The 55,135-nt window shown below is 61.9% G+C and carries 54 protein-coding genes (2 of these 54 cut by a window edge); 21 read left to right on the top strand and 33 right to left on the bottom strand.

Annotated elements, in window-relative coordinates:
- From NTD84_RS23390 to NTD84_RS23375, 4 genes are all read left to right on the top strand, one after another.
- On the top strand, positions 1–349 hold the 3' portion of the coding sequence (locus tag NTD84_RS23390; RefSeq protein ID WP_262170504.1) for a twin-arginine translocation pathway signal protein. It extends 197 nt beyond the left edge of the window; only the last 349 of its 546 coding nucleotides appear in the window; its start codon lies off the left edge, out of view; it ends in the stop codon at positions 347–349.
- Between the two features lie 129 nt (positions 350–478).
- On the top strand, positions 479–2,074 hold the full coding sequence (locus NTD84_RS23385) for a GMC family oxidoreductase (protein WP_262170502.1): 1,596 nt from the start codon (positions 479–481) through the stop codon (positions 2,072–2,074).
- A 115-nt stretch (positions 2,075–2,189) separates the two neighbouring features.
- On the top strand, positions 2,190–2,669 hold the full coding sequence (gene coaD, locus NTD84_RS23380; RefSeq protein ID WP_045059801.1) for a pantetheine-phosphate adenylyltransferase: 480 nt from the start codon (positions 2,190–2,192) through the stop codon (positions 2,667–2,669).
- A gap of 208 nt (positions 2,670–2,877) precedes the next feature.
- Positions 2,878–3,129: a YfhL family 4Fe-4S dicluster ferredoxin gene (locus NTD84_RS23375; protein ID WP_010466792.1), complete on the top strand. Its 252-nt coding sequence runs from the start codon at positions 2,878–2,880 to the stop codon at positions 3,127–3,129.
- 149 nt (positions 3,130–3,278) lie between these two features.
- On the opposite strand, the gene NTD84_RS23370 is transcribed toward NTD84_RS23375, so the two are convergent.
- Genes NTD84_RS23370 through NTD84_RS23360 form a run of 3 tightly spaced genes read right to left on the bottom strand, consistent with a single transcriptional unit; the run spans position 3,279 to position 5,305 of the window.
- Entirely contained in the window at positions 3,279–3,602 is a 324-nt protein-coding gene (locus NTD84_RS23370) for a multidrug transporter (protein WP_262170497.1), read from the bottom strand.
- Between the two features lie 54 nt (positions 3,603–3,656).
- Positions 3,657–4,469 carry a bifunctional DNA-formamidopyrimidine glycosylase/DNA-(apurinic or apyrimidinic site) lyase gene (gene mutM, locus NTD84_RS23365; protein WP_262170495.1) on the bottom strand — a complete coding sequence of 271 codons (813 nt, stop codon included), beginning with the start codon at positions 4,467–4,469 and terminating at the stop codon, positions 3,657–3,659.
- 20 nt (positions 4,470–4,489) lie between these two features.
- On the bottom strand, positions 4,490–5,305 hold the full coding sequence (locus NTD84_RS23360; protein ID WP_262170771.1) for an HDOD domain-containing protein: 816 nt from the start codon (positions 5,303–5,305) through the stop codon (positions 4,490–4,492).
- 208 nt (positions 5,306–5,513) lie between these two features.
- On the opposite strand from NTD84_RS23360, the gene NTD84_RS23355 reads away from it, so the two are divergent.
- The 4 genes from NTD84_RS23355 (at position 5,514) to ilvD (ending at position 10,327) form a co-directional block, all read left to right on the top strand.
- Positions 5,514–6,053 (top strand): type 1 glutamine amidotransferase domain-containing protein, encoded by a 540-nt coding sequence (locus NTD84_RS23355; protein ID WP_262170494.1) that lies wholly within the window; start codon positions 5,514–5,516, stop codon positions 6,051–6,053.
- 190 nt (positions 6,054–6,243) lie between these two features.
- On the top strand, positions 6,244–7,440 hold the full coding sequence (locus NTD84_RS23350) for a class I SAM-dependent rRNA methyltransferase (RefSeq protein ID WP_262170492.1): 1,197 nt from the start codon (positions 6,244–6,246) through the stop codon (positions 7,438–7,440).
- 206 nt (positions 7,441–7,646) lie between these two features.
- Positions 7,647–8,105, top strand: coding sequence for an REP-associated tyrosine transposase (locus NTD84_RS23345; protein WP_262170490.1), 459 nt, complete (start codon positions 7,647–7,649; stop codon positions 8,103–8,105).
- Between the two features lie 380 nt (positions 8,106–8,485).
- Positions 8,486–10,327, top strand: coding sequence for a dihydroxy-acid dehydratase (ilvD, locus tag NTD84_RS23335; protein ID WP_262170488.1), 1,842 nt, complete (start codon positions 8,486–8,488; stop codon positions 10,325–10,327).
- Between the two features lie 229 nt (positions 10,328–10,556).
- Here the strand turns inward: ilvD and NTD84_RS23330 are convergent, their stop codons facing one another.
- The gene (locus NTD84_RS23330; protein ID WP_262170486.1) at positions 10,557–11,612 is read right to left on the bottom strand and encodes a haloacid dehalogenase-like hydrolase; all 1,056 of its coding nucleotides are present in this window, start codon (positions 11,610–11,612) and stop codon (positions 10,557–10,559) included.
- Positions 11,613–11,854: 242 nt separating this feature from the next.
- Here NTD84_RS23330 and NTD84_RS23325 point away from each other — a divergent pair, with 242 nt between their 5' ends.
- On the top strand, positions 11,855–13,246 hold the full coding sequence (locus tag NTD84_RS23325; protein ID WP_262170484.1) for an L-cystine transporter: 1,392 nt from the start codon (positions 11,855–11,857) through the stop codon (positions 13,244–13,246).
- Between the two features lie 110 nt (positions 13,247–13,356).
- On the opposite strand, the gene NTD84_RS23320 is transcribed toward NTD84_RS23325, so the two are convergent.
- Positions 13,357–13,869, bottom strand: coding sequence for a dihydrofolate reductase (locus NTD84_RS23320; protein WP_262170482.1), 513 nt, complete (start codon positions 13,867–13,869; stop codon positions 13,357–13,359).
- Between the two features lie 85 nt (positions 13,870–13,954).
- On the opposite strand from NTD84_RS23320, the gene NTD84_RS23315 reads away from it, so the two are divergent.
- Positions 13,955–15,325, top strand: a complete 1,371-nt coding sequence (locus NTD84_RS23315) for a DUF2868 domain-containing protein (protein WP_262170480.1) — start codon at positions 13,955–13,957, stop codon at positions 15,323–15,325.
- On the top strand, positions 15,318–16,694 hold the full coding sequence (locus NTD84_RS23310; RefSeq protein ID WP_262170478.1) for a GTPase/DUF3482 domain-containing protein: 1,377 nt from the start codon (positions 15,318–15,320) through the stop codon (positions 16,692–16,694). The genes NTD84_RS23315 and NTD84_RS23310 overlap by 8 nt, the downstream gene beginning before the upstream one ends.
- Positions 16,695–16,812: 118 nt before the next feature.
- Here NTD84_RS23310 and NTD84_RS23305 read toward each other — a convergent pair whose 3' ends face one another.
- The 8 genes from NTD84_RS23305 to NTD84_RS23270 form a co-directional block, all read right to left on the bottom strand.
- Positions 16,813–17,235: a hypothetical protein gene (locus NTD84_RS23305; protein ID WP_262170476.1), complete on the bottom strand. Its 423-nt coding sequence runs from the start codon at positions 17,233–17,235 to the stop codon at positions 16,813–16,815.
- Between the two features lie 85 nt (positions 17,236–17,320).
- Complete coding sequence (locus tag NTD84_RS23300; protein ID WP_262170474.1) at positions 17,321–17,887, bottom strand: phosphonate degradation HD-domain oxygenase; 567 nt, start codon at positions 17,885–17,887, stop codon at positions 17,321–17,323.
- Positions 17,887–19,020, bottom strand: a complete 1,134-nt coding sequence (locus tag NTD84_RS23295; RefSeq protein ID WP_262170472.1) for a TIGR03364 family FAD-dependent oxidoreductase — start codon at positions 19,018–19,020, stop codon at positions 17,887–17,889. Before NTD84_RS23295 ends, NTD84_RS23300 begins: the two co-directional genes overlap by 1 nt.
- A 115-nt stretch (positions 19,021–19,135) precedes the next feature.
- Positions 19,136–20,161 carry a putative 2-aminoethylphosphonate ABC transporter substrate-binding protein gene (locus NTD84_RS23290; RefSeq protein WP_262170470.1) on the bottom strand — a complete coding sequence of 342 codons (1,026 nt, stop codon included), beginning with the start codon at positions 20,159–20,161 and terminating at the stop codon, positions 19,136–19,138.
- A 33-nt stretch (positions 20,162–20,194) separates the two neighbouring features.
- On the bottom strand, positions 20,195–21,919 hold the full coding sequence (locus tag NTD84_RS23285) for a putative 2-aminoethylphosphonate ABC transporter permease subunit (protein WP_262170468.1): 1,725 nt from the start codon (positions 21,917–21,919) through the stop codon (positions 20,195–20,197).
- Positions 21,919–22,986: a putative 2-aminoethylphosphonate ABC transporter ATP-binding protein gene (locus NTD84_RS23280; RefSeq protein WP_262170466.1), complete on the bottom strand. Its 1,068-nt coding sequence runs from the start codon at positions 22,984–22,986 to the stop codon at positions 21,919–21,921. Before NTD84_RS23280 ends, NTD84_RS23285 begins: the two co-directional genes overlap by 1 nt.
- Positions 22,987–23,205: 219 nt before the next feature.
- Complete coding sequence (locus NTD84_RS23275) at positions 23,206–24,069, bottom strand: LysR family transcriptional regulator (RefSeq protein ID WP_262170464.1); 864 nt, start codon at positions 24,067–24,069, stop codon at positions 23,206–23,208.
- 16 nt (positions 24,070–24,085) lie between these two features.
- On the bottom strand, positions 24,086–26,389 hold the full coding sequence (locus NTD84_RS23270) for a heavy metal translocating P-type ATPase (RefSeq protein ID WP_262170462.1): 2,304 nt from the start codon (positions 26,387–26,389) through the stop codon (positions 24,086–24,088).
- Between the two features lie 84 nt (positions 26,390–26,473).
- On the opposite strand from NTD84_RS23270, the gene cadR reads away from it, so the two are divergent.
- On the top strand, positions 26,474–26,923 hold the full coding sequence (gene cadR / locus NTD84_RS23265) for a Cd(II)/Pb(II)-responsive transcriptional regulator (protein ID WP_262170460.1): 450 nt from the start codon (positions 26,474–26,476) through the stop codon (positions 26,921–26,923).
- A 126-nt stretch (positions 26,924–27,049) separates the two neighbouring features.
- Here the strand turns inward: cadR and NTD84_RS23260 are convergent, their stop codons facing one another.
- The 3 genes from NTD84_RS23260 to NTD84_RS23250 form a co-directional block, all read right to left on the bottom strand.
- Complete coding sequence (locus NTD84_RS23260) at positions 27,050–28,021, bottom strand: thymidylate synthase (protein ID WP_262170458.1); 972 nt, start codon at positions 28,019–28,021, stop codon at positions 27,050–27,052.
- Between the two features lie 48 nt (positions 28,022–28,069).
- Complete coding sequence (lgt, locus tag NTD84_RS23255) at positions 28,070–28,882, bottom strand: prolipoprotein diacylglyceryl transferase (protein WP_262170456.1); 813 nt, start codon at positions 28,880–28,882, stop codon at positions 28,070–28,072.
- Positions 28,883–28,965: 83 nt separating this feature from the next.
- The gene (locus tag NTD84_RS23250) at positions 28,966–29,748 is read right to left on the bottom strand and encodes a sulfite exporter TauE/SafE family protein (protein WP_262170454.1); all 783 of its coding nucleotides are present in this window, start codon (positions 29,746–29,748) and stop codon (positions 28,966–28,968) included.
- Positions 29,749–29,882: 134 nt separating this feature from the next.
- Between NTD84_RS23250 and NTD84_RS23245 the strand changes: the two genes are divergently transcribed.
- The gene (locus tag NTD84_RS23245; RefSeq protein WP_262170452.1) at positions 29,883–30,629 is read left to right on the top strand and encodes an NRDE family protein; all 747 of its coding nucleotides are present in this window, start codon (positions 29,883–29,885) and stop codon (positions 30,627–30,629) included.
- A gap of 110 nt (positions 30,630–30,739) precedes the next feature.
- Here NTD84_RS23245 and ptsP read toward each other — a convergent pair whose 3' ends face one another.
- A complete protein-coding gene (gene ptsP / locus NTD84_RS23240; protein ID WP_262170450.1) occupies positions 30,740–33,019 on the bottom strand; it encodes a phosphoenolpyruvate--protein phosphotransferase in 2,280 nt (759 codons plus the stop codon).
- A gap of 22 nt (positions 33,020–33,041) precedes the next feature.
- On the bottom strand, positions 33,042–33,521 hold the full coding sequence (locus NTD84_RS23235) for an RNA pyrophosphohydrolase (protein WP_007897732.1): 480 nt from the start codon (positions 33,519–33,521) through the stop codon (positions 33,042–33,044).
- 143 nt (positions 33,522–33,664) lie between these two features.
- Here NTD84_RS23235 and NTD84_RS23230 point away from each other — a divergent pair, with 143 nt between their 5' ends.
- On the top strand, positions 33,665–34,321 hold the full coding sequence (locus NTD84_RS23230) for an HAD family hydrolase (RefSeq protein ID WP_262170448.1): 657 nt from the start codon (positions 33,665–33,667) through the stop codon (positions 34,319–34,321).
- 103 nt (positions 34,322–34,424) lie between these two features.
- On the opposite strand, the gene NTD84_RS23225 is transcribed toward NTD84_RS23230, so the two are convergent.
- Together NTD84_RS23225 and ilvA are read right to left on the bottom strand one after the other, a co-directional pair.
- Positions 34,425–34,850, bottom strand: a complete 426-nt coding sequence (locus NTD84_RS23225; RefSeq protein WP_262170446.1) for a DUF2269 domain-containing protein — start codon at positions 34,848–34,850, stop codon at positions 34,425–34,427.
- Positions 34,851–34,889: 39 nt separating this feature from the next.
- Positions 34,890–36,404, bottom strand: coding sequence for a threonine ammonia-lyase, biosynthetic (gene ilvA, locus NTD84_RS23220; RefSeq protein ID WP_262170444.1), 1,515 nt, complete (start codon positions 36,402–36,404; stop codon positions 34,890–34,892).
- Positions 36,405–36,643: 239 nt separating this feature from the next.
- Here ilvA and rpiA point away from each other — a divergent pair, with 239 nt between their 5' ends.
- Complete coding sequence (gene rpiA, locus NTD84_RS23215) at positions 36,644–37,318, top strand: ribose-5-phosphate isomerase RpiA (RefSeq protein ID WP_262170442.1); 675 nt, start codon at positions 36,644–36,646, stop codon at positions 37,316–37,318.
- Positions 37,319–37,459: 141 nt separating this feature from the next.
- Here rpiA and NTD84_RS23210 read toward each other — a convergent pair whose 3' ends face one another.
- From NTD84_RS23210 to NTD84_RS23190, 4 genes are all read right to left on the bottom strand, one after another.
- Positions 37,460–38,377, bottom strand: coding sequence for an SdiA-regulated domain-containing protein (locus NTD84_RS23210; RefSeq protein WP_262170440.1), 918 nt, complete (start codon positions 38,375–38,377; stop codon positions 37,460–37,462).
- Between the two features lie 118 nt (positions 38,378–38,495).
- A complete protein-coding gene (locus tag NTD84_RS23205) occupies positions 38,496–39,425 on the bottom strand; it encodes an SdiA-regulated domain-containing protein (protein ID WP_262170438.1) in 930 nt (309 codons plus the stop codon).
- A gap of 244 nt (positions 39,426–39,669) precedes the next feature.
- Positions 39,670–40,335 carry a fumarylacetoacetate hydrolase family protein gene (locus NTD84_RS23195; protein WP_262170435.1) on the bottom strand — a complete coding sequence of 222 codons (666 nt, stop codon included), beginning with the start codon at positions 40,333–40,335 and terminating at the stop codon, positions 39,670–39,672.
- A gap of 34 nt (positions 40,336–40,369) precedes the next feature.
- Entirely contained in the window at positions 40,370–41,764 is a 1,395-nt protein-coding gene (locus NTD84_RS23190) for an FAD-binding oxidoreductase (RefSeq protein ID WP_262170432.1), read from the bottom strand.
- 204 nt (positions 41,765–41,968) lie between these two features.
- On the opposite strand from NTD84_RS23190, the gene serA reads away from it, so the two are divergent.
- A complete protein-coding gene (serA, locus tag NTD84_RS23185) occupies positions 41,969–43,198 on the top strand; it encodes a phosphoglycerate dehydrogenase (protein ID WP_262170429.1) in 1,230 nt (409 codons plus the stop codon).
- A gap of 62 nt (positions 43,199–43,260) precedes the next feature.
- Here serA and NTD84_RS23180 read toward each other — a convergent pair whose 3' ends face one another.
- Complete coding sequence (locus tag NTD84_RS23180) at positions 43,261–43,686, bottom strand: DUF4399 domain-containing protein (RefSeq protein WP_262170426.1); 426 nt, start codon at positions 43,684–43,686, stop codon at positions 43,261–43,263.
- Positions 43,687–43,822: 136 nt separating this feature from the next.
- Here NTD84_RS23180 and NTD84_RS23175 point away from each other — a divergent pair, with 136 nt between their 5' ends.
- On the top strand, positions 43,823–44,419 hold the full coding sequence (locus tag NTD84_RS23175; protein ID WP_262170423.1) for a transporter substrate-binding domain-containing protein: 597 nt from the start codon (positions 43,823–43,825) through the stop codon (positions 44,417–44,419).
- Between the two features lie 114 nt (positions 44,420–44,533).
- Here NTD84_RS23175 and NTD84_RS23170 read toward each other — a convergent pair whose 3' ends face one another.
- Both NTD84_RS23170 and NTD84_RS23165 read right to left on the bottom strand, forming a co-directional pair.
- Entirely contained in the window at positions 44,534–45,019 is a 486-nt protein-coding gene (locus tag NTD84_RS23170; RefSeq protein ID WP_262170420.1) for a DUF523 domain-containing protein, read from the bottom strand.
- Positions 45,020–45,021: 2 nt separating this feature from the next.
- Positions 45,022–45,654, bottom strand: coding sequence for a 2OG-Fe(II) oxygenase (locus tag NTD84_RS23165; protein WP_262170418.1), 633 nt, complete (start codon positions 45,652–45,654; stop codon positions 45,022–45,024).
- A gap of 108 nt (positions 45,655–45,762) precedes the next feature.
- Between NTD84_RS23165 and NTD84_RS23160 the strand changes: the two genes are divergently transcribed.
- The gene (locus tag NTD84_RS23160) at positions 45,763–46,515 is read left to right on the top strand and encodes a DUF2059 domain-containing protein (RefSeq protein ID WP_262170415.1); all 753 of its coding nucleotides are present in this window, start codon (positions 45,763–45,765) and stop codon (positions 46,513–46,515) included.
- Positions 46,516–46,617: 102 nt separating this feature from the next.
- Here the strand turns inward: NTD84_RS23160 and NTD84_RS23155 are convergent, their stop codons facing one another.
- Positions 46,618–47,565 (bottom strand): alpha/beta hydrolase, encoded by a 948-nt coding sequence (locus NTD84_RS23155; protein WP_262170412.1) that lies wholly within the window; start codon positions 47,563–47,565, stop codon positions 46,618–46,620.
- A gap of 97 nt (positions 47,566–47,662) precedes the next feature.
- On the opposite strand from NTD84_RS23155, the gene NTD84_RS23150 reads away from it, so the two are divergent.
- Positions 47,663–48,244 (top strand): DUF6436 domain-containing protein, encoded by a 582-nt coding sequence (locus NTD84_RS23150; RefSeq protein WP_262170410.1) that lies wholly within the window; start codon positions 47,663–47,665, stop codon positions 48,242–48,244.
- 114 nt (positions 48,245–48,358) lie between these two features.
- Positions 48,359–50,770 carry a penicillin acylase family protein gene (locus tag NTD84_RS23145; protein WP_262170408.1) on the top strand — a complete coding sequence of 804 codons (2,412 nt, stop codon included), beginning with the start codon at positions 48,359–48,361 and terminating at the stop codon, positions 50,768–50,770.
- A 118-nt stretch (positions 50,771–50,888) separates the two neighbouring features.
- Here the strand turns inward: NTD84_RS23145 and NTD84_RS23140 are convergent, their stop codons facing one another.
- Both NTD84_RS23140 and NTD84_RS23135 read right to left on the bottom strand, forming a co-directional pair.
- Positions 50,889–51,854, bottom strand: a complete 966-nt coding sequence (locus NTD84_RS23140; RefSeq protein ID WP_262170406.1) for a GlxA family transcriptional regulator — start codon at positions 51,852–51,854, stop codon at positions 50,889–50,891.
- A complete protein-coding gene (locus NTD84_RS23135) occupies positions 51,847–52,080 on the bottom strand; it encodes a hypothetical protein (RefSeq protein WP_262170404.1) in 234 nt (77 codons plus the stop codon). Before NTD84_RS23135 ends, NTD84_RS23140 begins: the two co-directional genes overlap by 8 nt.
- An 80-nt stretch (positions 52,081–52,160) precedes the next feature.
- Here NTD84_RS23135 and NTD84_RS23130 point away from each other — a divergent pair, with 80 nt between their 5' ends.
- A complete protein-coding gene (locus tag NTD84_RS23130) occupies positions 52,161–52,802 on the top strand; it encodes an HD domain-containing protein (RefSeq protein ID WP_262170402.1) in 642 nt (213 codons plus the stop codon).
- A gap of 140 nt (positions 52,803–52,942) precedes the next feature.
- Here NTD84_RS23130 and NTD84_RS23125 read toward each other — a convergent pair whose 3' ends face one another.
- The 3 genes in view from NTD84_RS23125 to NTD84_RS23115 are tightly spaced (at most 35 nt apart) and all read right to left on the bottom strand, a layout consistent with a single transcriptional unit that may run on beyond the window.
- Positions 52,943–53,833 (bottom strand): ABC transporter permease subunit, encoded by an 891-nt coding sequence (locus NTD84_RS23125; RefSeq protein ID WP_131061052.1) that lies wholly within the window; start codon positions 53,831–53,833, stop codon positions 52,943–52,945.
- Positions 53,830–54,711, bottom strand: a complete 882-nt coding sequence (locus NTD84_RS23120) for an ABC transporter permease subunit (RefSeq protein ID WP_262170769.1) — start codon at positions 54,709–54,711, stop codon at positions 53,830–53,832. The genes NTD84_RS23125 and NTD84_RS23120 overlap by 4 nt, the downstream gene beginning before the upstream one ends.
- 35 nt (positions 54,712–54,746) lie before the next feature.
- Positions 54,747–55,135: the end of an ABC transporter ATP-binding protein gene (locus tag NTD84_RS23115; RefSeq protein WP_157714327.1), read on the bottom strand. 754 nt of this gene lie beyond the right edge of the window; 389 of the gene's 1,143 nt are visible here — the last part of the coding sequence; its start codon lies off the right edge, out of view; its stop codon occupies positions 54,747–54,749.

Raw genomic sequence — 55,135 nt, 5'->3', positions numbered from 1 at the left:
GCTCAAAGGCGCGGTGGCCGCCGAGAACATGCCGGAAGCGACCGAGGCCACCCTGAAAAACCTGGATAACGGGCTTGATCACCTGTCGCCGGAAATGCTCAAGCTGACTCGCCAATTGTTTGATGTGCTGGGAATGGCCGTGACTCGCGGCCCCCTGACCGGAGTCTGGGGCAGCTGGGAAAACGCCAGTGCCGAGCAGATGCGGCACTTTCTTCATCGCTGGGAAAACAGCTCGTTAAGCCTGTTGCGCATGGGGCACAGCTCGTTGCAGCAAATGGTGATGATGGCGTGGTATAGCCGGCGGGAGTCGTGGGCGCATTGCGGGTATCCCGGGCCGCCTGCGGTCTGAGACCGGGTCGGCCCTATTCGCGAGCAGGCTCGCTCCCACAGGGCGTGCGCAATCCATGTGGGAGCGGGCTTGCCCGCGAAGACGCCAGCCGCCTCACCACCACATCCAGAACAATAAGAGAACCCAAAGATGCCCGTACCCGACCCGTTCCGCGAAGGCATGGCCCGAGGCTGGAAAACCCGCAACGGCGCGCAACTGACCGACGACCTGACCCTCGAAACCGACGTGGCAATCATCGGCAGCGGTGCGGGCGGCGGCACCACCGCCGAAATCCTCAGCGCCGCCGGCTACAAAGTGCTGCTGATCGAAGAAGGCCCACTCAAGACCAGCAGCGACTTCAAGCTGCTCGAAGACCAGGCCTACACCAGCCTCTATCAGGAAGGCATTGGCCGCATGAGCAAAGACGGCGCGATCACCATTCTTCAAGGTCGGGCGGTGGGCGGCACCACGCTGATCAACTGGACCTCGAGCTTTCGCACCCCGGAGCCGACGCTCGAACACTGGGCCCGCGAGCACGATGTCAAAGGCCACAGTCCGGCGGAGATGGCCCCCTGGTTCGAGAAAATGGAACAGCGCCTCGGTGTCGCACCGTGGAGGGTGCCGCCCAATGCCAACAACGACGTGATCCGCAAAGGCTGCGAGAAGCTCGGCTACAGCTGGCACGTGATTCCGCGCAACGTCCGTGGGTGCTGGAACCTCGGCTACTGTGGCATGGGCTGTCCGACCAACGCCAAGCAATCGATGATGGTGACGACGATCCCGGCGACCCTGGAAAACGGCGGCGAACTGCTTTACCTCGCCCGCGCCGAAAAATTGCTGATCAAGGATGGCAAGGTCACGGGCCTGCAGTGCGTGGCGATGGACGAGCGCTGCGTCGCCCCCACGGGCAGGACAATCACGGTCAAGGCACGGCATTACGTGCTGGCGGGCGGCGGGATCAACAGCCCGGCGCTGCTGTTGCGCTCGGACGCGCCCGACCCGCATCAGCGCCTGGGCAAACGGACCTTCCTGCACCTGGTGAACATGTCCGCCGGGTTGTTCGACGAGGTGATCAACCCGTTCTATGGCGCGCCGCAGTCGATCTACTCCGACCATTTTCAATGGCAGTACGGCACGACGGGCAGGATGGCTTACAAACTCGAAGTGCCACCGTTGCATCCGGCGCTGGCAGCCACCCTGCTCGGCGGCTTTGGCCAGGAAAACGCGCAGCACATGGAAAAACTGCCCCACACCCACGCCATGCTGGCGTTGCTGCGGGACGGTTTTCACCCGGACAGCCCCGGCGGCAGCGTCGAATTGCGCGGCGACAACACGCCGGTGCTCGACTATCAGGTTTCACCCTACGCCTGGGACGGGTTACGCCGCGCGTTCCACAGCATGGCGGAGATCCAGTTCGCCGGCGGCGCCAATGCGGTCATGCCGATGCACGCCGACGCGCGCTACGTGAAAACCCTCGGCGAAGCGCGCACGCTGATCGACGGATTGAGTCTTGAGTTGTACCGCACACGCTTGGGCAGTGCCCATGTGATGGGCGGTTGCGCAATGGGCGAAGACCCGAAAAACGCGGTGACCGACAGCCTTGGCCGGCATCATCAACTGAGCAATCTGTCGATCCATGATGGCTCCCTGTTCCCCACCAGCATTGGCGCCAACCCGCAATTATCGGTCTACGGGCTGACGGCGCAACTGGCGACTTCGCTCGCCGAACGTTTGAAAAACCCGTGAAAAAAGCGAATATTCCCATCGTCTATAGTGCTTTCTTACCCAACAGGCGACTTGGCCGACCGGGAAGGCTGCGATACCATCCGACTCCCCAACGGACTCCCGCCAGGACGACGCGATGAACCGAGTGTTGTACCCAGGTACCTTCGACCCTATTACCAAGGGCCATGGCGATCTGGTCGAACGCGCCTCGCGCCTGTTCGATCACGTGATCATCGCCGTCGCCGCCAGCCCGAAGAAAAACCCGTTGTTTCCCCTGGAACAGCGTGTGGAGCTGGCCCGCGAGGTCACTAAACATCTGCCGAACGTCGAAGTCGTCGGCTTCTCGACGCTGCTCGCGCATTTCGCCAAAGAGAAGAACGCCAATGTGTTCCTGCGTGGTTTGCGCGCGGTGTCGGACTTCGAATACGAATTTCAGTTGGCCAACATGAACCGCCAGCTGGCGCCGGATGTGGAAAGCCTGTTTCTCACACCGTCCGAGCGTTATTCGTTCATTTCCTCGACGCTGGTCCGTGAAATCGCAGCGCTTGGCGGCGATATCACCAAGTTTGTCCACCCAGCGGTGGCGGATGCCTTGACCGAACGCTTCAAGAAATAATCTACGCAAACACTGTAGGCGCGAGCACGCTCGCGATGGACGTCAACGATAACGTGGGGAACCTGACACCCCGCGGCGTCCTCGGATTTATCGCCAGCAAGCTGGCTCCTGCAGTACGTCGCACCTGCGTGCATCGCAGGCGCCAATGCGGCACAATTGCGCGCATTGGTTTATTGCGCCAGGGCTGTCCGCCCTGGCTGGAGTTAGCATGTCCCTGATCATCACCGACGATTGCATCAACTGCGACGTCTGCGAACCCGAGTGCCCGAACGCCGCCATTTCCCAAGGCGAAGAGATCTACGTGATCGACCCGAACCTGTGCACCCAGTGTGTCGGCCACTACGACGAACCTCAGTGCCAGCAGGTCTGCCCGGTGGATTGCATTCCGCTGGACGAGGCGCATCCGGAGACTGAAGAACAGTTGATGGCGAAGTATCGGATCATTACCGGCAAGGCTTGAGCCATTCGGTGCCTTTACAGGCGCCATCGCTGGCAAGCCAGCTCCCACAGTGTTCGAGGTGTGGCACAGACCGTGCGAACACCCGAGATCCCTGTGGGAGCTGGCTTGCCAGCGAAGAGGCCATCCGCTTCACCGAAGATCCACCTGATTCATTCCCGCTGCTCGAACCCCTCGCCGATACACCCCAGGCACCGCACGAACGCTGCTCTGCCCGGATCGACCACCAGCGCCTGCCCCGCATCGCCGACATTGCCACCCAGCGCGGTAAACGGCAGCGACACCACAAACGCCCCCGCACCAATGACCGTGGCCACGATCAGCAAGGGTCGGGCAATCAGCAAGTCGCCAAGCATGGCGTACGCCGGGGGATTCTGGATGGTGTAACGCGGGTCGCCGCTGCCGGTGTTGTCGGCCAGCGCTGGCGCACCCACGCTCAGCAGCACGACGACGGCAAGGGTTCGAAACAGGGTCATGGCACGGTCCTTCGACTGGGAATCAACAATACTGACTATAGACCTTAAGCCCTGTCAGCTCTGGCAGCGCGGGCAAAACACGCTGGCGCGCTGCCCGAGCTTCACTTCCCGCAACTCCGTTGCGCAGACCTTGCACGGCTGGCCGCCACGACCATACGCGAACAGTTCCTGCTGGAAATAGCCCGGCTGGCCGTCACCGCCAATGAAATCGCGCAACGTGGTGCCGCCGCGCTCGATGGCGGCCGTGAGGATGCGTTTGATCTCGATCGCCAGCTTCAGGTAGCGCGCCCGGGAAATGCTCTTGGCCTCGCGGCGCGGGTCGATACCGGCCGCAAACAACGCTTCGGTCGCGTAGATGTTGCCGACCCCGACCACCACGGCGTTGTCCATGATGAACGGCTTGACCGCCATCGAACGCCCGCGGGACTGCTGGAACAGCCGCTCGCCATCGAACAGCTCGGTCAACGGCTCCGGCCCCAGACGGATCAGCAATTCGTGGTTGAGCGGGTCGACACTCCACAGCATCGCGCCGAACCGCCGCGGGTCGGTGTAACGCAGGGCCAGGCCCGATTCCAGTTCGATATCGACATGCTCGTGCTTGGCCGCCGGCATGCCGACTTCCACCAGACGCAAATTGCCCGACATGCCCAAATGACTGATCAGCGTGCCGACTTCGGCGTTGATCAACAGGTACTTGGCGCGCCGCTCCACCAGCACGATGCGCTGGCCAGAGAGCCGCACATCCAGATCCTCGGGGATCGGCCAACGCAGGCGCCGGTCACGCACGACCACCCGACTGACCCGCTGGCCTTCCAGGTGCGGGGCGATCCCGCGGCGGGTGGTTTCGACTTCCGGCAGTTCAGGCATGGGATTCTCGGATCAGGCGCTCAGCGGTGAGTGCCGAGGTCGCGAATCGTTTGTTTAAGGGTTTCGAAGTCGTAGTCCGAGAGCCCGACGTAATCGAGCACCAACGGCGCGATGCTGTTCCATTCATGGTCCTCGTTCTGGTTGCCCAGCACCCGGTAGGACGCACAGATGTGTTCGGCCATCTTCAGGATCGCCAGCAGGTTTTTCAGCTGGCTGTTACGCGAAGACTCGTCGCTGAATATCGCCAGCGCATTGTGGTGATTGGCGATCGCGTTGCTGACGTGTTCCGGCAGGCGCCAGGATTTCGCCGTGTAATAACCGACCACCGCATGGTTGGTATTGAACACCCGATTCTCGGTGTCCACCACCCGGCATTCCGCGCTCGCACTGGCGTAGGCCTCTTCCAGCACCGTCATGTAGTTGGGGAAACGCTGCAGCATCAGCGGCACGCCGCAGTCGTGGAACAGGCCAAGGGCATACGCTTCATCGCCCGGCTGGATACCAATGCGCTTGGCCAGCGTCAGGCAAGTCATCGCCACGTCCTGGGCGGTGTCCCAGAACCGGTTCAGGGTGACGATGGTGTCATCGTTCATCTCGCCCTTGATCGACTGCGCGTTGATCAGGTTGATGATCGAACGGCTGCCCAGCAGATTCACCGCACGCTGGATCGAGGTGATTTTGTTGGCCAGGCCGTAATACGGCGAGTTGACGATTTTCAGCAGCGAACCGGAAAGGCCCGGGTCCTGGGAGATCAGCTTGGCGATCACCTCCAGGTCCGGATCAGGCATGTACTGCTCCATCTGCAGATCCACCATGATCTGCGGCTGGGCTGGCACGCTGATGCCTTGCAGGGACTGTTGAATCTGTTCGGAAGTCAGCTCTGGGGACATAGGTACGCACTCTGGGACAGGCGCCGATTCTAACCTTTATAAAGTTGGATCCGACATACCGGCGGGCAAATCGCCGGAACTTTCATTCAGGCCCCGGCTTCGGATTTTGTAATGCCCACGGGCAAAACTCTCATTCAAGTCAGGAGCTGCAGTCATGTCCAATTCCCTGAACGGCAAGCGCGTTGCGATTCTGGTCACCGATGGTTTCGAACAGGTCGAACTGACCGGCCCCAAGCAGGCACTGGAGCAGGCCGGCGCCCAGGTCGACATCCTTTCGGCGAAGGAAGGCCAGGTCAAAGGCTGGAATCACGACAAACCGGCGGACGACTTCAAGGTTGACCACACCTTCAAAGGTGCCAGCATCGAGCAATACGACGCGGTCGTCCTGCCGGGCGGCGTGCAAAATTCAGACACCATTCGCATCGATCAGGATGCCCAGCACCTGGTCAAGACCGGCACCTCGGCCGGCAAGCCGATCGCAGTGATCTGCCATGGCGGCTGGCTGCTGGTGTCGGCCGGCCTGGTCAGGGGCAAGACCATGACCAGCTATAAAACCCTCAAGGATGACCTGGTGAACGCCGGGGCTAATTGGGTGGACAAGGAAGTGGTCACGGACGGCAAGCTGATCAGCAGCCGTCAGCCGGATGATATTCCGGCGTTCAATCGTGAGTTGATCAGCGCGCTGTCTGCGTAACGTCTGGAATCGCCTTCGCGGGCAAGCCTCGCTCCCACAGTGGATTTTCGGCAAACACGTCATCTGTGCCCGTCGCAAACCCTGTGGGAGCGTGGCTTGCCCGCGAAGGCGTCTTCGGCGTTTCATCGCCCCTCCAGCCCGTCACCACTTCAACACGCTATACTCCCGCTCTTTTTTCCGGAGCGACGTCATGTCCCTGCCTAGCCTGCGCCTCAAAGCCAACGCCGACCGTCGCCTGCGAAACGGCCACTTGTGGGTCTACAGTAACGAAATCGATGTCGCGGCGACCCCTTTGCACGGTTTCAAGGCCGGTGACCAGGCGATCCTCGAAGCCGCCAGCGGCAAGCCGCTGGGCATCGTCGCGATGAGCCCGAACAACCTGATCTGCGCCCGCCTGCTGTCGCGCGACGTCAAGTTGCCGCTGGACAAATCGCTGTTGGTGCATCGCCTGAACGTCGCCCTGTCCCTGCGCGAGCGCCTGTTCGACAAGCCGTTCTATCGCCTGGTCTACGGCGACTCCGACCTGCTGCCCGGCCTGGTGGTCGACCGCTTCGGCGACATCCTCGTCGTGCAGATCGCGTCGGCGACCATGGAAGCCCATAAAGAAGACGTGATCGCAGCACTGACCCAAGTGCTCAAGCCAAGCGGCATTCTGTTCAAGAACGATTCCGCGGCCCGTGACGCCGAAGGCCTCAACCGTTACGTCGAAACCGTGTTCGGCCTGGTGCCGGAATGGGTGGCACTGGAAGAGAACGGCGTGAAGTTCGAAGCCCCGGTGATTCAGGGTCAGAAAACCGGCTGGTTCTACGATCACCGCATGAACCGCGCACGCCTGGCCCCGTACGCCAAAGGCAAACGCGTCCTCGACCTGTACAGCTACATCGGCGGTTGGGGCGTGCAAGCCGCGGCGTTCGGCGCCAGTGAAGTATTCTGCGTCGACGCCTCGGCCTTCGCCCTCGACGGCGTCGAGCGCAACGCCGCGCTGAACGGTTTCGCCGAAAAAATGACCTGCATCGAAGGCGACGTCTTCGAAGCGCTGAAGGAATTGAAAGCCAGCGAAGAACGTTTCGACGTGATCGTGGCCGACCCGCCAGCGTTCATCAAACGCAAGAAAGACATGAAGAACGGCGAAGGCGCCTACCGTCGCCTGAACGAGCAAGCCATGCGCCTGCTCAGCAAGGACGGCATCCTGATCAGCGCTTCGTGCTCGATGCACCTGCCGGAGGACGACCTGCAAAACATCCTGCTGACCAGCGCCCGCCACCTGGACCGCAACATCCAGATGCTGGAACGCGGCGGCCAGGGCCCGGATCATCCGGTACACCCGGCGATTGCCGAAACGCGCTACATCAAGAGCATCACCTGCCGGTTGCTGCCAAACAGCTAACCCGCAACCCATTGTAGGAGCGAGCTTGCTCGCGAAGAACCAATAGACACCGCGGACAACCAGCATCACCGCGTTTTCGTTAACGTCCTTCGCGAGCAAGCTCGCTCCTACAGGTAAGGCACGACATATCCTGACCCACTGTGGGCGCGACAACCTGTCGACAACCGCCTACCGTTTCCCTTCCACTTGAGGAGGAGGACAACGGAATGTCCAGCACGCCACATGGCCATCGTTTACGTACCGGTCGGCACTCTGAGCCTGGCCGCATTTATATGCTGACCGCTGTCACCCAGCAGCGGCAGCCTATCTTCCAGGACTGGCGGATTGGCCGCCTGGTGGTCAACGAGTTCAAAAGGGCTCAGGAACACGGCAGCGCCAGTTCGATCGCTTGGGTCGTTATGCCCGATCATTTTCACTGGCTGGTCGAGTTGCATAACGGGGATATGCCTAATCTGATGCGATCCACCAAATCTCGCTGTGCACGCTTGATCAATCAGGCTCGGGGGATTTCAGCGCCGGTTTGGCAAAAGGGTTATTTCGACCGGGCGCTGCGCCGCGACGAAGATCTGAAAGCAGCGGCCCGATATCTGATTGCCAATCCACTGCGAGCAAGATTGGTCGACCGTATCGGCGACTATCCATTATGGGACGCCATCTGGATCTGACCTGCACTCTGTAGGAGCAAGCTTGCTCGCGAGGATCGCCAACGATAACGCTCGAAGCCTGAGACCACGCGCCGCTCTCTGGTTTTTCGCGAGCAAGCTCGCTCCTACAAAGGTCCGTTGATGGGTTCGGGCGTGATGGCCACACGTCTCGTGAATGCCGTAGCCACGCCTGAACCCATTCCCTCCAGCCACCAGCCGTGTAGAATCGCGAACATTCATCGCCAGTCATCCCCCGGCGGGTTTATGAGCTCAAGCTGAAGCGCGCGGCGATCCCGCAAAGTTATCGGCAACTTCCGGACACACGGCCATTTCTGAGTGTTCCCGACGTCAATAGAAGCTCACTTCCCTTTTGATACCTGATTAGCCGCCCGGAGTGCTTCATGCCTGATTACCGCTCGAAAACATCCACCCACGGCCGCAACATGGCCGGCGCCCGTGCACTGTGGCGCGCCACGGGGATGAAAGATGACGACTTCAAAAAGCCGATCATCGCTATTGCCAACTCCTTCACCCAGTTCGTACCGGGCCACGTCCACCTCAAGGACCTCGGCCAGCTGGTCGCCCGTGAAATCGAACGTGCTGGCGGCGTGGCCAAGGAATTCAACACCATCGCCGTGGACGACGGCATCGCCATGGGCCACGACGGCATGCTCTATTCGCTGCCGAGCCGCGAGATCATCGCCGACTCGGTCGAGTACATGGTCAACGCCCACTGCGCCGACGCCATCGTCTGCATCTCCAACTGCGACAAGATCACCCCCGGCATGCTGATGGCGTCCCTGCGCCTGAACATCCCGGTGATCTTCGTTTCCGGCGGCCCGATGGAAGCCGGCAAGACCAAACTGGCCAGCCACGGTCTCGACCTCGTCGACGCCATGGTGATCGCTGCCGACTCCAGCGCTTCTGACGAGAAAGTCGCCGAGTACGAGCGTAGCGCCTGCCCGACCTGCGGTTCGTGCTCCGGCATGTTCACCGCCAACTCGATGAACTGCCTGGTGGAAGCCCTGGGCCTGGCGTTGCCGGGCAACGGTTCGACCCTCGCCACCCACAGCGACCGCGAGCAGCTGTTCCTGCAGGCCGGCCGCACCATCGTCGAGCTGTGCAAGCGTTACTACCACGACAACGACGAGTCGGTCCTGCCGCGCAACATCGCCAACTTCAAGGCGTTCGAAAACGCCATGACCCTGGACATCGCCATGGGCGGTTCCACCAACACCATCCTGCACCTGCTGGCTGCTGCCCAGGAAGCCGAGATCGATTTCGACCTGCGCGACATCGACCGTCTCTCCCGCCACGTGCCGCAATTGTGCAAGGTCGCGCCGAACATCCAGAAGTACCACATGGAAGACGTGCACCGCGCCGGCGGGATCTTCAGCATCCTCGGTTCGCTGGCCCGTGGCGGCCTGCTGCACACCGACCTGCCGACCGTGCACAGCAAAACCCTGGCCGAAGGCATCGCCAAGTGGGACATCACCCAGACCGACGACGAAGCCGTGCATCACTTCTTCAAGGCCGGTCCGGCGGGCATCCCGACGCAAACCGCGTTCAGCCAGTCGACCCGCTGGGAAACCCTGGACGACGACCGTGAAAACGGCTGTATCCGCAGCGTCGAACACGCCTACTCGAAAGAAGGCGGCCTGGCCGTCCTCTACGGCAACATCGCACTGGACGGCTGCGTGGTGAAAACCGCCGGCGTCGACGAATCGATCCACGTCTTCGAAGGCAGCGCGAAGATCTTCGAAAGCCAGGACAGCGCCGTACGCGGCATCCTCGCCGACGAAGTGAAGGCCGGCGACATCGTGATCATCCGTTACGAAGGCCCGAAAGGCGGTCCGGGCATGCAGGAAATGCTATACCCGACGTCGTACCTGAAATCCAAAGGCCTGGGCAAAGCCTGCGCGTTGCTCACCGACGGTCGTTTCTCCGGCGGCACCTCGGGCCTGTCCATCGGCCACGCCTCGCCGGAAGCAGCGGCCGGCGGCGCGATTGGTCTGGTGCAGGACGGCGACAAAGTGCTGATCGACATTCCGAACCGTTCGATCAACCTGTTGATCAGCGACGAGGAACTGGCCGGACGCCGTGCCGAGCAGGATCAGAAAGGCTGGAAGCCAGTGGAAAAACGCCCACGCAAGGTGACCACCGCACTGAAGGCCTACGCCCTGCTGGCGACCAGCGCCGACAAGGGTGCCGTGCGCAACAAGGCGATGCTTGACGGGCTGTAAGCGTCAGTCGTCGACATGAAAATGCCCCGCCAAGTGCGGGGCATTTTTATTCTTCGCAGGCAACACCAATTACCTGCGCTATGTAGTGAAGCGCCTACAAGGCCGGACCCAAGCCACCTCTACAAGGTGGGGCGTCCTAATCGCGAGCAGGCTCGCTCCCACAAGAGACCGGCCAACAACACAAGTCCTCTGTGGGAGCGAGCCTGCTCGCGATTGGAGCAACCCGGTTTTACTGGATTTCTTCCGGCTTCACGATCACCCAGTTCTTGTCCGCCGTGACCGGCAACCCTTCCTTGGCCTGGGCGGCGGCGTGCTTGGCCATCATGCCGTTCAGCTGGGTCATGTATTTGTCTTTGCGGTTGACCCACAGATGAATGCCGCCCTTGGCCACGTCCACATCGTGGAACAGCATGTAGCCGTCGCTGGTGGGGGTGTCGCCACCCACGAGGACCGGTTTTTTCCATTCATCGATGTAGGTCAAAATCGCCGCGTGTTTACCGGCCATCCAGGTTGCCGGGGTCCACAGGTACGGGGTCAGTTCGAGGCCAAGGTTGGCCTTCTCGTCATACTTGCCGGCGGTGATCTGCTTGCGCGCGGTGGTCAGTTCGCCGGTGGTGCGATCCTTGAGCAGCGTGGTCACACCGATCACGTTCTGCGGTTTGACGTTGTAGCCGTACTTCGGATCGGCAGCGACCATCCGCACCAGTTCTTCAGAAGCGGCGGTCATCACGTAGACCTCGATGCCGTTCTCCATCAGCTTGTTGTAGAGCTCCGCCTGGCCGGTGAAGATCTTCGGCGGGTTGACGTCGAGATTCTTGACCACGTCGCCTTCGTAATAGGTGGTCGGAACCGGTTTGCCCGACGCCATCAGTTCGTCGACATAGCCCTTCAGTTCTTGCAACGTGAAGCCGGAGAACACCTGGGCGACCCATGGGTAGCACACCATGTCGTCGATTTCGCAGAGGCGGTAGTAGTAACTGAACAGGCTTTCCTTATGGTCGGCGGTGTCCTTGAACGGAATCAGTTTCAGAGAGGGGTCGAGTTTGTCGCGGGTGATCAGGCCCTTGTTTTCCATGAACGGCAGCAACGACTCTTCGAGGTCGTAGCGGTAGCTGGTGTTGTCCATGTCGAACACCGCGTAGTTACCTTTGTTGGCGTTGGCCGCGATCATCGCGTCCAGCGCCTTGGCTTGGTCGACCGGCCAATGCTTCAAATCGGTGGCGAAGACCTGGCCGGCAAGACCCAGACAGAGTGCGGCAGCCAGAAATTTCGGTGCGAGTTTCATGGACGGTTCTCCCTGATTCAAAGATATCGACGCTAACAAATAAGTGTGACAGTCCTCGTCTGTCAGCGACCGTCAACGCACCTATCGCGCCAGCTGCATCCCTGTCAGCGACACCCGCTTATTCCAAAAACGACAGCTATCAGACTTTTTTGATATTAATTCATTGGAAATCAAGCTGTTAGGCTTGCCGGTTCGCAGCTGCCCCGGAAGGTGGCTGGCATTAGTCACTTTTCGGAGCCTCTATGAATCTGCCGCTGATTCTCAATCTGCTGGTGTTCCTCGCCCTGCTCTTCGGCCTGGCGCAAACCCGTCACACCCCATGGAGCCTGGCCAGGAAAGTCCTGCTCGCGCTGGTGCTAGGCGTCGTCTTCGGTGTCGCGCTGCACACGATCTACGGTGCCGGTCACCCGGTGCTCAAAGCCTCGATCGGCTGGTTCGATCTGGTGGGCAATGGTTACGTGCAGTTGCTGCAGATGATCGTGATCCCGCTGGTGTTCGCCTCGATCCTCAGCGCCGTGGCCCGTCTGCACAACGCGTCGTCGCTGGGCAAGATCAGTTTCCTGACCATCGGCACGTTGCTGTTCACCACCGCCATCGCGGCGCTGATCGGTATCGGTTTGACCAACCTGTTCGGCCTGACTGCTGAAGGCCTGGTCGCCGGCACCCAGGAAATGGCTCGCCTGCAAACCATTCAGAACGACTATGCCGGCAAGGTTGCGGACCTGAATGTGCCGCAATTGCTGCTGTCGTTCATCCCGCAAAACCCGTTTGCCGATCTGGCCCGCGCCAAGCCGACGTCGATCATCAGCGTGGTGATTTTCGCCGCCTTCCTCGGCGTCGCCGCCCTGCAACTGCTGAAGGACGATGTCGAGAAAGGTCAGAAAGTGATCAACGCCATCGACACCCTGCAAGCCTGGGTGATGCGCTTGGTGCGCCTGGTGATGAAGCTGACCCCGTATGGCGTGTTGGCGCTGATGACCAAAGTGGTCGCCGGCTCCAACCTGCAAGACATCATCAAGCTTGGCAGTTTTGTGGTGGTGTCCTACCTCGGACTGGGCCTGATGTTTGTAGTCCATGGCCTGCTGGTGTCGGCGGCCGGGATCAACCCGCTGCGCTTCTTTCGTAAAATCTGGCCGGTGCTGACGTTCGCGTTCACCAGCCGGTCGAGCGCGGCAACCATTCCACTGAGCATCGAAGCGCAAACCCGTCGCCTGGGCATCCCGCAGTCCATCGCCAGTTTCGCCGCGTCGTTTGGCGCGACCATCGGCCAGAACGGCTGTGCCGGCCTGTACCCGGCGATGTTGGCGGTGATGGTCGCGCCGACCGTGGGCATCAACCCGCTGGACCCGCTGTGGATCGCAACGCTGGTGGCGATTGTGACCCTGAGTTCGGCCGGTGTGGCGGGCGTCGGTGGCGGCGCGACGTTTGCGGCGTTGATCGTGTTGCCGGCGATGGGCTTGCCGGTCTCACTGGTGGCGTTGCTGATTTCCGTTGAGCCGCTGATCGACATGGGCCGAACGGCGTTGAACGTGAGCGGTTCGATCACGGCCGGGGCGATGACCAGCCAGATCATGCAGCAGACGGACAAGGCGCTGCTCGAGGCGGATGAGCATTCGGAGTTGGCTCACGCTTAAGACGTTCACTGTCTGAGCGGGACTCTTCGCGAGCAAGCCCGCTCCCACAGTTGACCGCGTTTTCTGCAACGACTCGGTCTAATGTGGGAGCGGGCTTGCCCGCGAAGCTCTTAAGCCTTTTCCCACACCTCGAAGTTGTACGCAGGCTTGTCGCCCTCAGCCGGATTCACAACATTCGACACCAGCCTCCACTCATTCAAATCAAACTCCGGAAACCACGCATCCCCCTCCGGGCTCAGCGCCACGCGCGTCAGATACAAGCGATCCGCCTGCGCCAACCCTTGCGCATACAACTGCGCCCCGCCGATCAGCATCAACTCGTCGACGCCCTGTTCGTGTGCCCACGCTTCGGCGCGAACCACGGCGGCTTCCAGAGACGGATACACCTCCGCGCCCTCAAGCAGCAGATCCGCCTGACGGCTGACCACGATGTTCAACCGCCCCGGCAGCGGACGACCGAGCGAATCCCAGGTCTTGCGACCCATGATGATCGGCTTGCCCAGGGTGGTGGCCTTGAAGTATTTGAAGTCCCCCGGCAAGTGCCAGGGCATGCTGTTGTCGACGCCGATCACGCGGTTTTCACCGAGGGCTGCAATCAGGCTGAGGGGGAGTGATTTAGTCATGCCGGCGAGGATACCAGAGCCTCCCGTACCCCGATAAGCGCCACAGCGGTTATGCTCACAGCTCAATTGAGCGACGGGATGCCGCGTGACTGAACTGAATAACCTCTGGCTGACGGAAGCCGTGCGCCTGCGTGAAGAACACGCCGGCCCTCTGGACGATCTGGAAGCCAACCGACTGGCCCGCAGTGCCGGCGGCGACCTGCCGACACGGATTCAACGCCGCGCCCTGTGGCTGGCCGAGCGCGATGGCTTGACCGCAGCCCTCAGCCATTGGCTGCAAGGCGCACGACTGGCGCTGATCGTGCTGGCCATCCTGGCCGTGGTCAGCGGCGCCGGACTGGCGTTTGCCGCACTGGGTGACGGGCAGACGCCGGTGAATGTGTTCTGGGCCTTGGGCAGTCTGCTCGGGCTGAACCTGATTCTGCTGCTGAGCTGGGCCCTGGGCCTGGTGTTTGCCGGCGAGCACGCTGCCACGCTGGGACGCTTGTGGTTGTGGCTCAGCGAAAAACTCGCCCGCGATGCCAAGGCTGCGCAACTGGCACCGGCCCTGCTGTTACTGTTACAGCGGCAGAAACTCAATCGCTGGGTGCTCGGTGTGCTGGTCAACGGCTTGTGGCTGCTGGCAATGCTCAGCGCCTTGGTGATCCTGCTGACGCTGATGGCGACCCGGCGTTACGGCTTCGTCTGGGAAACCACCCTGCTCAGCGCCGATACCTTCGTGACCATGACCCGGACCCTCGGCGCGCTTCCCGCCCTCGTGGGCTTCAGTGTGCCAACCGTGGAGATGATCCGCGCCAGTGGCGATGCCGCGCTGAATATCGAAAGTGCCCGACAGGCCTGGGCGACGTGGCTGGTCGGCGTGCTGGTGATGTACGGCGTCGTGCCGCGCCTGCTGCTGGCGCTGTTCTGCCTGTGGCGCTGGAAAAACGGTCGCGCCCACCTGCACCTGGATCTGAACCTTCCCGGCTACGCCCACCTGCGCAAACGCCTGATGCCCACCAGCGAACGCCTCGGCATCAGCGATGCCGCGCCCGAGCAGCTACATCGCGTGGAGCGCGGCGCCGGCGACCTGCAAAGCGACGGCGCGCTGCTGGTGGCCATCGAGCTGGACGATCAACGCCCCTGGCCGCCGCCCCTGCCAAAAAACGTGAGCGACGCCGGCATCCTCGACAGCCGCGAATCACGCCACAAACTCCTCGAACAACTCAGCCGTTTTCCGCCGGCGCGCCTGGCCATCGCCTGCGATCCGCGACGCTCACCGGACCGCGGCAGCCTGGCGCTGATCGCCGAACTGGCCCGCAGCGCCAGCGCCACCCGCGTCTGGTTGCTGCAAGCGCCGCCCGGCGAAGCGCTGGATGCCGAGCGCCTCGGTGACTGGCACCTGGCGCTGCAACAACTGGAGCTGCCGTTCGCCGATTGCGCGCCGCTGAACTGGCTGGAGACCGGTCATGACTAATCCCTGGAAACCGCCGTTGAAGCTCGCCGTGGTCGGCCACACCAACGTCGGCAAAACCTCGTTGCTGCGCACCCTGACCCGGGATGTCGGTTTCGGCGAAGTATCCCATCGCCCCAGCACCACGCGGCATGTGGAAGGCGCGCGGCTGTCGGTGGACGGAGAGCCCTTGCTCGACCTGTTCGACACGCCGGGCCTGGAAGACGCGATTGCCCTGCTCGACTACCTCGAACGCCTGGAACGCCCCGGCGAACGCCTCGACGGTCCGGCGCGGCTGGCGCGTTTTCTCGAAGGCAGCGAAGCGCGACAACGTTTCGAGCAGGAAGCCAAAGTGCTGCGGCAGCTGCTCACCTGCGACGCCGGCCTGTATGTGATCGACGCCCGCGAACCGGTGCTGGCCAAGTATCGCGACGAACTGGAAGTGCTGGCCAGTTGCGGCAAACCGCTGCTGCCGGTACTGAACTTCGTCAGCAGCGCCAACCACCGCGAACCGGACTGGCGCGAAGCCTTGGCACGCTTGGGTTTGCACGCCCTGGTACGGTTCGACAGCGTTGCGCCGCCGGAGGATGGCGAACGTCGACTCTATGAAAGCCTCGCGCTGCTGCTGGAAAACTCCCGCGAACCCCTGGAGCGCCTGATCGCCGATCAACAGGCCCAGCGCATCGCCCGACAGCAAAGTGCGGCGCGGCTGATTGCCGAATTGCTGATCGATTGTGCGGCGTGCCGGCGCAGCGTGGTCAGCGACGCCGAGCAAGAGCAGCACGCCATTGGCGAACTGCGCAAAGCGGTTCGCCAACGTGAGCAGCGCTGCGTCGAAGCCTTGCTCAAGCTCTACGCTTTTCGTCCACAAGACGCGGCGGCCAGCGACCTGCCGCTGCTCGATGGCCGTTGGGGCGATGATCTGTTCAACCCGGAAACCCTCAAGCAGTTGGGGGTGCGGGTCGGTGGTGGTATCGCGGCCGGCGCGGCGGCCGGGGCGGGCGTGGATCTGCTGGTCGGCGGCCTGACCCTTGGCGCCGCGGCGCTGGCCGGCGCGATTGCCGGCGGCGCCCTGCAAACCGCGCGCAGTTACGGCAGCCGGTTGCTGGGCAAGATCAAGGGTCAGCGGGAATTGACGGTCGATGACAGCGTGCTGCGCTTGCTGGCGTTACGGCAGCGACAACTGCTGCAAGCGTTGAATGCCCGTGGGCATGCGGCGATGGACAGCATCCAGGTCGCCACGCCTCAGGACAAGACCTGGCGCGAAGGCAAACTGCCGGAAGCGCTGCACAAGGCGCGGGCGCATCCGCAGTGGTCGTCACTCAATCCGCACGCCAGGTTAAGTCAGGCGGAGCGGCAGGAGCAGGTTGAGGTGTTGGCGCAGCAGCTGTAGTTGCACGGTGCCGGGACCGGCCCTTTCGCGAGCAGGCTCGCTCCCACATTTTGGAATGCATTCCCCTGTGGGAGCGGGCTTGCTCGCGAAGGCCGTCACGCGGTCCGTAAACTGATGACTACCACCCCAGCTTAAGAAACTCCCGCGCCAACGACCTGACCCGATTACGATCCGTGCGATTGGCGCGCCCGTCATTGTCCACATCCGAAGCCAGGATCAGCTCGAACACCCCATCGTTATCCAGGTCCCGGGCGGCGGCTTTATAGGCGATCACCGATCCCTGATAAAAATCCACCCGCACCATTTCCGGTGTGCCGTCCCCGGACGGATTCTGCGAGAAGATGCGCAGATGCCGCGCCTCCCCTTCGCCGTCGTTGAACCAGGCGCATTTCAAATAGAGTGTGCTGAACGATTTGAGGCGCTTCAGATCCGCCGCCGTGGCCTCGCGCTGCAACTGACCATTTTCATAAAACTCGAACTGAAGGGTATCGGCCACACCCTGCCCGCTTCGATCCTGTGCAATCACTTTCAAATAACGCATCCGTGCGTCTCCTTGGGAAAAGCCCAGACTGGCTCGTTAACTCCAGGCGGACCATCCAAGGATTCGCCGTCAGCCGTAGGACAACTCAGCGCACCCCGCCGGACAAAACGTTCGCAGCCTTGCGCTTCAACACGTCCAGATCGATCACCGGCACCCACATCTCCTTGGCCAATTCATCCCACTGGCGCATGCGCAGACTGACCGCGCACAACGGATCCCGCTCAAAGACGTCAGCCTCTTCAGCGCTCATGACGCCGCCCTGATAGTCCAGGGTTCGGCGGCTGGCTTCGCTCAAGCGGTCGTAGTACCCGGGTTCCTTGAGCGTCAGGTAACGCTTGGCTTGCACGTGATATTCCACCAGTCGCGCCAGGCGTTCACTGAAACCGGCGCGACGCAGGTAATCGGCGCCCAGCCGCTCATGGCTGACCACGCCGTAACCACCCATGTTTTCCGCGTGCTCGGCGCAGATATGCCCGATGTCGTGGAAAAACGCGGCCAACACCACTTCGTCATCGAAGCCTTCGGCCATGGCCAGTTCGGCAGCCTGGGACATGTGCTCGATCTGCGACACCGGCTCGCCGATGTAATCACTGTCGCCAAAGCGTTCGTACAGCGCGAAAACCTCATTGATCACTTGTGCATTGCGGTCCATCAAAGCTCTCCCAATACAGTCGCCACGTTGTGTTCGGCCATCGCCGGGCCGACGCTCATGCCGACGCCAGTGTGCATCAGTGCCACGCTCACACCGGGCATTGGCCGCAGGAACGAGAACGGTCCTGGCCCCCGTGAACCATAGACACCCTGCCAGCGCTCGACCACTTGCACCTTGCAGCCCAACGTCCGCTCGGCCAGTTCGATCATCCAGTTGTCCACCTGCTCGGCGTTGAACGGCGAGGGGTCGCTGCCATAGTGGTGGGAGTCGCCGATGATCAACTCACCGTAAGGCGTCGGGCTGATCAGCAGGTGAATGCCGTTTTCGTGCAGGTGCGGTTCGTCCCGCAGGATGTGCGCCTGCACCGCCGCCGCTTCCGGCAGATCGGCGAAGGCGCCGTAGTGCACGCAACTCAAACCGGTGAGCAGCGCGTGTTGCAGATCGAGGTTGATCTGCGGGCGGGCGCGGAGCATTTGCAGGCGGCAGATTTGCGGATCGAGGGCGGCGATCGGCTCGGCCAGCAAGGTCTGATAATCGTGACCGGAGCAGACGATGATCTGCCCGGCGCTGAAACTGCCCGCCGTACTGTGCAAGCGCCCCGGCTCGATGTCGCGCACCAGGGTCGAGAAATGAAACTCGACGCCGAGTTCGCGGCGCAGGTAATCGATCAACGCCGGGATCGCTTCGCGAGAATACAGTTGTTGATCGTCCAGACCGTGCAACGCGGCGCGGTGATGGCTGAACTGGCCGCCGTATAGATCACGCAGGGCTGAACCGCGCAGTAGATCAACGCGGTAGCCGTGCTCCACCGCTCGACCGGCGCAAAAGCTTTCGAGCAGATGCTCTTCAGCTTCGGTCCGGGCGAATAGGTAGGATCCGTTGCGCTTGAGCTGCAGGCCGGCGAGCTGCGCCCACTGGCCCCAGATATCGCGACTGGCCCTGGCCAGTTCGAGCATCGGGCCCGGCGGCTGGCCGGTGACCAGGGCCTGGCCGAAGTTGCGTACCGAGGCGCCGAGCGGGGTTGCGCTGCGTTCAAAAACGCGGACCTTGAGCCCGCGTTTCGCCGCGGCATAGGCATGGGACAGGCCGAGGATGCCGGCGCCGACGATCAGCATGTCGTTGTGGTGTGTCATTGAGTTTGTCCTGAATTCGAAGCCGCCTTCGCGGGCAAGCCCGCTCCCACCGCAGAACGCGTTCCAATGTGGGAGCGGGCTTGCCCGCGAAGGGGCCCGTCAGCCAATAAAGAACTTACTTGGCAGCCACTTTCTCGGACTTGCCGTCATAACGCTTGCGCCACTCGGTCAGGATCTCGTCGCGATTCTTCGACGCCCAGGCAAAGTCGTTCTTGATCAACCGCTGCTCGTAATCCGCCGGCAATTCGGTCTGCGGCTTGGCAATCCCCGGCTGCGCGAGGACAGCGAAGTTTTCTTTGTACAGCTCCATGGCCGCCGGGCTCGCCGAGAAATCCGCCAGTTTCTTCGCCGCGTCCTCATGCGGGGTGCCCTTGATCACGGCGGTCGCTTCGATCTCCCAGCCCAGGCCTTCTTTCGGCAGGATGATGTCCAGCGGTGCGCCCTGGCGCTTCAACTGTACGGCCGGGTATTCAAAGGAAATGCCAATCGGGAATTCGCCCGCCGCCGCCAGCTTGCACGGCTTGGAACCGGAGTGAACATACTGGCCGATGTTCTGGTGCAGGTCGTCCATGTACTGCCAGCCCTGCTTCTCGCCGAAGGTTTGCAGCCAGGCGCTGACGTCGAGGAAACCGGTGCCGGAAGACGCCGGGTTGGGCATGACGATCTTGCCTTTGTACTCAGGCTTGGTCAGGTCCTGCCAGCTCACCGGTTTGGTCAGGCCCTGCTTCTCGGCCTCCACGGTGTTGAAGCAAATGGTCGCGGCCCAGACATCCATGCCGACCCAGGCGGGCGGGTTGGCGGCGTCGCGGTAGTTGCCGCCGATCTTGCCCAGGTCTTTCGGCGCGTAGCTTTGCAGCATGCCTTGCTGATCGAGAATCGCCAGGCTCGACGCCGCCAGGCCCCACACCGCGTCAGCTTGCGGGCGGGCTTTTTCCGCCAGCAGCTTGGCAGTGATGATGCCGGTGGAATCGCGCACCCACTTGATCTCGACGTCCGGGTTGGCTTTTTCGAACGCGTCTTTGTAGGTCTTCAGTTGTTCGGCTTCGAGGGCGGTGTACACCGTCAACTCGGTGGTCGCCGCGAAGGCATTCAGGCTGAAAGCAGTGAGAACAGCAGCGGCCAGGGCCATAGGCTTGAACATGGTCTTTTCCTGTGGGTGAGTTGAGGGGGTGAGTCAGTTGCCGGGCGCGGTCTGCCGCCAGGCCTGGGAACGGCGCAGCAAACCGCGCGAGGCCCAGGCCAGCAGCAGGGACACGCCCGCCGAGGTGAACAGAATCAAAGTCGACATCGCCGCCGCGCCGCCGACATTGCCGGCGTCATCCATGTTCAGCACCGCCACCGCCGCGAGGATGGTGTCGGGGCTGTAGAGGAAGATCGCGGCCGAGACCGTGGTCATGGCCGAGACGAACAGGTAGCGCACGATGTCCAGCAGCGCCGACAGGCAGATCGGCACGGTGACCCGCAGGTAATGCCGGTACAACGGCGCCTTGAGCGACAGCGCCGCGGCTTCGAACTCGGCGTCGAGCTGACGCAGTGCCGTGGTCGCCGTCATCTGCGCGGTGGTCAGATAGTGAGCAATGGTGCACACCACCAGCAGGGTCATGGTCCCGTACAGCACATGCAGCGGGTTGTCGTTGAGGTTGAAGAAGAAGACGTAACCCAGGCCCAGCACCAGCCCCGGCACCGCCATCGGCACGAAACTGAGCAGGCGCAGAGCCAGGTTCAGGCCGCGCTGGCCTTTGGTTTTTTCCATCAGGTAGGCGCCGGTGAAAATCAGCACGCTGCCGATCAGCGCCGTGCACAGGGCCATTTTCACGCTGTTGCCGTAGGCCAGCCAACCGCCGCCCGCCGTGTCGTTGAACTGGTAATGGTTGAGCGACAGCGACAGGTTGTACGGCCAGAACTTCACCAGCGAGGAGAACACCGCCATGCCGAACACCAGCAACAGCACCGCGCAGATCAGCAGCACGATGGCCAGGTAGCAGCCGTCCCGCAGCTTAGACGGCGCCGGTTGAAAGACTTGTGCACGGCCGCTCATGGCGTCGCCGTGGCGCCGACGCAGCCAGGCATCGACAGCGAAGCTGAACAATGCCGGCAACAGCAGGACCATGCCGATCAACGCGCCGCGACCGAATTGTTGCTGACCGACCACCGCTTTGTAGGCTTCCAGCGCCAGCACCTGATAGTCGCCACCCACCACCACGGGCACGCCGAAGTCGGTGATGGTCAGGGTGAACACCAGACAGAACGCGGCGAACACGGCCTGACGGGTCGCCGGCCAGGTGATACTGCGAAAGGCTTTCGCCGGACTGGCGCCCATGCTCGAAGCGGCATCGAACAGACGCGCATCCGCCAGGGACAATGCCGACAGCAAAATCATCAGGGCGTGCGGGAAGGTGTAGATCACTTCACCCAGAACGATGCCCCAGAAGCCGTAGATGTTGTCCGCGAGCAAGCCGCGCAACATTCCCTGATTGCCGAACAGGTAGACCAGTGCAATGCCCGGGAGCATCGACGGCGCCATCAGCGGCAACAGCGACAGACCCCGCCAAAGGCCTTTGCCCGGAATCAATGTGCGTTGCAGCGCGTAGGCAAACAGGTAGGCCAGCGGAACGACGATGGCCGCCACGCTGAGGGAAACCTTCAGGCTGTTGCCGAGCAACCAGTGGAAATTCGCGCTGGTCACCAGTTCCTTCGCTGCAACCCACCCACCGCCCTGCCCGGCTTCGGAGCTGAAACCCCGCCAGAAGATCGCCAGCAACGGCATCAACACCGCGATGCCGAGCATAACCAGCAACAGGACTTTGCCACCCACGACGAACACCCGGTCGCCGATCTCGGCACGGGAGGTCTGCCGAACCTGTTTGTGCGGTATCGGCAGCGCGATGTTCGCGCTCATCAGGCGAACACCTGCAGGCTGCGCGGCGGCAAGGCGACCATGATCTGCTGGGTGCCGAGGCGCGGCATGGCTTCCGGCGCCAATTCCGCCAGTAGCGGGTGACCCGGCAGTTGATCAAGTTCGAAACTCATGCGGCAACGGTTGCCGAGGAAGGTGATTTCGCGAACCTTGGCCGGGAACAGGTTTTCTTCGTGCACCACCGGATTGACGTTGATTGCCTCGGGACGACAGAACAAGCGACCCGAGGTGGTTTTCGCACTGCCGTCGGCCAGCCGCATGTTCAGCCCGCCGACCCGGGCGTGGCTGTCGCTGCTGCGGTGGAACGGCAGCCAGTTGCCCTGGCCGACGAACTCCGCCACGAACGGCGTGGCCGGTCGGTTGTAGATGTCCTGCGGCGTGGCGTATTGCTCGACCTTGCCGTTGTTCATCACGGCGATGCGGTCGGCCATCAGCATGGCCTCGTCCTGATTGTGCGTGACCATCAGGGTGGTGATGCCGAGGCTGCGTTGCAGTTGGCGCAGTTCGGTGCACAGGTGCTCGCGGACGCGGGCGTCGAGGGCCGACATCGGTTCATCCAGCAGCAACAAGGACGGCGCTGGCGCCAGGGCTCGAGCCAGTGCGACCCGTTGCTGCTGGCCGCCAGACAATTGGCCGGGGTACTTTTTCTCACTGCCGGTCAGGCCGACCAGTTCCAGCATCTGGCCGACGCGCTTGCGCACTTCGTCGCGACCACTGCCAGCGAGGCCGTAGGCAATGTTCGCTTCGACGGTGAGATTGGGGAACAGCGCGTAGGACTGAAACAGGATGCCGTAATCTCGCGCCTGGGGCGCCAGGTGGGAGACATCGCGATGACCGAGGAACAGTTCGCCGTCGTCCTGTTTCTCCAGACCGGCAATGCAACGCAGCAACGTCGTTTTGCCGCAGCCCGACGGGCCCAGCAAACACACCAGTTCACCGGCCGCCACGTCCAGGGACACGTTATCCAGCGCGGTGAAGGCACCGAAGCGTTTGTGCACGCCGCGCACCTTCATCGGGGCGCCGGGGTTGGTCAGGATCGGGTTGTTCATGGAGGGACCTCATCGAGCAGATGAGAGCCATCCTAGAGTTGTAATGCGTCCGTCATGTGGCAGTGAGGCAAAAACGGCAGATAGTGGTATTCGGGGATTTGGGTTGCCTGTGCTGGCCCCATCGCGAGCAGACTCGCTCCCACAGGGATCGGTCAACACCACAAATCAACTGTGGGAGCGAGCCTGCTCGCGATGGGGCCAGCACAGGCAACGCAGACATCAGACAGGCGCCATTTCCTGCGCCAACCCGAGGAACGCCGCCGGCAACCGCGCGCTTTTACGCTCCTTGAGACAGTACAGGTACTCGGGAATCTGCGGTGCATTCTCGATGGTCAGCACGCGCAATTGCGGATCGTGCGGCACTTCCTGCCGGGCAATGATGCTGATACCGATATTGCGCAGCACCGCCTCGCGAATCGACTCCCGGCTGCCGATTTCCAGCAGCGGGCCGAAACTCACGCCGGCGCTGGCCAGCAGCTCCTCGGTCAGCCGCCGGGTCGTCGAGCCCGACTCGCGCATCAACAAGGTATGCCCGGCCAACGCGCTGAGCGGCACGTGATCGAATACCGCCAACGGATGATTGCGGTGCACCGCCAACACCAGCGGATCGCTGCCCAGCACCCGGCGAATCAGGCGCGCGTCATCCAGCAACTGCGACGACGCGGCGACGTCCACCCGATAATCCTCCAGCGCTTCAAGCACCTGCTGTGAGTTGCCGATTTCCACCGAGACTTCCACCTGCGGCAAGCGCTCGCGGAAGGTCTTCACCAGATCGAGGATGTAATACGGCGCCGTGGCGGCAATGCGCAGCGTGCCTTGAACCTGACCGCTGTTGCGCAGGAAAAACTCGATGTCGGCTTCCTGCTGCAACAGCGCCTTGACCATCGGCAGCAACCGCGCGCCTTCGTCGCTGACGCTAAGGCGGCGACCGCCCCGGTAGAACAGCTCGACCGAGTATTGGCTTTCCAGGTGGCGGATCTGCGTCGTCACCGTGGGCTGGCTCAGGCCGAGCTTTTTCGCCGCCAGGGTAATGCTGCCCAAGCGGGCCACCATGTAAAACGCCTTCAGCTCGGCACTCAGCACAGCCGCTCCTCATCGCTTATTTGCGCAGCAGGCGCAAACCGTTGAACACCACCAACAGGCTCACGCCCATGTCGGCGAACACCGCCATCCACATGGTGGCGATCCCGGCGAAGGTTACCCCAAGAAAGATCGCCTTGATCACCAACGCGAGGGCGATGTTCTGTTTGAGGATGCTCGACGTCTGCCGCGACAGGCGAATGAAGGCCGGGATCTTGCGCAGATCGTCGTCCATCAGGGCGACATCGGCGGTTTCGATCGCGGTATCGGTCCCCGCCGCCGCCATTGCAAAACCGATTTCGGCACGGGCCAGCGCCGGCGCGTCGTTGATACCGTCACCGACCATGCCGACCCGATGCCCCTGTGCATAAAGGGCTTCGATGGCTTGCAGTTTGTCGGTGGGCAGCAAGTCGCCCTGGGCCTCGTCGATGCCGACCTTCGCCGCAATCGCCTGGGCAGTGTGGACGTTGTCGCCCGTGAGCATCAGGGTCTTGATGCCCAGGTCGTGCAATTGACGGATCGCTTCGCGGCTGGAGTCCTTCACCGTATCGGCGACGGCGAACAGTGCCAGTGGACCGGACGTGTCGAGCAGCAACACCACGGACTTGCCCTGTTTTTCCAGCGCGAACAGCTTTTCTTCCAGCGCGGGCGAACACAGGTTCAGCTCTTCCACCAGGCGATGGTTGCCCAAGTAGTAAGTCTGGCCGCTGATCTCACCGCGCACGCCGCGACCGGCGAGCGCCTCGAAGTTATCCACAACCTGTGACGTAAATGATTTATCCACAGCCGCAGCGGCAATGGCCAGCGACACCGGGTGGTCGGAACGGCCAGCCAGCGCAGCGGCAATCGCCGGCGCCGAGGCATCGGCGGTCGGATCGAGCGACAGGTAATCGGTCTGCACCGGTTTGCCGTGGGTAATCGTGCCGGTCTTGTCCAGCGCCAGGTAATCGAGTTTGTAGCCACCTTCCAGATAGACGCCGCCCTTGACCAGAATCCCTTTGCGCGCCGCCGCCGCGAGGCCACTGACGATGGTCACCGGGGTGGAAATCACCAGGGCGCAAGGACACGCGACCACCAGCAGCACCAGCGCGCGGTAGATCCAGTCGAACCACACGGCGCCCATGAACAGCGGCGGAATGACCGCCACGGCCAGAGCCAGGGCAAACACGGCGGGGGTGTAGATTTTCGAAAACTGGTCGACGAAACGCTGGGTCGGCGCCCGCGCGCCTTGCGCCTGTTCGACGGCGTGGATGATTCGCGCCAGGGTCGAGTTGCCAGCGGCGGCGGTGACGGCATATTCCAGCGAACCTGCCTGATTGATGGTGCCGGCGAACACCTTGTCGCCGACAGACTTCTCAACCGGCAGGCTTTCGCCAGTGATCGGCGCCTGGTCGATGGTTGAGCTGCCAGCCACCACTTCACCGTCCAGCCCGATCCGCTCGCCGGGCCGCACGCGCACCCGCGCACCCAGCTCGATGGCTTTGACGTCCTGCTCAACCCAGCTGCCGTCGGCCTGTAACACCGTGGCCTGCTCCGGCGTCATCTGCATAAGACCACCGATGGCGTTGCGCGCGCGGTCCAGGGACTTGGCTTCGATCAACTCGGCAACGGTAAACAGGAACATCACCATCGCCGCTTCCGGCCATTGACCGATCAGGATCGCGCCGGTCACCGCGATGCTCATCAGCGCGTTGATGTTCAGGTTGAGATTTTTCAGGGCGATCCAGCCCTTTTTATAGGTGCCGAGGCCGCCGCTGAGGATCGAAATCAACGCGATGATCGCCACGACCCAATTGGGCGCGGCGTTGGTGAAATGAATGACCTCGGCGCCAAGCGCTGTCACGCCGGACAGCGCCAATGGCCACCACGGTTTTTTCTCAGGCGCCGGGGCCGGTGCTTCGACGCCCTGCTCCAGTGGCTCGGCCTGCATGCCGAGGGACTTGATCGCCTCGATGATCGGCGCGGTGCTCGGCAGGTCGTGGGTGACGCCCAGTACGCGGTTGATCAGGTTGAATTCCAGTTGTTGCACGCCCGACAGCTTGCCCAGTTTGTTCTGGATCAGCGTTTGTTCGGTCGGGCAGTCCATCGCGTCGATGCGAAAACTGCTCAAACGCGCATTGGCGGTCGGCGTCTCGCTCAGTTTGATCAGCGACGGTGCAGCCGCTTTCGACGCGCAGCAGGCATCGCCGTGCCCGCCGTGGTCATGTTTCTGTGCAGGCTGCAGCTTGTGGCTGTGATCGTGATCGTGATCGTGATCGTGATCGTGATCGTGATCGTGATCGTGCCCAGACTCGGGCTTGTGGGTGTGTTGGGAATCGCTCATTGGGTGCGTCCATGAAGGTGCCTGTTGCCAAGTAAAGACCCTGTAGCCACTATAGGGTCAAGCACCCATTTGGAGATCGCCGTCATGAAGATCGGGGAACTGGCAAAACTGACCGACTGCGCCGTGGAAACCATCCGCTATTACGAGCGGGAAAACCTGCTGCCGGAACCGGCCCGCAGCGACGGCAACTACCGCGTCTACACCCAGGCCCACGCCGAACGCCTGACCTTCATCCGCAATTGCCGCACCCTCGACATGACCCTCGAGGAAATCCGCAGCCTGCTGGCCTTGCGCGACAGTCCGCAGGATCAGTGCGAAAGCGTCAACGCGCTGATCGACGAACACATCCATCACGTGAAAGCGCGGATCGACGGCTTGCTGGCGTTGCAGGCGCAACTGCTCGATCTGCGCCAACGTTGCGGTGAAGGGCCGGATATCGATCAGTGCGGGATTTTGCAGCGGCTGGAAGTGAGCGGCGGGGTTGTGGCGACCGACGTGGAGCATTCGCACGTAGGCCGTAGTCACGGCCATTAAGCACACCGCCAAACCAAATGTGGGAGCGGGCTTGCTCGCGAAAGCGGTGTGTCAGTCGATAGAAATTTCGTCTGACACACCGCTTTCGCGGGCAAGCCCGCTCCCACATGGGCTCGGTGTCGGAGTCTAAACCGCCATCGGCGCGGTCATCGGGGGATGGTGCTCGTAGCCTTCCAGCGAAAAATCGCCCGGCTCGATTAACTCCAGCCACTCCGGCTGATACACACCGGTCTTGGCAAACTCCGGCACACGGTCGCTGATCCGCAGTTTCGGCATCGGGAACGGCTCGCGCTTGAGCTGTTCGTTCAGCATGTCCAGGTGGTTTTCGTAGACGTGCGCGTCGCCGATGAAATAGGTGAACCAGCGCGGCGTGTAGCCGGTCAGGCGACCGATCAGGCTTAGCAAAGCAGCGCCTTCGGTGAGGTTGAACGGCGTGCCCAGGCCCAGGTCATTGGAGCGGATGTAGAGGGTCAAGGAAATCTCTTTGGTCTCGACATTCGGGTGGAACTGATACAGCAGGTGGCACGGCGGCAAGGCCATTTCATCGAGCTGCGCGACGTTCCAGCCGTGAAACAGGATGCGGCGGCTGCCTGGGTCATTGATGATGGTGTCGACGCACTGGCGGACCTGGTCGATCGCCTTATAAAGCACCACATAGGCCTGGCCGTCTTCTTCGCCTTCAGCGATCTGCCGATAGCCCTGGCTCAACGTCTGCTCGATGGCGGCGGTATTGCTGACCGGAATCTGCTTGTACGCCGGCCATTTGCGCCATTGCACGCCGTAGATCTCGCCGAGGTCGTCTTCGCCCTGACGGAACGGGTTGGCCAGCCACTGCGCGTTTTCGTTGGCGTTCTGGTCCCAGACCTTGCAGCCCAGGGCGCGGAATTCGGCGGCGTTGTTCACTCCGCGGAGGAAACCGCACATCTCGCCGATGGCCGACTTGAAGGCCATCTTGCGAGTGGTGATCGCCGGGAAACCTTCCTGCAGGTCATAGCGCAGCATTGCGCCGGGGAAACTGATGGTGTTCACGCCGGTGCGGTTGGCCTGTTTGGTGCCGTTCTTGATGACGTGGGCGACCAGTTCGAGATATTGCTTCATGAGTTACCTGTGTCCTTGAACCCGGGACCAGAGCCCCGGGGTTCGAATTTATACCGCAGCCGCTGGCGCCGCCGGTGCGCGGTGATACGCCAGCCAGATCAGGAACAGACCGCCGACGATCATCGGTACGCAGAGTACCTGGCCCATGGTCAGCCAGTTCCAGGCCAGATAGCCCAGTTGCGCGTCCGGTACGCGGACGAATTCGACGATGAAACGGAAGATGCCATAGAACAGCGCGAACATCCCGGACACCGCCATGGTCGGCCGCGGCTTGCGCGAGAACAGCCAGAGAATCAGGAACAGCGCAACGCCTTCCAGGGCGAACTGATACAGCTGCGACGGGTGGCGCGGCAGTTGCGCCGGATCGCTGAACGGCGGGAAGACCATCGCCCACGGCACGTCGGTCGCCTTGCCCCACAATTCGGCGTTGATGAAGTTACCGATACGCCCGGCGCCCAGGCCGATCGGCACCATCGGCGCGACGAAGTCCATCAACTGGAAGAACGACTTGTTGTTCTTTTTACCGAACCACAGCGCCGCCAGCATCACGCCGATGAAGCCACCGTGGAACGACATGCCGCCCTTCCACACCTCGAAGATCAGCGTCGGGTTGGCCAGATAGGCACTCAGATCGTAGAACAGCACGTAACCCAGGCGCCCGCCGACAATGACGCCCATCGACATCCAGAAGACCATGTCGGAGAGTTTTTCCTTGGTCCAGGTCGGGTCGAAGCGGTTGAGCCGGCGCGACGCCAGCAGCCACGCACCGCCGATGCCGATCAGGTACATCAAGCCGTACCAGTGGATTTTCAGCGGACCGATGGCCAGTGCCACCGGGTCGATCTGCGGGTAAGGCAGCATTGCGACTCCTCGTTAGAGTTGAAACCTTCAAAATTCCCGGGCGACGCTGTCACGCCAGGATTAAGCCAGGATTGCGACGCGGGTCAGAGCAGGAAGCTTAGGCCTACGCAGAACAGCAAAGCGGCGAACAGTCTTTTCAGCAAGCGCGGCGACAGCCTGTGGGCCAATCGCGCACCGATGCGGGCGAAAAACATGCTGGTCAGGGCGATCCCCAACAGCGCCGGCAAATAAATGAAACCGAGACTATGGGCCGGCAGCAACGGATCGTGCCAGCCCAGAATCATGAAACTCAAGGCGCTGGCCAGGGCGATTGGCAAACCGCAGGCCGACGACGTTGCCACGGCTTGCTGCATCGGCACGCTGCGCCAGGTCAGGAACGGCACGGTCAGCGAGCCGCCGCCAATCCCGAAAATCGCCGAGGCCCAGCCAATCACGCTGCCGGCCAGGGTCAGACCGACCTTGCCCGGCACCGTGCGGCTGGCCTTGGGTTTGAGGTCCAGCGCCAGCTGCGCAGCGATCACCAGGGCGAATACGCCGATGATTTTCTGCAGGTTTGGTCCGGAAATCGCTTCGGCGGTCAGCGCGCCGAAACCGGCACCCATCAGGATACCGACCGTCAACCAGGCGAAAATCGGCCAGCGCACGGCGCCGCGGCGATGATGCTCGCGCACCGCGTTGACCGAGGTGAAGATGATCGTCGCCAGGGACGTACCCACCGCCAGGTGAGTCAGGATCGACGCATCGAAGCCCTGCAAGGTGAAACTGAACACCAGCACCGGCACGATGATGATTCCACCGCCCACACCGAACAGCCCGGCCAGCACGCCTGCGCAGGCGCCCAGCGCCAGATAGAGCAGAAATTCCATGGACGATCCCACTCCTCAGCCAAAACCGGAGCGGCATGGTAACGGATGCGTGCCCCCAAGCTCCACTGTGCACGGCGATGGATCGATGAGCGATGTCTGCGTAGAGTGGGCAAAAAACACACAAGGACCACCTTATGTGCCTGATTGTCTTTGCCTGGCGCCCGGGTCACGCCCAGCCGCTGATCGTGGCGGCCAACCGTGACGAATTCTATGCCCGGCCCAGCCTGCCCCTGGCGCAATGGCCCGAAGCCCCGCACGTTTACGCCGGCCGGGACCTGGAGGCCGGCGGCACGTGGCTGGGTATCGGCGCCAACGGACGCTTCGCCGCGCTGACCAATATCCGCGATCCCCATCAACCGGCCGGGCGAAAATCCCGAGGCGAACTGGTCGCGCGGTTCCTCAGCGGCGAGATGCCGATTGATGATTATCTGGACGACGTTGTCGGACGTTCGCTGGAATATGCCGGGTTTAACCTGCTGATCGGCAATGCCAATGAGCTATGGCACTACAACGCGCGGTCCTGCGAGGCGGTGATGTTGCAGTCGGGGGTCTACGGGCTATCGAATGCGGGGCTGGATACGCCGTGGCCGAAGTTGCTCAAGGCACGGGCGGCGCTGGAGGCGGTACTCGATGATCCGCAGCCTGAGGCGTTATTGGCGTTGCTCAACGATGCGCAGACGGCGCCATTTGCCGAGTTACCGGACACCGGGGTGGGCTTGGCCACCGAGGCGTTGTTATCGAGTGTGTTTATTGCCAGCCCCACGTACGGGACGCGGGCGAGTACGGCGCTGATTGTTCAGGCGGACGGGACGCGGCAGATGGTCGAGCGGAGTTTCGGGCCGTACGGCGGGCATCTTGGGGAGGTGCACATCAGGGTTTAATTTTGTGCTGTCCGGCTGGCCCCATCGCGAGCAGGCTCGCTCCCACAGTGGAACTGTGTACACAGAACCCATGTGGGAGCGAGCCTGCTCGCGATGGGCGCACCGCTGATCTAGACTGCCTTGACCGCAGCCGGATTGACCATCCGCGCCAACCCAAGATTCTTCAGGGCCAACTGCAGCGAGCTGTGGATAACCTGCGGGTTGTCGATGGTCATCAACTCCGCCAGCAGGTCCTTGGCCTTGCTCAGGTTGATCTGACGCAGCATCCACTTCACCTTCGGCAAGTTGGTGGCGTTCATCGACAGGCTGTCGAAGCCCATCGCCATCAACAGCACCGCCGCGGCCGGGTCACCGGCCATTTCCCCGCAGATGCTCACCGGTTTGCCTTCGGCATGGGCATCACGCACCACGTTCTGCAGCGCCTGGAGCACCGCCGGGTGCAGGTAATCGTAGAGGTCGGCCACGCGTGGGTTGTTACGGTCGACGGCCAGCAGGTACTGGGTCAGGTCGTTGGAGCCGACCGACAGGAAGTCCACTTGCCGCGCCAGTTCCCTGGTCTGGTACACCGCCGCCGGAATCTCGATCATCACGCCAATCGGCGGCATCGGCACGTCGGTGCCTTCGTCGCGGACTTCGCCCCAGGCCCGGTGAATCAGGTGCAGCGCTTCTTCCAGTTCGTGGGTGCCGGAGATCATCGGCAGCAGGATGCGCAGGTTGTTCAGGCCTTCGCTGGCCTTGAGCATCGCGCGGGTCTGCACCAGGAAGATTTCCGGGTGGTCGAGGGTGACGCGAATGCCGCGCCAGCCGAGAAACGGGTTGTCTTCCTTGATCGGGAAGTACGACAGCGACTTGTCGCCGCCGATGTCCAGGCTGCGCATGGTCACCGGTTGCGGATGGAATGCGGCAAGCTGCTCGCGATAGATCGCCAGCTGTTCTTTTTCGCTCGGGAAGCGCTGGTTGATCATGAACGGCACTTCCGTGCGGTACAGGCCTACGCCTTCCGCACCGCGCTTCTGCGCCCGCGCCACGTCCGCCAGCAGGCCGGTGTTGACCCACAGCGGCATGCGGTGGCCATCGAGGGTCACGCATGGCAGGTCGCGCAGGGTGTCGAGACCCAGGGCCAGTTGCCTCTCTTCCTCCACCACCTCGGCGAACTGCTTGCGCAACACTTCGCTGGGGTTGGTGTAGACCTCGCCCTTGGTGCCATCGACGATCAATTCGATGCCGTCGACCCTGGCATAGGGCAGCTCGACCAGGCCCATGACCGTCGGAATGCCCATCGCCCGAGCAAGGATCGCGACGTGGGAGTTGCCTGAGCCGAGGACCGAGACCAGACCGACCAGCGTGCCTTCCGGCACCTCGCCGAGCATCGCCGGCGTCAGCTCTTCGCTGACCAGAATGGTTTTTTCCGGGTAGACCAGATTCTGCTGACGCTCTTCCTGCAAGTAAGCGAGCAGGCGGCGGCCCAGGTCCTTGACGTCCGACGCCCGCTCACGCAGGTAGGCATCGTCCATCAGCTCGAAACGGTTGACGTGATCGGTGACCACTTGGCGCAACGCGCCCTGGGCCCACTGGCCGGTCTTGATCACGGTGGTGACTTCGTTGCCCAGTGCGGCATCGTCGAGCATCATCAGGTAGACGTCGAACAGCGCACGCTCTTCCGGACGCAATTGCGTGGCGAGCTTGGCCGACAACGCGCGCATGTCGGCGCGCACGCCTTCGATGGCGGTCTTGAACAGCGCCAGTTCCGCGTCGATGTCGATGATGGTCTTGTCGGGCACCACGTCCAGGTCGGCAGGAGGCAGCATGACCACCGCGGTACCGACCGCCGCACCCGGCGAACCCGGCACGCCGACGAACTTGGCTTCCTGAATGCCTTTGCCCTGACGGCCCAGGCCGCGGATCGAACCGGTGGCCTCGGCGTGGGCGATCACGCCGGCAAGCTGCGCGCTCATGGTTACGAGGAAGGCTTCTTCGCCTTCGTCGAACTGACGGCGTTCTTTCTGTTGGATGACCAGCACGCCGACGACGCGGCGGTGGTGAATGATCGGCGCCCCGAGGAATGAGGCGTAGCGCTCTTCACCGGTCTCGGCGAAGTAGCGGTAGCGCGGGTGATCCGCGGCGTTTTCGAGGTTCAGGGGTTCTTCACGCGTGCCGACCAGGCCGACCAGACCTTCATTGGGTGCCATGCTGACTTTGCCGATCGAGCGCTTGTTCAAGCCCTCGGTCGCCATCAGCACGAAGCGGTTGGTCTCGGGGTCGAGCAGGTAGACCGAGCAGACCTGGCTGCCCATGGCCTCTTTGACGCGCAACACAATAATCCCCAACGCCGCCTTGAGATCCTTGGCGGAGTTAACTTCCTGGACGATCTTGCGCAGCGTATTGAGCATGGCTCGGGGTCGAACTCCGTCGTCAGTCGCGCGCTAAAAGGCGCGGGGCAAGCTCTTTGAGAGCGCGTCGATACACCTCGCGCTTGAATGTCACCACTTGGCCCAACGGATACCAATAACTGACCCAGCGCCAGCCATCGAATTCCGGTTTACCGGTCAAATCCATCCGCACCCGCTGCTCGTTGGAGATCAGGCGCAGGAGAAACCATTTCTGTTTCTGGCCGATGCACAGCGGTTGGCTGTGGGTACGGACCAGACGTTGCGGCAAACGATAGCGCAACCAGCCGCGGGTGCAGGCGAGTATTTCAACATCTTCGCGCTCCAGGCCGACTTCTTCGTTCAACTCGCGGTACAAGGCGTCTTCCGGCGTCTCCTGGGGGTTGATACCACCCTGCGGAAACTGCCAGGCATCTTGATTGATACGGCGAGCCCATAGCACCTGTCCGGCATCATTCGTGAGAATGATCCCGACATTGGGGCGGAAACCATCGGGGTCGATCACGGCAACAACCTCGCAAACGCATGTCGCCGCATTGTTCCACAAAGGTCGTGAAGGCAGCAACGCGCCGACCGACCTTATGTGCACTCTGGTGAAAAGTCCGTATTCTGGGCGCCTTTCTACAGACTTTTCAGCGAGTAACTGCAATGCGGCTGGCTTTATTCGACTTGGACAACACCCTTCTGGGCGGTGACAGTGACCACGCCTGGGGCGATTACCTGTGCGAACGCGGCTTCCTCGACGCCGTCGCCTATAAAACGCGCAACGATGAGTTCTACCAGGATTACCTGGCCGGCAAGCTGGATAACGCCGCCTACCTGAACTTCTGCCTGGAAATCCTCGGCCGCACCGACATGTCCACGCTGGACCAATGGCACCTGGACTACATGCGCGATTGCATCGAGCCGATCGTGCTACCCAAGGCCATGGCCCTGCTCGCCAAGCACCGTGAAGCAGGCGACAAGCTGGTGATCATCACCGCGACCAACCGCTTCGTGACCGCGCCGATCGCCGTGCGCCTGGGTGTCGAAACCCTGATTGCCACGGAATGCGAAATGGTCGATGGCCGTTACACCGGGCGCAGTACCGACATACCCTGCTTCCGTGAAGGCAAGGTGACGCGACTGGCGCGCTGGCTGGAAGAGACCGGGCATTCGCTGGAAGACAGTTACTTCTACAGCGACTCGATGAACGATTTGCCGCTGCTGGAACAGGTGGCGAATCCGGTGGCGGTGGATCCTGATCCGAATTTGCGCGCCGAGGCCGAGAAGCGTGGCTGGCCGGTGATTTCGTTGCGCGACTGACATCGCCTTCGCGGGCAAGCCCGCTCCCACAGTGGATTGGCGTCGATTACAAATTCATTGTGGGAGCGGCCTAGCTCGCGAAGGGGCCGACTCGTCTCACGCCCTAAACCGGCTTGGCGCCCATCAATCCGGCGATCGCCACAAAACAGACGAAGCTGAACAGGGCCAGGGCGAAGGTAAACTTACCGCTCCCGCCCGGCGCCTTGCGCAATGTGTTCAACCGCACCAGCAACCAGAACCAGCCCAGCGCTGCCACGGTGTACAGCACACTCGAGGCCAGCAACCAGATCTGCCCCAGCGGCCAACCCACCAGGTGCACCATCCACCAGCCGGTGAACGGCATGCTCACCAGTGCCAGACCCATCAGCAGCCAGACGAACACCCGTGGCCGCTGTAGCGTGCGTGCCGCTGCAGTCGCATCGCCACTACGCCGCGTTTGCCAAACCCATATCCCCAGACCCAGCGCACAGCCCAACAATATGGCGGTCGCCGCGGTGTGCGCCATCTTCAGGGCGGTTAACGTTTCCATGGTTCGATTTCCTTATGACCTGCCCATCAGCGTAGCCGCTCAGCCGAGAAACAGCTGATAGGCCGGGTTGTCGCTTTCGTCCCAGTACGGGTAGCCGATTTCTTCCAGCGCCGCAGGCACCAGATGACGTTCCTCGTGGGGAACTTGCAGGCCCGCGACCACCCGACCGTCCGCCGCGCCGTGGTTGCGGTAGTGGAACATCGAGATGTTCCAGCGCCCGCCGAGCTTGTTGAGGAAGTTGAACAGCGCACCCGGCCGCTCCGGGAATTCGAAACGCAGCACCACTTCATCGACGACCTGGGCCGCGCGTCCACCCACCATGTGACGGATGTGCAGCTTGGCCAGCTCGTTGTCGGTCAGGTCCAGCACCGGGAAACCCTGGTCAGTCAGGCTGGCGATCAATGCGCTGCGCGGGTCGTTTTCCGGGTGCGTCTGCACGCCGACGAAGATGTGCGCTTCGCTGCCGGTGTTGTAGCGGTAGTTGAATTCGGTGATCTGGCGCTTGCCGATGGCTTCGCAGAACGCCTTGAAGCTGCCCGGTTTCTCGGGAATGGTCACGGCGATGATGGCTTCGCGGCCCTCGCCCAGTTCGGCGCGCTCGGCCACGTGGCGCAAGCGGTCGAAGTTGACGTTGGCGCCAGAGTCGATGGCGACGAAAGTGTGGCCGGTGACCCCGTGCTGCTCGACGTATTTCTTGATCCCGGCGACGCCCAGGGCGCCGGCAGGCTCGGTGATCGAGCGGGTATCGTCGTAGATATCCTTGATCGCCGCGCAGATTTCGTCGGTGCTGACAGTGATCACTTCATCGACGTAGTCTTTGCAGATATCGAAGGTGTGCTGGCCGATCTGGGCGACCGCGACACCGTCGGCGAAGATGCCCACGGTCGGTAACACCACGCGCTCGCCGGCGGCCATGGCGGCTTGCAGGCAGTTCGAATCATCCGGCTCGACGCCGACGATCCTGATTTCCGGACGCAGGTACTTCACGTACGCCGCAATGCCGGCGATCAGGCCGCCGCCGCCCACCGGAACGAAAATCGCGTCCAGACGCCCGGGGTGCTGGCGCAGAATCTCCATCGCCACCGTGCCCTGCCCGGCAATGGTGTGGGGATCATCGTAGGGGTGAATGTAGACGTAGCCCTTTTCGTCGACCAGTTTCAGCGAGTAGGCCAGGGCTTCCGGGAACGAATCCCCGTGCAGCACCACTTTGCCGCCGCGTGAACGCACGCCTTCGACTTTGATTTCCGGGGTGGTCTTGGGCATGACGATGGTGGCTTTCACGCCAAGCACTTTCGCCGCCAGGGCCAGGCCCTGGGCGTGGTTGCCCGCCGAAGCCGTCACCACGCCGCGGGCGCGTTCTTCATCGCTCAGTTGCGTGAGCTTGTTGTAAGCGCCGCGAATCTTGAACGAGAACACCGGCTGCAAGTCTTCACGCTTGAGCAAAATGCTGTTGCCCAGCCGCTCGGAGAGCTGGCGGGCAGTCTGCAGCGGGGTTTCTACGGCAACGTCGTAAACGCGCGAGGTGAGGATCTTTTTGACGTACTGTTCGAGCATCGGAAAGCATCACTGAGCGGGTTGGGCAGGGCCACGGAGTCTAACCCGGCTTTCGACCGCAGGACCACCCTGTAGGAGCGAGCATGCTCGCGATGGACTACAGGGCTACGCGGGGCATCAGGTTCACAGCGTTATCGTTGACGTCCATCGCGAGCATGAACTAGGCGTCCCCCTCGCTCCTACAGGTGTCGGAGCCTATAATGCGGACCTTTCCGTCACACCCCGCCTCCGGAGCCCGCATGACCCAGGATCAACTCAAACAGGCAGTGGCCCAGGCCGCCGTCGACTTCATCCTCCCGAAACTCGATGACAAGAGCATCGTCGGGGTCGGCACCGGCTCCACCGCCAACTGCTTCATCGACGCCCTGGCCCGGCACAAAGGCGCCTTCGACGGCGCGGTCGCCAGCTCCGAAGCCACCGCCGCGCGCCTCAAGGGCCACGGCATTCCGGTGTATGAGCTGAACACCGTCAGCGACCTGGAGTTCTACGTCGATGGCGCCGACGAAAGCGACGAGCACCTGAACCTGATCAAGGGCGGCGGCGCCGCCCTGACCCGCGAGAAGATCGTCGCGGCCGTGGCCAAGACCTTCATTTGCATCGCCGACGCCAGCAAACTGGTGCAAGTCCTCGGTGAGTTCCCGCTGCCGGTGGAAGTGATCCCGATGGCCCGCAGCCACGTGGCCCGCGAGCTGGTGAAGCTGGGCGGCGACCCGGTCTACCGTGAAGGCGTGCTGACCGACAATGGCAACATCATCCTCGACGTTTTCAACATGCAGATCACCAACCCGGTGGAGCTGGAAGCGCAGATCAATGCGATCGTCGGCGTGGTGACCAATGGCCTGTTCGCGGCGCGTCCAGCGGATTTGCTGTTGCTGGGGACCAGCGAAGGCGTGAAAACCCTGCGGGCGAAGTAGACAAGATCACCCACATTTTTATGGGCCAAAAAAAATGTGGGAGCGGGCTTGCTCGCGAATGCGGTGGATCAGTCGACTCGCTGTTGTCTGACACACCGTCTTCGCGAGCAAGCCCGCTCCCACATGGGTTAGGCGGTGCTTTCAGAGTTGTGCGGGCTTTTTGAAGACGTAGAACAGGTTCGGCTCGCTCACCAGGTACATCGTGCCGTCGTCATCCATGGCGATCCCTTCCGCTTGCGGCACCGTCTTCTGCAACCCTTGGCGCCCTTTGTTCAGCGACATGGTGCTCAGCGGACGTCCGTCCACGTCCAGTTCCAGAATCAGTCGCGACTCGTCGGACAGCGCCAGCAAGTGGCCGCTACGCTCGTCGTATTGCAGGCTCGACAGGTCTCGCACAAACATCCCGGCATCGCGCCTGGGGTTGTTGACCACGTGCACCGCGTAGGACTTTTCCGGATTGTAATGCGGGAAACCCTGCACTTCGTAGATCAGCATCGGGTCGCGCTCCTTGGCGACAAACAGGCGCTTGCCCACCGAGTCATAGGCCAGGCCTTCAAAACCCTTGTTGCTGCTCATGTGCACACCGAGGGTCATCTGCTCGGCGTCGGCGGCGTCAAGGAAGGTGGTGTCTTTCTCCAGATGAATCTTGATCAAGCGCTGCTGACTTTCGTCGGTGATCACGTAGGTGTCGGCGCTGATGAACTCCACAGCCTCCGGATCGCCGAAACCGACCAGGGCGATACGCCGAATGATCTGGCCTTCCAGGGACAGCTCGATCAGCTCGGAGTTTTTGTTGGTGACGGTGAACAGGCTTTTGCGCACCGGATCGAAGGTCAGCGCCGACACATCGTCATCCAGGCCATCGATGATCCGCCCCTCCACCGTGACCTGATAGTGGCCGAGCCCGATGGACTGAGCGCTCTCCGGCTGCCAAAGCGTATTCAGGTTGAACCAGGCGCGTTCGAACAGCCGCAGGTACTGGCCGATAACGACCAGCACGATCAATGCGATCGCCAACACGATCAGCATCAGGGGTTTGGGACGGGCAAGTCGGCGCATTCAGGCAAGCTCGGATTCAGGACGGGCGGATGAAATACCACGGCAGTCTGAATTGAAGCTTAATGGCCATTAGCCCGGACCTACAACCGAGCGTCACATTTCCTACAAGAGTCGCGGATCAGTGCTGCTTTTCGAAACGATAGAAAAGGTTCGGCTCGCTGACCATGTACACCGTGCCCGCGTCGTCCATGGTCACGCCTTCGGCGCGCGGGATGGTCTTCTTCAGGCCGTTGAAGCCGCCCAGCAACGTCATGAAGCTAACCTGCTCGCCCTTCTCGTCCAGTTCCAGCAACAGATGGGAGTCTGCGGACAACGCCAGCGTATGCCGGGTGCGCGGGTCGATGGCCAGGGCTGACAGGTTACGAATATCCAGTTTGTCGTTGGCAAGCTTCTGCTTGTCGCCGGTCAGCGTCTGGCCATCGGCGCTTTTCCAGGTAAACAGGGCCGGTGGCCGCTCTTCGCCCAACAGCATTTGCTGGTTGCGCGCATCCCACACGATCGCTTCGAAGGCCTTATTCTGGTCCTTCGACGGACCGAGGTCGTATTTCGGAAAGTTGGCGATGTTCAGCTCGCGGGTATCGGCGTCGACTTTGACGATGGTCAGCAAGTGTTCGCGCTCATCGACGATGGCCAGCAGGCCATTACCCATGACGGTGACCGCTTCCGGGTTGCTCCAGCCCACCAGCGGCATCTTGCGCAGCACGTCGCCCTGCAAGGTCAGCTCGGCGAGGAACGGGTTCTTGCCCATCACCGAAAACAGGGTTTTGGTCTGAGGGTCGTAGGCCAGGTCGGACGCTTCGTCCTTCTCCATCCCTGGCAAGGGCTTGGCGTCAATCACCGCGTGGTAGTCCGGGAGCCAGATGCTTTCCTGGCGCTCGGCCGGGGTTTCGAAACGTTCTTGCACCCAGAGCATGCCCCGATCATCCCAATGCATCGCAAACGCGAGGCCGTATGCGGCGACCGCGACCAGCAAAAGCCAGAAGTACCAACGCATGAAAAAGCGTGGGCGACGGTCAGTTTCGAGCGTGGACAGGGGGCGGGTGGCCATCGGGGGATGCATTCCAGAAATTCAGGCTAGGGGTAATAGCACAAATGGGACCGGCTCAGGCGCCGGAAGCCCGGGAATTATCCAGACAGGATGTGAAAAAAACGGCAAATGGCGGGATTGCCCTGTGAACGCACTGTAGGAGCGAGCTTGCCCGCGAAGGTCGTAAACGATGACCCTGGGCATCTGATACCCCGCGGCGTCGTTGAGTCCATCGCGAGCAAGCTCGCGCCTACAGAATTGGTGTTCAGCGGACGCTACTGCTGAAGCGGCTGGCGCCTGGCAATTCCAGCACCAGTTCGTCGCCAACATTCAGCGGACCGACGCCGACCGGCGTGCCGGTGAGGATCACGTCACCGGCCTGCAACGAGAAGCAACCGGCCATGTGCTGGATCATCGGCACGATCGGGTTGAGCATCGCGCTGCTGTTGCCATCCTGGCGCACTTCGCCATTGATGGTCAGGCGAATGCCGATGTCGGTCAGGTCCGGGAAGGTGCTGCCGGACACGAACGGTGCGATAACGGCTGCGCCGTCAAAGGACTTGGCGATTTCCCACGGCAGGCCTTTGGACTTCAACTCGGCCTGCTTGTCACGCAGGGTCAAATCCAGGGCTGGCGCAAAACCGGAGATCGCATCGAGCACTTCTTCACGGCTTGGCTTGGTCGACAGGGGTTTGCCGATCAACACCGCGATTTCCGCTTCGTAATGCACTGAACCGCGCTCGGTCGGAATGCTGAAACCGCCTTCCAGCGGCACGACGCAACTGCCTGGCTTGATGAACAGCAGCGGTTCCGTAGGGACCGGGTTGTCCAGTTCTTTGGCGTGTTCGGCGTAGTTACGGCCAATGCATACCACTTTCCCCAGCGGGAAATGAATGCGCGTACCGTCGACATACTGGTGCTGATAGCTCATTGACCGACTCCTGGTTCTAGCGCTTGAATTTAAATCAAACAGCGAAAATCTTGCCCGGGTTCATGATGCCGTTCGGGTCGAACACCGCTTTGACGGCTTTCATGTACTCGATCTCAACCGGCGAGCGGCTGTAGGTCAAGTAATCCCGCTTGGTCATGCCCACGCCGTGCTCGGCGGAAATCGAGCCGTTGTACTTCTCGACGGTTTCAAACACCCATTTGTTGACGGTCGCGCACTTGGCGAAAAACTCGTCCTTGCTCAGGTTATCCGGCTTGAGAATGTTCAAGTGCAGGTTGCCGTCACCAATGTGACCGAACCAGACGATTTCGAAATCCGGATAGTGTTCGCCGACGATCGCGTCGATTTCCTTCAGGAATGCCGGGACCTTCGAGACGGTGACCGAAATGTCGTTCTTGTACGGCGTCCAGTGGGAAATCGTTTCGGATATGTATTCACGCAGCTTCCACAGGTTCTGCAACTGGGTTTCGCTCTGGCTCATCACGCCGTCCAGCACCCAGCCCTGCTCGACGCAGTGTTCAAAGGTTTCCAGGGCATGGTTGGCCACGTCCTCGGTGGTCGCTTCGAATTCCAGCAGCGCGTAGAACGGGCACTGGGTGTCGAACGGCGCGGGCACGTCGCCGCGGGCCATGACTTTGGCCAGGGCCTTGTCGGAGAAGAATTCGAACGCGGTCAGGTCAAGCTTGCCCTGAAAGGCGTGCAACACCGGCATGATCGAGTCGAAATCAGCGGTACCGAGGACCATCGCGGTGAGGTTTTTCGGCGCACGGTCCAGGCGCATGGTCGCCTCGACCACAAAACCGAGGGTGCCTTCCGCGCCGATGAACAGCTGACGCATGTCGTAGCCGGTGGCGTTCTTGATCAGGTCGCGGTTCAGCTCGAGCACATCACCCTTGCCGGTGACCACTTTCATGCCGGCGACCCAGTTGCGGGTCATCCCGTAGCGAATCACCTTGATCCCGCCGGCATTGGTGCCGATGTTGCCGCCAATCTGGCTCGACCCTGCCGACGCGAAGTCCACCGGGTAATACAGGCCCTTTTCTTCTGCGACGTTCTGCAGGTGCTCGGTGACCACGCCCGGCTGGCACACCGCGGTGCGGTCGGTCAGGTTCACGTCGAGAATCTGGTTCATGTAGTCGAATGACACCACCACTTCGCCATTCGCCGCGACGGCAGCGGCGGAAAGCCCGGTCCGTCCGCCAGACGGCACCAGCGCCACTTTGTGCTGATTGGCCCAGCGGACAATGGCCTGGACCTGTTCGGTGGTCTTGGGAAACACGATGGCCGTCGGCGCCGGGGCGAAATGCTTGGTCCAATCCTTGCCGTAAGCGTTCAGGGAGTCGGCATCGGTCAGCACCTTGCCAGGCTCAACCAGGGTCTTCAGCTCATCAATCAGGGCAGGATTGGTCATCGACAGAACTCTCGAACATTTCATGGTCATCCTGAGAACGCTTCACGTCGCAGGAATGAGTGTTTAGCGGGGCGCCTATGCTAGCATATCGACCCCGCAGCATAGTGCCCAATGGCTGTTCTGCGGTAACGGCTTTCCTGCCGTTCGGGTCAGCGTCTGTTGACCATTTCCTGCCATTTTTCTCCGGGATACAGGTTTACGCAGATGAGCAAGACTTCTCTCGATAAGAGCAAGATCAAGTTCCTTCTTCTCGAAGGCGTCCACCAATCGGCTGTCGACGTCCTCAAGTCGGCGGGCTACACCAGCATCGAGTACCTCACCGGTTCTCTGCCTGAAGCCCAGCTGAAGGAAAAGATCGCCGATGCTCACTTCATCGGCATTCGCTCCCGCACTCAACTGACCGAAGAGATCTTCGATCACGCGAAGAAACTGGTCGCGGTCGGCTGTTTCTGCATCGGCACCAACCAGGTTGACCTGAACGCAGCCCGCGAACGCGGCATCGCCGTGTTCAACGCGCCTTACTCCAACACCCGCTCCGTTGCCGAGCTGGTGCTGGCAGAAGCGATCCTGTTGCTGCGCGGTATCCCTGAGAAGAACGCTTCCTGCCACCGTGGCGGCTGGATCAAGAGCGCAGCCAACTCCTTCGAAATCCGGGGCAAGAAGCTGGGTATCGTCGGTTACGGCTCGATCGGTACGCAACTGTCGGTCCTGGCTGAAGGCCTGGGCATGCAGGTGTACTTCTACGACACCGTGACCAAGCTGCCCCTGGGTAACGCCACCCAGGTCGGTAACCTGCACGATCTGCTGGGCATGTCCGATATCGTGACCCTGCACGTTCCGGAAACGGCTGCGACCCAGTGGATGATCGGCGAGAAGGAAATCCGCGCCATCAAGAAGGGCGGCATCCTGATCAACGCCGCCCGCGGCACCGTGGTCGAGCTGCAAGCCCTGGCAGACGCGATCAAGGACAAGCACCTGATCGGTGCGGCCATCGACGTCTTCCCGGTGGAGCCGCGCTCCAACGACGAAGAGTTCGAAAGCCCGCTGCGTGGCCTGGACAACGTGATCCTGACCCCGCACATCGGTGGTTCCACCGCCGAAGCGCAGGCCAACATCGGTCTGGAAGTGGCAGAGAAGCTGGTCAAGTACAGCGACAACGGTACCTCGGTATCGTCGGTGAACTTCCCGGAAGTGGCCCTGCCGGCTCACCCTGGCAAGCACCGTCTGCTGCACATCCACGAGAACATTCCGGGGGTGATGAGCGAGATCAACAAGGTCTTCGCCGAAAACGGCATCAACATCTCCGGTCAGTTCCTGCAGACCAACGAGAAAGTGGGTTACGTGGTGATCGACGTCGACGCCGAGTACTCGGACCTGGCGCAAGAGAAGCTGCAGCACATCAACGGCACCATTCGTTGCCGCGTGTTGTTCTGATCGCGACTTGAGCGACAAAAAAAGGAGACCCTCGGGTCTCCTTTTTCATGTCCATCGAAACGTTATTTAACGTTGACGGTGATCTTCTTCGACACGATCGGCGGATCGAACGGCATGTGGCCGCTGTCGCCCAGTTCCAGCTGCAAGGTGTGCTTGCCCGGGGCCAGCTTGATGGTCGCCTCGGTTTGCGCCTTGCCGAAGTGCATGTGATTGGCGTCCAGTGGAATGGCTGCGCCGGCGGCAGGCAACTTGTCCACGTCAATCAACAGGTGATGGTGACCGGTGTTCTTGGTGACATCACCTGCCGGGGCGAGCGCAACATCCTTGACGCCGAATTTAACCAGGAACTCCTGGCTGACGGTGGCGCCGTCGGCCGGGGAAACGATGAACACTTCTGCGCCCTTCGGGGCCGGAGTCGCAGCCGACGCCAGCACCGAAACGCCCATCAACAGGCCAGCCAATGCTGCTCGTGACATAAAGGTTTTCATTCTCTTCTCCAGTTTTTTTGAAAATTCCGCGTGGCCGTGACAACTTCACGGCCATTCGTTGTCGAAGGCACTCGACAACCATAGCAAAGCGAGCCTGACCCAGCGCGTCGCGATAAATGTATTCAAAGGAGTGACCATGCGCTTTTTGCCTGGCCTGATCTGCCTGTTTCCCCTTCTGAGCCCTTTGGCTCATGCCGAATTGATTGACGATGTAAACGACCGTGGCGAATTGCGCATTGCCCTTGAGGCTAATACACCGCCCTTCAATTTCAAGGACGACGGCAAACTCTCGGGCCTGGAGGTCGAACTGGGCCAACTGCTGGCCAACGAGCTCGATGTGCGGGCCGACTTCGTCGTCACCGATTCCAGCGATCTGTTGACCGGCGTCGAAAGCGGCAAGTACGACGTCGCGATCAACCACATAGCAGTGACCCCGGAACTCAAGGATCGTTTCGACTTCAGCGAACCTTACCTTCACGCCGATGCGCAATTGATCGCGCAAAAAGACGAGCAGCCGCGGCCGATGGTGCTGGTGCAATCGCTGAACGAAGCAACGCCGAAAGCGCCGGCGCCCGTGAGCCTGGCGATTCCGTTTCAGAAGGGTAATCCGGCGTTTCATGCGAGCCTGGAAAACGCCTTGCAGCGGATCAAGGCGGATGGGCGATTGCAGGCGCTGGAGCAGAAGTGGTTGGCAGGCGAATCGGGCGTCGAGCCCAAACCTGGAGAACAATGAAGCCCCCCTGTGGCAGCGTGCCTGCTCGCGATGGGGGTGTATCAGATTGCATCTTTGTTGACTGACACACCGCCATCGCGAGCAGGCTCGCTCCCACAGTGCATGGGCAGTGTCTCAGGGTTGTGCAGCCAACGCCGCAACCGCCTCGGCCAGTTCCAGCTCACTGAACACCAGCACGCCATGGCGCTTGAGCAACGCCGCCGTCACCCCTTCGCCACTGACCTTTACCCCGCTGAACGTCCCGTCATAGGTCAGCAGGTTCCCGCATGACGGGCTGTTGGCCTTGAGCACGGCGATACGAATGCCGTGCTTCTGCACCAGCTCCAGCGCCTGATAAGCACCACTCAGAAACTGCGCGCTGACGTCCTCGCCATCGGTGGTGATCACCGCCGCCTGGCCGTCCAACACTGCACCGCCCTGCCCGCCGGGAATCTCCGCCGCTGCGCGCGGCGTCGGCAAGCCACCGGCCACCTCCGGGCAAAGCGGCACCACGCGGCCTTCATCGAGCCAGTGTTGAAGTTGATCGAACGGCCCGCTGGCCCCGCCGTCGTAACGCACGCGGTGGCCCAGCAGACAGCGGCTTACCAGAATTTTCTGCATGATCAGAACGGCTCGTTGCCACGACGGCGGAACCAGCCGGTCAACGACAGGCGATCGCGGGTCGCGGGCAGGACTTCGTGGGGCACCTCGCCCGACAGGAACACCACCAGGCATCCGCCGGCAGGCACCACATCGTATTCGACGCCATTCTTGAGGTACATGCGCAACTGACCGCCGTGCTCGGGCAACCAGGCGTCGTTGAGGTAGACCACCGCCGAGACCATGCGGCGATCGTCATCGCGGAAACGGTCGACATGCTTGAGGTAGAAAGCCCCCGGCGGGTACAGCGCGAAATGACTTTCGAAATCTTCCAGGCCCATGAACAGACCGCGATTCATCGCCTCGCGCAAGCTGTCCATCAACTCCAGGTAGCTGTCGCAGACCAACGCCTGCCCCGGTTCGATCCACTGGATCCGGTCGCCGCGAATCCCCTCGCGAATCTCCGAAGAAGGCCCGCGCCCCACGGCGGCCGGGGCCAGTTCACCCTCGGTCGCACGTTTACGGCACTCAGCCGCCAGCGCCCAGGTCAGATCCACAGGCAGGAAAATAGTCTGCTGCGACCAGCCGTGTTCGGCCAGATCGTCGACGATACGTAACAGCAGCGGGTGATCAGAGGGTATTGGCATGGCGCGCATAGTATTCCTGCGCCAGAAAATCCGACAGAGCCGCGCAGCGGCTTGATACGAATTCTCGACAAGTCCGTATGCCGCACGGAGAATAGTCGCCTGCTGACAGGAGTCCCTATGCGCCGTTTGCTTTTCTCACTGCTGATGTTCTGCGTTTTGCCCGCTTGGGCAGACGGCCACGACCAGTTGTACAAGGTCGCCGGCTGGCCAGAACAACGCGCGCATTTCAACGATGCCCTTTCCGCGGCGCAGCAGCGTTACCAGAACAGCCTCCCGCCCGCGGTGTTTCAGGCGCTGGTCAACAACAGCAACCAACGCTTTGCGCCGCAAGCCGTGGACCAGCGTGCCGAGGCGCAATTGCGCAAGACCCTCGCCGATCCGAAACCTGCCCTGACGTTTTTCCAGTCGCCACTGGGCAGGAAAGTCGTGGCCGCGGAGTTACTGGCAACCCGTCGCGATCAACTGGCCAAGAATGCCAAGGGTCTGCCGAAGATTCAGGCGAGCGACAGCCGCCTGCTGATCATCGGCCATCTGGCCCAGGCCCTGCCTGCACGGGAGGCCGGTGCGGAAGTCAGCCTGGCGATCGCCGGCGTGGCGGCCGACAGCCTGAGCTCGATGATTCCCGGCCTGCTCGGCGGCGGTCAGGCGCAGGGGATGTTGAACGGTCAGCGCCAGCGCTTGATGGACCAGATCGGCAGCGATCTGAACAACACACTGCTGTATGTGTATCGCGACCTGTCGGATAACGAACTGGAAGAATTTTCGACGTTTGCCGAGTCGGCTGAAGGGCAGGCTTATTATCAGGCGGCGTTGGCGGCGATTCGGGCGGGGTTGGCGGTGGGGCAAAGCCCTGCGAACCTCAGCCAGTAATTTTCGGCGTCTGGCTGGGCCCCTTCGCGAGCAAGCCCGCTCCCACAGGATTCATTGATCCCTGTGGGAGCGGGCTTGCTCGCGAAGGGGCCATAACTGTCGCTACGGATTCCGCCCCTTGATCCGCTTGCTCAAGAACCCGAAATACTCCCCGCGCAACGCCACGGTCTCATTCGCCAGATGATGCCGCGCCAATGGCAGCATCAACACCTGCGGCCGATCGAACTTGGCCTTGAGCACCTCAAGGTTGTGCTGCCAATCCACCGTCATGTCCGCCTGCCCCTGCACGATCAGCGGCTGTCGTTTGCTGCCCGGCGCGGCTTCGATGCGCTTGATCCAGCGTGACAGCGCACCGACCCAGGCCGTTGGCAGCCGCAGCGGCTGCAACGGATCGGCTTGCAGGAACGGCAGGAAATCCGGGTCATTGGAGTTTTCGCTGAAGCGTCGGGCGATGGCTTTGACGAAAGGCTTGAGCAAGTAATAACTGACCTGCGACCAACCCCAGGCCCGCGGCCTCACCAGCGGCGACAGCAGGATCACCTGGCCCTGGGCCGGACTGCTCGCGCCGGCATTCAGCACATGGTCAATCACAATGGCGCCACCGGTGCTCTGCCCGCACAGGTGCCACGGCTGCGGCAAATCGAGGGACTTCGCCTCGGCGAACAGCCCCTGCAACGTGTCCTGGTACTCGGCGAAATCCTTGATGCTCGCCCGCTCGCCGCTGGACAACCCGTGCCCCGGCAAGTCGCAGGCGATCACCGCGAAGCCCTGGTCCAGCGCCCACGCGATCACATGCCGGTAGAGCCCGGTGTGATCGTAGAAACCGTGAAACACGAACAACGTTGCCTTCGCCCGCTCCGGCCACCAGAGCTGGCTGACCACCTCATAGCCGTCCACCTCGAAACGTCCCAAACCACCGCGCAACTGACGCCCCGGAAAGTCCAGGCCGTAGAACCGCCGATACGCCATTGCCTCGGCGGACAGCGGCTGCCCGTCAGCCAAAGGCTGCAGGCCGGCACGCAGGTGATCGGGGTCGAAGGTGGCAGACATGGAAGGTTCCAGAGCACGAAGCGGACTTTATAAGCCTGCGATATTCATCTGTCCCGACAAGCATGGCAAGCTGGGCAACCTTCGAGGATCGACCCCCATGCGTTCGCCCTACCGCACCACACTGCTTGCCAGCCTGCTCGTCCTCATGTGTGCCGGTGTTTTGTGGACGGCCTACGACTGGTTCCAGGGCCGTTACCTGCGTGCGTTCAGCTCACACACCGCCGTGTTCTCCGGCGATCCGTTGCGCCTGCCCGACAACCTCGCGGGGCCCGGCGCCATCCGCCTCGTGCATTTCTGGGATCCGGCCTGCCCGTGCAACGTCGGCAACCAACAACACCTGAGCGAACTGGTCGAGCATTACGTACCCCAGGGCGTCGAGTTTTATGCGGTGCAGAAGCCCGGCAGCCACGGCCAGTTACCCAGCACTTTGAGCAGCCTGAAATCCATCAGCGTGCTCCCTGGGTCGGAGAAGATCCCGGCCAGCCCCGCCGTGGCGATCTGGGATCGCAGCGGCAAACTGGCGTATTTCGGCCCTTACAGCGAGGGCCTGACCTGCAATTCGAGCAACAGCTTTATCGAGCCGATCCTACAAGCGTTAAACGAAGGCCGCACAGTGAGTGCCACGCACACACTGGCGGTCGGGTGTTACTGCCCGTGGCCGGTCGATACATCCAAGTAGGGACAAACAACGCAACACGAATCCCTCCTACGGGCGATGGGCTGATTCGGCAAGCCGTGTTAAACAGTGGCACCAGGGAACTGCCGCCACTGATAACAAGAACAAGGAATCACCATGAAACGCTTCCTGACTGCGCTCGTCCTGCTGCTCGTCGTGCTCGCTGCCGGCGTCGGCTGGTACGTCTACAGCAAGCAGCCGACACGCCAGGGCATGGTTGAACTGCAACACCTGCAAGGCTCCGTCACCGTGCGCTACGACGAGCGCGGCGTCCCGCACATCCGCGCCGAAAACGAACCCGATCTGTACCGCGCGCTTGGCTATGTTCACGCCCAGGATCGGTTGTTCCAGATGGAAGTCCTGCGCCGCCTCGCTCGCGGGGAACTGGCCGAGGTGCTGGGCCCGAAACTGCTCGACACCGACAAGCTGATGCGCAGCCTGCGCATTCGCGAACGTGCCGAAACCTACCTGGCGAACCTGGACAAGCAGTCGCCGACCTTCATTGCCATGCAGGCGTATCTGGACGGCATCAACCAGTATCAGGACAGCCATCCCAAACCTGCAGAGTTCGACGCGCTGGGCATTCCAAAACGTCCGTTCACCGCCCAGGACACCATCAGCATCGCCGGCTACATGGCCTACAGTTTTGCCGCGGCGTTTCGCACCGAACCGCTGCTGACCTACGTGCGCGACCAGTTGGGCGCCGACTACCTGAACGTCTTCGATCTCGATTGGCAACCCAAAGGCGTGCTCGCGAAGAACGCCGGCACCACCAGGTCGCCGCTCGCCGGTGCTGACTGGAAAGACCTCAACGCCCTCGCCCGCCTCAGCGAGCAGGCCCTGGCGGATAACGGCCTGCCGCAGTTCGAAGGCAGCAACGCCTGGGTCGTTTCCGGCAGCCGGACCAAAAGTGGCAAGCCGCTGCTGGCGGGTGATCCGCACATCCGTTTTTCCGCACCATCGGTATGGTACGAAGCGCAGCTCTCGGCGCCGGGCTTCGAACTCTACGGTCACTATCAGGCGTTGATGCCCTTCGCCTCGCTGGGGATGAACCGTGATTTCGGCTGGAGCATCACCATGTTCCAGAACGACGACCTCGATCTGATCGCCGAGAAGGTCAACCCGGACAACGCCAATCAGGTCTGGTATCGCGGCCAATGGGTGGACCTGGTCAGCAGCGAACAGCAGATCGCGGTCAAGGGCCAGGCGCCGGTGACGCTGGTGTTGCGCCAGTCGCCCCACGGGCCGATCGTCAACGATGCGCTGGGCAGCGCCGCCGGCAAGACGCCGATCGCCATGTGGTGGGGCTTCCTCGAAAGCCAGAACCCGATCCTCGAAGGTTTCTACCAGCTCAACCGCGCCGACACCCTGGCCAAGGCCCGCAGTGCCGCGGCCAAGGTCCAGGCACCGGGGCTGAACATCGTCTGGGCCAACGCCAAGGGCGACATCGCCTGGTGGGCGGCGGCGCAAATGCCGAAGCGACCGGCGGGCGTGCGGCCGTGGTTCATCCTCGACGGCAGCAGCGCCGAAGCGGACAAGGACGGTTTTTACCCATTCAGCGCCAACCCGCAGGAAGAAAACCCGGCGCGAGGCTATATCGTCTCCGCCAACTTCCAGCCGGTGTCACCGACCGGGATCGAGATTCCCGGTTACTACAATCTGGCTGATCGCGGTCAGCAGCTCAATCGCCAGCTCAGCGACAAGTCCGTGAAGTGGGACCTGCAGGCCAGTCAGGCCTTGCAGCTGGGCACCACCACCGCCTACGGTCCGCGCTTGCTCGCGCCGCTGTTGCCCGTGCTGCGGGAAGTGGTGAGCGATCCCGCCGAACTCAAGCTGGTGGAGCAACTGGCGCAATGGCCAGGGGACTATCCGCTGGACTCCATCAGCGCCACGCTGTTCAACCAGTTCCTGTTCAACCTCGCGGACGCAACGATGCACGACGAGCTGGGCAACGACTTTTTCGAAACGCTGCTCTCGACCCGGGTGATCGACGCCGCGCTGCCGCGGCTGGCGGCGAATGCCGACTCGCCGTGGTGGGACAACCGCAGCACTCCCGCCAGGGAAACCCGCGCCGATACGGTAAAAGTGGCGTGGCAAGCGAGCCTCGCGCACCTCAAGGCCACGCTGGGTGCGGATGTCACGCAATGGCAGTGGGGCAAGGCGCACACGCTGACCCATGGTCATCCACTGGGACAACAGAAGCCGCTGGACCGGATCTTCAACGTCGGGCCGTTCGCGGCGCCCGGCAGCCATGAAGTGCCGAACAACCTCTCGGCGAAGATCGGGCCGGCCCCGTGGCCAGTGACTTACGGACCGTCGACCCGCCGCCTGATCGACTTCGCCGACCCGGCCCACAGCCTCACCGTCAACCCGGTCGGGCAGAGTGGCGTGCCGTTTGACCGGCATTACGAGGATCAGGCGGAGGCGTATATCGAAGGGGTGTATTTCCAGGCGCATCTGAATGATGAGGAAGTGACGGCGAATACACGCAGTACGTTGAAGCTGTTGCCGGCGCGAGCTGCTCAGTAGGTTTTTGCGCCTGCCAGGGCCCCATCGCGAGCAGGCTCGCTCCCACAGGGAATATGAGTTCCAATGTGGGAGCGAGCCTGCTCGCGATGGGGCCCTGGCAGGCACAGGAGATCTCACCTCAAACCATCGCCGCAAAATTCAACCTGAACTGCTGCGGCGTTACCCCCAACCGGCGATTGAACACGCTGCGCATATGCTGGGCGTCGCGAAAACCACACTGATAGGCCACGGTCTTCAACGGCGCCGCCGTGCTTTCCAGCATCACCCGCGCCGCGTCCACCCTCGCCCGTTCGACGAATTCCGCGGGGGTGATTTTCGCTTCCTTGGCGAACACCCGGGAAAAGTTGCGCGCACTCATGTTCGCCGCATCGGCCAGGTCGGCGATGGTCAGGTCGCCGGTCAGGTTGGCCAGCACATAATGCTGAACCATCGCCACCGCCGACGTCGCCTCGGCGTGCGGCGTGAGGAACGGGCTGAACTGCGATTGCCCGCCAGAACGCTGGGTAAACACGACCAGGCGCTTGGCCACACTCAGGGCGACTTCCGGCCCGTAGTCACGGGCCAACAGAAACAACGACAGATCAATCCCCGCCGTGACGCCCGCCGAGGTGTAGAGCTCGCCGTCCTGCAAATACAGGCGGTCAGCGTCGACCTGCGTCGACGGGCACAACGCCGCCAGCGCCGTCGCATCGTCCCAGTGCGTCGTCACCGTCCGCCCCTCAAGCAACCCGGCGCGGGCCAGCATGAACGCGCCGTTGCAAATCGAGCCGAACCGTTGCGCCCGTGCGCAGGCCTCACGCAGCCAGGCGTCGAAGGTCACGCCAAAATTCATGAACGGTAACTGTGGCCCACCGGCCACCAGCAACAAATCGTAAGCGTCCTGCGCTTCGCTGAAGTGCCGATGGGCATTGAGCGACAAGCCGTTGGAACACGGCATCACCCCGCGCTCGACGCCGATCACTTCCAGCCGATAGTGATCCTCCGGCGCCAGGAAGCGATTGGCTTCGCAAAACACGTCCATGGGGCCGGTGACGTCCAGGGACTGAACGCCGGCGAACACCACGATGGCAACGGTTTTACTCATGACGTGACTCGCTCTCAATGGCTTCGACAGCACCGCCCCCTGTAGAAGCGAGCTTGCTCGCGATGGACACCCAGGCACCACGGAGCGTCAGGATGCCAACGTTATCGTTGACGACCATCGCGAGCAGGCTCGCTCCTACAGGGACGGTGTGACCAAAGTAGCCAATCCGCCCGCAACAAGCGAGGTTGGCGCGATATGCACGCTCATTGGCCGGGATCGCAGCCATGGATCGATTGTCCGGTTTTGGGTGACGGAACAGACTTGTTCCATCAGCGCCGCCACGGCGTTCCCCACGAGGACAGCACCATGAGCAGCACCATTGCCGGTATCAAAATCCCCGACAGCGCATTGGCCAGGGCCACCACGGAATACATCCGCGACGTCGAATCCGACCTGCTGTATCACCACTCGCGTCGGGTATTCCTGTTCGGCGCGTTGAGCGGCGAACGCAAGCAACTGGCCTACAACCCGGAGTTGTTATACGTCGGCGCGATGTTCCACGACCTCGGCCTGGTGGAAGGTCACCGCTCAGACAACGAACGCTTCGAAGTCGACAGCGCCAACGCCGCCAAGGCGTTCCTCAAGCCTTACGGTTTTTCCGACGACGATATCGAGCAGGTGTGGTTGTCGATCGCCCTGCACACCACGCCGAATGTGGTGCACCACTTGCGCCCTAACGTCGCCCTGGTGACCGCCGGGGTTGAGATGGATGTGCTGGGTATCGACTACGCCGCGTTCCCCACTGTGCAGCGCGAGGCGGTGGTGCATGCGCATCCACGGGGTGACGGGTTCAAGGAGTGCATCCTGTGTGCGTTCGCCAACGGCTTCAAGCACAAGCCGCAGACCACGTTCGGTACAGTGAATGCGGATGTGCTGGTGGACAGCGAGCCAGGCTTCAAGCCGATGAGTTTCGTCGAGATCATCCGCAAGTCGCCGTGGATCTCCTGATCACTGAAAAACCTGTGGGAGCGAGCCTGCTCGCGATAGCGGAATGTCAGACAACAATGATGTCGACTGACACTCCCTCATCGCGAGCAGGCTCGCTCCCACAGTAGAACCGGGGATGGCCACACATCTGTGGCTATCCCTCAGGCCGCTTCCGGCGCCTGCGCGCGACGCACGTCCGGTTGTTTCCACGAGTCGGCCGCGCTTTCTTCGATCGCCTGCTGAATCGCACGTTTGCGCGCTTCTTCGGCACGGCGGCTGAAGAACCAGACCAGGAAGGTCATCAGCGATACCGCCAGCAGAATCAGGCTGGCCACGGCGTTGATTTCAGGTTTCACGCCCAGGCGCACTGCCGAGAACACTTCCATCGGCAGGGTCGTCGACCCCGGACCCGACACGAAGCTCGCCAACACCAGGTCATCCAGGGACAAGGCGAAGGACATCATGCCGCCCGCGCCCAGCGACGGCGCGATCATCGGGATGGTGATCAGGAAGAACACCTTCCACGGCCGCGCGCCCAGGTCCATGGCCGCCTCTTCGATGGACAGGTCCAGCTCACGCAAGCGCGCCGACACCACCACTGCCACGTACGCCGCACAGAACGTCGTGTGGGCGATCCAGATGGTGACGATGCCGCGTTCCTGTGGCCAGCCGATCATCTGCGCCATCGCCACGAACAGCAGCAACAGCGACAGACCAGTGATCACTTCCGGCATCACCAGCGGCGCGGTGACCAGGCCACCGAACAGCGTGCGACCCTTGAAGTGGGTAATCCGGGTCAGGACGAACGCCGCCAATGTCCCCAACGCCACCGCCGCCACCGCCGTGTAGCAGGCGATTTCCAGCGAGCGCACCACCGAGCCCATCAGTTGCGTATTGTCCATCAGGCCGACGTACCACTTGATCGACCAGCCGCCCCACACGGTCACCAGTTTCGAGGCGTTGAACGAGTAGATCACCAGGATCAGCATCGGCGCGTAGATGAACAGCAAACCCGCTACCAGCATGAAACTTGAGAAACGGAAGCGCTTCATTCCTTGCCCTCCATTTCTTTGGCCTGACTACGGTTGAAAAGGATGATCGGCACAATCAGGATCGCCAGCATCACCACCGCCAGGGCAGATGCCACCGGCCAGTCACGGTTGTTGAAGAACTCTTGCCACAGCACTTTACCGATCATCAGGGTTTCCGGACCGCCCAGCAGTTCAGGGATCACGAACTCACCCACGACCGGAATGAACACCAGCATGCAGCCGGCGATGATGCCGTTCTTGGACAGCGGGATGGTGATCTTCCAGAAGCTGTTGAAGGTGCTCGAACCGAGGTCGGAGGCGGCTTCCAGCAGGCTGTTATCGTGCTTCACCAGGTTGGCGTAGAGCGGCAGGATCATGAACGGCAGGTACGAATAAACGACGCCGATGTACACCGCGAGGTTGGTGTTGAGGATCTGCAGCGGCTCGTTGATCCAGCCCATGCTCATCAGGAACCCGTTGAGCAAGCCGTTGTTGCTGAGGATACCCATCCACGCGTACACGCGGATCAGGATTGCGGTCCAGGTCGGCATCATGATCAGCAGCACCAGCACCGTTTGCAGCTCTTTGCGGGCACTGGCGATGGCGTAGGCCATCGGGTAGCCGATCAGCAGGCAGAGGATGGTGCTGAACAGCGCCATCTTCAGCGAGCCGAGGTAGGCGGCGATGTACAACTCGTCGTCGCCGAGCATCGAGTAGTTGGCCAGGTTGAGCAGCACCTGCAGCTTCTGGTCAACGAAGGTGTAGATCTCGGTGTACGGCGGGATCGCCACGTCGGCTTCGGCGAAGCTGATCTTCAGGACGATGAAGAACGGCAGCATGAAGAACATGAACAGCCAGATGAACGGAACCCCGATGACCAACTGGCGGCCACCGGGAATTATTCGATTGAGGCGGCGTTTGAATTTGCGCATGTTCATGAGCGAAGTACCACGCCGCTGTCGTCTTCCCAGTACACGTAGACCTGGTCACCCCAGGTCGGGCGCTGGCCACGGCGTTCGGCGTTGGCCACGAACGACTGGACGATCTTGCCGCTGGGCAATTCCACATAGAACACCGAGTGGCCACCGAGGTAAGCGATGTCATGCACCTTGCCGCTGGACCAGTTGTATTCGCAGGTCGGCATGGTCGGGGTCACCAGCAGTTTTTCCGGACGGATCGCGTAGGTCACGGATTTGTCCTGCACCGAAGTGCTGATGCCGTGGCCGACGTAGATCTGGCGGTCCAGGTCCTTGCAGGTGATGGTCGCGTGGCCTTCGGCGTCGTCGATCACTTCACCGTCGAAGATGTTGACGTTGCCAATGA

The sequence above is a fragment of the Pseudomonas sp. 14P_8.1_Bac3 genome (assembly GCF_025466085.1).
Taxonomy (GTDB): Bacteria; Pseudomonadota; Gammaproteobacteria; order Pseudomonadales; family Pseudomonadaceae; genus Aquipseudomonas.
The sequence above is the reverse complement of the archived record's forward strand: the minus strand, read 5'-3'. Positions and strand labels throughout refer to the sequence as shown.

What these genes read in the sequence shown, in the direction of transcription:
- NTD84_RS23225 (WP_262170446.1), bottom strand. Translation starts at nt 34,850, where the DNA reads ATGGAAACGTTAACCGCCCTGAAGATGGCGCACACCGCGGCGACCGCC.
- NTD84_RS23230 (WP_262170448.1), top strand. Translation starts at nt 33,665, where the DNA reads ATGCGGCTGGCTTTATTCGACTTGGACAACACCCTTCTGGGCGGTGAC.
- NTD84_RS23150 (WP_262170410.1), top strand. Translation starts at nt 47,663, where the DNA reads ATGCGTTCGCCCTACCGCACCACACTGCTTGCCAGCCTGCTCGTCCTC.
- cadR (WP_262170460.1), top strand. Translation starts at nt 26,474, where the DNA reads ATGAAGATCGGGGAACTGGCAAAACTGACCGACTGCGCCGTGGAAACC.
- mutM (WP_262170495.1), bottom strand. Translation starts at nt 4,469, where the DNA reads ATGCCTGAACTGCCGGAAGTCGAAACCACCCGCCGCGGGATCGCCCCG.
- NTD84_RS23250 (WP_262170454.1), bottom strand. Translation starts at nt 29,748, where the DNA reads ATGGAATTTCTGCTCTATCTGGCGCTGGGCGCCTGCGCAGGCGTGCTG.
- NTD84_RS23295 (WP_262170472.1), bottom strand. Translation starts at nt 19,020, where the DNA reads ATGACACACCACAACGACATGCTGATCGTCGGCGCCGGCATCCTCGGC.
- NTD84_RS23345 (WP_262170490.1), top strand. Translation starts at nt 7,647, where the DNA reads ATGTCCAGCACGCCACATGGCCATCGTTTACGTACCGGTCGGCACTCT.
- NTD84_RS23280 (WP_262170466.1), bottom strand. Translation starts at nt 22,986, where the DNA reads ATGAACAACCCGATCCTGACCAACCCCGGCGCCCCGATGAAGGTGCGC.
- NTD84_RS23375 (WP_010466792.1), top strand. Translation starts at nt 2,878, where the DNA reads ATGTCCCTGATCATCACCGACGATTGCATCAACTGCGACGTCTGCGAA.
- NTD84_RS23125 (WP_131061052.1), bottom strand. Translation starts at nt 53,833, where the DNA reads ATGAAGCGCTTCCGTTTCTCAAGTTTCATGCTGGTAGCGGGTTTGCTG.
- NTD84_RS23170 (WP_262170420.1), bottom strand. Translation starts at nt 45,019, where the DNA reads ATGCAGAAAATTCTGGTAAGCCGCTGTCTGCTGGGCCACCGCGTGCGT.
- NTD84_RS23305 (WP_262170476.1), bottom strand. Translation starts at nt 17,235, where the DNA reads ATGCGTTATTTGAAAGTGATTGCACAGGATCGAAGCGGGCAGGGTGTG.
- NTD84_RS23155 (WP_262170412.1), bottom strand. Translation starts at nt 47,565, where the DNA reads ATGTCTGCCACCTTCGACCCCGATCACCTGCGTGCCGGCCTGCAGCCT.
- NTD84_RS23160 (WP_262170415.1), top strand. Translation starts at nt 45,763, where the DNA reads ATGCGCCGTTTGCTTTTCTCACTGCTGATGTTCTGCGTTTTGCCCGCT.
- NTD84_RS23330 (WP_262170486.1), bottom strand. Translation starts at nt 11,612, where the DNA reads ATGAAACTCGCACCGAAATTTCTGGCTGCCGCACTCTGTCTGGGTCTT.
- NTD84_RS23285 (WP_262170468.1), bottom strand. Translation starts at nt 21,919, where the DNA reads ATGAGCGCGAACATCGCGCTGCCGATACCGCACAAACAGGTTCGGCAG.
- NTD84_RS23130 (WP_262170402.1), top strand. Translation starts at nt 52,161, where the DNA reads ATGAGCAGCACCATTGCCGGTATCAAAATCCCCGACAGCGCATTGGCC.
- NTD84_RS23310 (WP_262170478.1), top strand. Translation starts at nt 15,318, where the DNA reads ATGACTAATCCCTGGAAACCGCCGTTGAAGCTCGCCGTGGTCGGCCAC.
- NTD84_RS23175 (WP_262170423.1), top strand. Translation starts at nt 43,823, where the DNA reads ATGCGCTTTTTGCCTGGCCTGATCTGCCTGTTTCCCCTTCTGAGCCCT.
- lgt (WP_262170456.1), bottom strand. Translation starts at nt 28,882, where the DNA reads ATGCTGCCTTACCCGCAGATCGACCCGGTGGCACTGGCCATCGGTCCG.
- ptsP (WP_262170450.1), bottom strand. Translation starts at nt 33,019, where the DNA reads ATGCTCAATACGCTGCGCAAGATCGTCCAGGAAGTTAACTCCGCCAAG.
- ilvD (WP_262170488.1), top strand. Translation starts at nt 8,486, where the DNA reads ATGCCTGATTACCGCTCGAAAACATCCACCCACGGCCGCAACATGGCC.
- ilvA (WP_262170444.1), bottom strand. Translation starts at nt 36,404, where the DNA reads ATGCTCGAACAGTACGTCAAAAAGATCCTCACCTCGCGCGTTTACGAC.
- NTD84_RS23300 (WP_262170474.1), bottom strand. Translation starts at nt 17,887, where the DNA reads ATGGACCGCAATGCACAAGTGATCAATGAGGTTTTCGCGCTGTACGAA.
- NTD84_RS23145 (WP_262170408.1), top strand. Translation starts at nt 48,359, where the DNA reads ATGAAACGCTTCCTGACTGCGCTCGTCCTGCTGCTCGTCGTGCTCGCT.
- NTD84_RS23205 (WP_262170438.1), bottom strand. Translation starts at nt 39,425, where the DNA reads ATGGCCACCCGCCCCCTGTCCACGCTCGAAACTGACCGTCGCCCACGC.
- NTD84_RS23135 (WP_262170404.1), bottom strand. Translation starts at nt 52,080, where the DNA reads ATGGCTGCGATCCCGGCCAATGAGCGTGCATATCGCGCCAACCTCGCT.
- coaD (WP_045059801.1), top strand. Translation starts at nt 2,190, where the DNA reads ATGAACCGAGTGTTGTACCCAGGTACCTTCGACCCTATTACCAAGGGC.
- NTD84_RS23385 (WP_262170502.1), top strand. Translation starts at nt 479, where the DNA reads ATGCCCGTACCCGACCCGTTCCGCGAAGGCATGGCCCGAGGCTGGAAA.
- NTD84_RS23320 (WP_262170482.1), bottom strand. Translation starts at nt 13,869, where the DNA reads ATGACTAAATCACTCCCCCTCAGCCTGATTGCAGCCCTCGGTGAAAAC.
- NTD84_RS23325 (WP_262170484.1), top strand. Translation starts at nt 11,855, where the DNA reads ATGAATCTGCCGCTGATTCTCAATCTGCTGGTGTTCCTCGCCCTGCTC.
- NTD84_RS23260 (WP_262170458.1), bottom strand. Translation starts at nt 28,021, where the DNA reads ATGAAGCAATATCTCGAACTGGTCGCCCACGTCATCAAGAACGGCACC.
- NTD84_RS23290 (WP_262170470.1), bottom strand. Translation starts at nt 20,161, where the DNA reads ATGTTCAAGCCTATGGCCCTGGCCGCTGCTGTTCTCACTGCTTTCAGC.
- NTD84_RS23180 (WP_262170426.1), bottom strand. Translation starts at nt 43,686, where the DNA reads ATGAAAACCTTTATGTCACGAGCAGCATTGGCTGGCCTGTTGATGGGC.
- NTD84_RS23355 (WP_262170494.1), top strand. Translation starts at nt 5,514, where the DNA reads ATGTCCAATTCCCTGAACGGCAAGCGCGTTGCGATTCTGGTCACCGAT.
- NTD84_RS23245 (WP_262170452.1), top strand. Translation starts at nt 29,883, where the DNA reads ATGTGCCTGATTGTCTTTGCCTGGCGCCCGGGTCACGCCCAGCCGCTG.
- NTD84_RS23165 (WP_262170418.1), bottom strand. Translation starts at nt 45,654, where the DNA reads ATGCGCGCCATGCCAATACCCTCTGATCACCCGCTGCTGTTACGTATC.
- NTD84_RS23270 (WP_262170462.1), bottom strand. Translation starts at nt 26,389, where the DNA reads ATGAGCGATTCCCAACACACCCACAAGCCCGAGTCTGGGCACGATCAC.
- NTD84_RS23195 (WP_262170435.1), bottom strand. Translation starts at nt 40,335, where the DNA reads ATGAGCTATCAGCACCAGTATGTCGACGGTACGCGCATTCATTTCCCG.
- NTD84_RS23350 (WP_262170492.1), top strand. Translation starts at nt 6,244, where the DNA reads ATGTCCCTGCCTAGCCTGCGCCTCAAAGCCAACGCCGACCGTCGCCTG.
- NTD84_RS23190 (WP_262170432.1), bottom strand. Translation starts at nt 41,764, where the DNA reads ATGACCAATCCTGCCCTGATTGATGAGCTGAAGACCCTGGTTGAGCCT.
- serA (WP_262170429.1), top strand. Translation starts at nt 41,969, where the DNA reads ATGAGCAAGACTTCTCTCGATAAGAGCAAGATCAAGTTCCTTCTTCTC.
- NTD84_RS23370 (WP_262170497.1), bottom strand. Translation starts at nt 3,602, where the DNA reads ATGACCCTGTTTCGAACCCTTGCCGTCGTCGTGCTGCTGAGCGTGGGT.
- NTD84_RS23140 (WP_262170406.1), bottom strand. Translation starts at nt 51,854, where the DNA reads ATGAGTAAAACCGTTGCCATCGTGGTGTTCGCCGGCGTTCAGTCCCTG.
- rpiA (WP_262170442.1), top strand. Translation starts at nt 36,644, where the DNA reads ATGACCCAGGATCAACTCAAACAGGCAGTGGCCCAGGCCGCCGTCGAC.
- NTD84_RS23210 (WP_262170440.1), bottom strand. Translation starts at nt 38,377, where the DNA reads ATGCGCCGACTTGCCCGTCCCAAACCCCTGATGCTGATCGTGTTGGCG.